51 protein-coding genes and 1 riboswitch (2 of these 52 cut by a window edge) are annotated in these 54999 nt (G+C 69.1%); of the genes, 23 read left to right on the forward strand and 28 right to left on the reverse strand.

Annotated elements, in window-relative coordinates; genetic code table 11:
• The 7 genes from fdhF to dinG all read right to left on the reverse strand — a co-directional run.
• A protein-coding gene (gene fdhF, locus D8S75_RS01275; RefSeq protein WP_119964115.1) for a formate dehydrogenase subunit alpha crosses the window boundary here: on the reverse strand, positions 1-1653 show its 5' portion. Its footprint begins 1212 nt before the window's first position; the window shows 1653 of its 2865 coding nt (coding positions 1-1653); it begins with the start codon at positions 1651-1653; the stop codon falls past the left edge of the window.
• 21 nt (positions 1654-1674) lie between these two features.
• Positions 1675-3234 (reverse strand): formate dehydrogenase beta subunit, encoded by a 1560-nt coding sequence (locus D8S75_RS01280; RefSeq protein ID WP_119964116.1) that lies wholly within the window; start codon positions 3232-3234, stop codon positions 1675-1677.
• Entirely contained in the window at positions 3231-3734 is a 504-nt protein-coding gene (locus tag D8S75_RS01285) for a formate dehydrogenase subunit gamma (protein WP_119964117.1), read from the reverse strand. Before D8S75_RS01285 ends, D8S75_RS01280 begins: the two co-directional genes overlap by 4 nt.
• A 162-nt stretch (positions 3735-3896) precedes the next feature.
• Positions 3897-5564, reverse strand: a complete 1668-nt coding sequence (locus D8S75_RS01290) for an OFA family MFS transporter (RefSeq protein WP_232828816.1) — start codon at positions 5562-5564, stop codon at positions 3897-3899.
• 114 nt (positions 5565-5678) lie between these two features.
• Entirely contained in the window at positions 5679-6629 is a 951-nt protein-coding gene (locus D8S75_RS01295; RefSeq protein WP_119964119.1) for a LysR family transcriptional regulator, read from the reverse strand.
• Between the two features lie 188 nt (positions 6630-6817).
• Positions 6818-7174, reverse strand: coding sequence for a zinc ribbon domain-containing protein YjdM (locus D8S75_RS01300; RefSeq protein WP_119964120.1), 357 nt, complete (start codon positions 7172-7174; stop codon positions 6818-6820).
• A gap of 38 nt (positions 7175-7212) precedes the next feature.
• Positions 7213-9387: an ATP-dependent DNA helicase DinG gene (gene dinG, locus D8S75_RS01305; protein WP_119964121.1), complete on the reverse strand. Its 2175-nt coding sequence runs from the start codon at positions 9385-9387 to the stop codon at positions 7213-7215.
• Positions 9388-9642: 255 nt separating this feature from the next.
• On the opposite strand from dinG, the gene D8S75_RS01310 reads away from it, so the two are divergent.
• On the forward strand, positions 9643-10527 hold the full coding sequence (locus tag D8S75_RS01310; protein ID WP_119964122.1) for a BRO-N domain-containing protein: 885 nt from the start codon (positions 9643-9645) through the stop codon (positions 10525-10527).
• Between the two features lie 84 nt (positions 10528-10611).
• Here the strand turns inward: D8S75_RS01310 and D8S75_RS01315 are convergent, their stop codons facing one another.
• Both D8S75_RS01315 and D8S75_RS01320 read right to left on the reverse strand, forming a co-directional pair.
• The gene (locus tag D8S75_RS01315; RefSeq protein ID WP_119964123.1) at positions 10612-11610 is read right to left on the reverse strand and encodes a TerC family protein; all 999 of its coding nucleotides are present in this window, start codon (positions 11608-11610) and stop codon (positions 10612-10614) included.
• Positions 11611-11646: 36 nt separating this feature from the next.
• Entirely contained in the window at positions 11647-11877 is a 231-nt protein-coding gene (locus tag D8S75_RS01320; RefSeq protein WP_119964124.1) for a TFIIB-type zinc ribbon-containing protein, read from the reverse strand.
• Positions 11878-11995: 118 nt separating this feature from the next.
• On the opposite strand from D8S75_RS01320, the gene nhaR reads away from it, so the two are divergent.
• Positions 11996-12922, forward strand: coding sequence for a transcriptional activator NhaR (gene nhaR / locus D8S75_RS01325; protein ID WP_119964125.1), 927 nt, complete (start codon positions 11996-11998; stop codon positions 12920-12922).
• Between the two features lie 10 nt (positions 12923-12932).
• Here nhaR and D8S75_RS01330 read toward each other — a convergent pair whose 3' ends face one another.
• Positions 12933-13724, reverse strand: a complete 792-nt coding sequence (locus D8S75_RS01330; RefSeq protein WP_119964126.1) for a hypothetical protein — start codon at positions 13722-13724, stop codon at positions 12933-12935.
• Between the two features lie 103 nt (positions 13725-13827).
• On the opposite strand from D8S75_RS01330, the gene D8S75_RS01335 reads away from it, so the two are divergent.
• Positions 13828-14724 carry an AraC family transcriptional regulator gene (locus D8S75_RS01335; RefSeq protein WP_119964127.1) on the forward strand — a complete coding sequence of 299 codons (897 nt, stop codon included), beginning with the start codon at positions 13828-13830 and terminating at the stop codon, positions 14722-14724.
• 13 nt (positions 14725-14737) lie between these two features.
• Here D8S75_RS01335 and D8S75_RS01340 read toward each other — a convergent pair whose 3' ends face one another.
• Both D8S75_RS01340 and D8S75_RS01345 read right to left on the reverse strand, forming a co-directional pair.
• Positions 14738-16099 (reverse strand): homoserine dehydrogenase, encoded by a 1362-nt coding sequence (locus D8S75_RS01340; RefSeq protein ID WP_119964128.1) that lies wholly within the window; start codon positions 16097-16099, stop codon positions 14738-14740.
• 270 nt (positions 16100-16369) lie between these two features.
• Positions 16370-16738 carry a nucleotide pyrophosphohydrolase gene (locus tag D8S75_RS01345; protein WP_119964129.1) on the reverse strand — a complete coding sequence of 123 codons (369 nt, stop codon included), beginning with the start codon at positions 16736-16738 and terminating at the stop codon, positions 16370-16372.
• Positions 16739-16785: 47 nt separating this feature from the next.
• Here D8S75_RS01345 and D8S75_RS01350 point away from each other — a divergent pair, with 47 nt between their 5' ends.
• Positions 16786-17091 (forward strand): acylphosphatase, encoded by a 306-nt coding sequence (locus D8S75_RS01350; RefSeq protein ID WP_119964377.1) that lies wholly within the window; start codon positions 16786-16788, stop codon positions 17089-17091.
• A 4-nt stretch (positions 17092-17095) separates the two neighbouring features.
• Here the strand turns inward: D8S75_RS01350 and D8S75_RS01355 are convergent, their stop codons facing one another.
• From D8S75_RS01355 to dnaA, 4 genes are all read right to left on the reverse strand, one after another.
• Complete coding sequence (locus D8S75_RS01355; protein WP_119964130.1) at positions 17096-17506, reverse strand: YkgJ family cysteine cluster protein; 411 nt, start codon at positions 17504-17506, stop codon at positions 17096-17098.
• A 66-nt stretch (positions 17507-17572) separates the two neighbouring features.
• Positions 17573-20185, reverse strand: a complete 2613-nt coding sequence (gyrB, locus tag D8S75_RS01360) for a DNA topoisomerase (ATP-hydrolyzing) subunit B (RefSeq protein WP_119964131.1) — start codon at positions 20183-20185, stop codon at positions 17573-17575.
• 113 nt (positions 20186-20298) lie between these two features.
• The gene (gene dnaN, locus D8S75_RS01365) at positions 20299-21405 is read right to left on the reverse strand and encodes a DNA polymerase III subunit beta (protein WP_119964132.1); all 1107 of its coding nucleotides are present in this window, start codon (positions 21403-21405) and stop codon (positions 20299-20301) included.
• Positions 21406-21534: 129 nt separating this feature from the next.
• The gene (dnaA, locus tag D8S75_RS01370; RefSeq protein ID WP_119964133.1) at positions 21535-22953 is read right to left on the reverse strand and encodes a chromosomal replication initiator protein DnaA; all 1419 of its coding nucleotides are present in this window, start codon (positions 22951-22953) and stop codon (positions 21535-21537) included.
• 257 nt (positions 22954-23210) lie between these two features.
• On the opposite strand from dnaA, the gene rpmH reads away from it, so the two are divergent.
• From rpmH to D8S75_RS01405, 7 genes are all read left to right on the forward strand, one after another.
• Positions 23211-23345 carry a 50S ribosomal protein L34 gene (rpmH, locus tag D8S75_RS01375; RefSeq protein WP_005798102.1) on the forward strand — a complete coding sequence of 45 codons (135 nt, stop codon included), beginning with the start codon at positions 23211-23213 and terminating at the stop codon, positions 23343-23345.
• Between the two features lie 63 nt (positions 23346-23408).
• Positions 23409-23858, forward strand: coding sequence for a ribonuclease P protein component (locus D8S75_RS01380; protein WP_119964134.1), 450 nt, complete (start codon positions 23409-23411; stop codon positions 23856-23858).
• Positions 23855-24148 carry a membrane protein insertion efficiency factor YidD gene (gene yidD / locus D8S75_RS01385; protein WP_119964135.1) on the forward strand — a complete coding sequence of 98 codons (294 nt, stop codon included), beginning with the start codon at positions 23855-23857 and terminating at the stop codon, positions 24146-24148. The genes D8S75_RS01380 and yidD overlap by 4 nt, the downstream gene beginning before the upstream one ends.
• A complete protein-coding gene (gene yidC, locus D8S75_RS01390) occupies positions 24145-25842 on the forward strand; it encodes a membrane protein insertase YidC (protein WP_119964136.1) in 1698 nt (565 codons plus the stop codon). Before yidD ends, yidC begins: the two co-directional genes overlap by 4 nt.
• A 75-nt stretch (positions 25843-25917) precedes the next feature.
• A complete protein-coding gene (gene mnmE, locus D8S75_RS01395) occupies positions 25918-27333 on the forward strand; it encodes a tRNA uridine-5-carboxymethylaminomethyl(34) synthesis GTPase MnmE (protein ID WP_119964137.1) in 1416 nt (471 codons plus the stop codon).
• Positions 27334-27416: 83 nt separating this feature from the next.
• The gene (locus D8S75_RS01400; RefSeq protein WP_119964138.1) at positions 27417-27908 is read left to right on the forward strand and encodes a Crp/Fnr family transcriptional regulator; all 492 of its coding nucleotides are present in this window, start codon (positions 27417-27419) and stop codon (positions 27906-27908) included.
• Between the two features lie 109 nt (positions 27909-28017).
• Positions 28018-28848, forward strand: a complete 831-nt coding sequence (locus D8S75_RS01405) for a hypothetical protein (protein WP_119964139.1) — start codon at positions 28018-28020, stop codon at positions 28846-28848.
• A 40-nt stretch (positions 28849-28888) separates the two neighbouring features.
• On the opposite strand, the gene D8S75_RS01410 is transcribed toward D8S75_RS01405, so the two are convergent.
• The gene (locus D8S75_RS01410; RefSeq protein WP_119964140.1) at positions 28889-29443 is read right to left on the reverse strand and encodes an adenine phosphoribosyltransferase; all 555 of its coding nucleotides are present in this window, start codon (positions 29441-29443) and stop codon (positions 28889-28891) included.
• Positions 29444-29612: 169 nt separating this feature from the next.
• Between D8S75_RS01410 and D8S75_RS01415 the strand changes: the two genes are divergently transcribed.
• Positions 29613-32684 (forward strand): EAL domain-containing protein, encoded by a 3072-nt coding sequence (locus D8S75_RS01415; RefSeq protein WP_119964141.1) that lies wholly within the window; start codon positions 29613-29615, stop codon positions 32682-32684.
• Positions 32685-32756: 72 nt separating this feature from the next.
• Here D8S75_RS01415 and D8S75_RS01420 read toward each other — a convergent pair whose 3' ends face one another.
• Entirely contained in the window at positions 32757-34742 is a 1986-nt protein-coding gene (locus D8S75_RS01420; protein ID WP_119964142.1) for a monovalent cation:proton antiporter family protein, read from the reverse strand.
• Between the two features lie 49 nt (positions 34743-34791).
• Between D8S75_RS01420 and D8S75_RS01425 the strand changes: the two genes are divergently transcribed.
• From D8S75_RS01425 to D8S75_RS01440, 4 genes are read left to right on the forward strand one after another with little or no spacing between them, the layout of a single operon-like run.
• Entirely contained in the window at positions 34792-35793 is a 1002-nt protein-coding gene (locus tag D8S75_RS01425) for a KpsF/GutQ family sugar-phosphate isomerase (protein ID WP_119964143.1), read from the forward strand.
• A gap of 1 nt (position 35794) precedes the next feature.
• Positions 35795-36352 (forward strand): KdsC family phosphatase, encoded by a 558-nt coding sequence (locus D8S75_RS01430; protein WP_119964144.1) that lies wholly within the window; start codon positions 35795-35797, stop codon positions 36350-36352.
• On the forward strand, positions 36349-36960 hold the full coding sequence (gene lptC, locus D8S75_RS01435; RefSeq protein ID WP_119964145.1) for an LPS export ABC transporter periplasmic protein LptC: 612 nt from the start codon (positions 36349-36351) through the stop codon (positions 36958-36960). Before D8S75_RS01430 ends, lptC begins: the two co-directional genes overlap by 4 nt.
• Positions 36961-36977: 17 nt before the next feature.
• On the forward strand, positions 36978-37760 hold the full coding sequence (locus D8S75_RS01440; RefSeq protein WP_119964146.1) for an SDR family oxidoreductase: 783 nt from the start codon (positions 36978-36980) through the stop codon (positions 37758-37760).
• Positions 37761-37834: 74 nt separating this feature from the next.
• Here the strand turns inward: D8S75_RS01440 and rbp (D8S75_RS01445) are convergent, their stop codons facing one another.
• Both rbp (D8S75_RS01445) and rbp (D8S75_RS01450) read right to left on the reverse strand, forming a co-directional pair.
• Positions 37835-38344 carry an RNA-binding regulator gene (rbp, locus tag D8S75_RS01445; RefSeq protein WP_119964147.1) on the reverse strand — a complete coding sequence of 170 codons (510 nt, stop codon included), beginning with the start codon at positions 38342-38344 and terminating at the stop codon, positions 37835-37837.
• A 271-nt stretch (positions 38345-38615) separates the two neighbouring features.
• Positions 38616-38987 carry an RNA-binding regulator gene (gene rbp / locus D8S75_RS01450; protein ID WP_119964148.1) on the reverse strand — a complete coding sequence of 124 codons (372 nt, stop codon included), beginning with the start codon at positions 38985-38987 and terminating at the stop codon, positions 38616-38618.
• Positions 38988-39214: 227 nt separating this feature from the next.
• Positions 39215-39401, forward strand: a riboswitch (yybP-ykoY riboswitch).
• A gap of 15 nt (positions 39402-39416) precedes the next feature.
• Between rbp (D8S75_RS01450) and D8S75_RS01455 the strand changes: the two genes are divergently transcribed.
• The 4 genes from D8S75_RS01455 (at position 39417) to pyrF (ending at position 42653) form a co-directional block, all read left to right on the forward strand.
• Complete coding sequence (locus D8S75_RS01455) at positions 39417-39980, forward strand: TMEM165/GDT1 family protein (protein WP_119964149.1); 564 nt, start codon at positions 39417-39419, stop codon at positions 39978-39980.
• A 126-nt stretch (positions 39981-40106) separates the two neighbouring features.
• On the forward strand, positions 40107-41234 hold the full coding sequence (gene metX / locus D8S75_RS01460; protein WP_119964150.1) for a homoserine O-succinyltransferase MetX: 1128 nt from the start codon (positions 40107-40109) through the stop codon (positions 41232-41234).
• A complete protein-coding gene (gene metW / locus D8S75_RS01465) occupies positions 41231-41818 on the forward strand; it encodes a methionine biosynthesis protein MetW (protein ID WP_119964151.1) in 588 nt (195 codons plus the stop codon). The genes metX and metW overlap by 4 nt, the downstream gene beginning before the upstream one ends.
• A 10-nt stretch (positions 41819-41828) precedes the next feature.
• On the forward strand, positions 41829-42653 hold the full coding sequence (gene pyrF / locus D8S75_RS01470) for an orotidine-5'-phosphate decarboxylase (protein WP_119964152.1): 825 nt from the start codon (positions 41829-41831) through the stop codon (positions 42651-42653).
• Between the two features lie 273 nt (positions 42654-42926).
• Here pyrF and D8S75_RS01475 read toward each other — a convergent pair whose 3' ends face one another.
• From D8S75_RS01475 to D8S75_RS01490, 4 genes are all read right to left on the reverse strand, one after another.
• On the reverse strand, positions 42927-44054 hold the full coding sequence (locus D8S75_RS01475; protein ID WP_119964153.1) for an NAD(P)/FAD-dependent oxidoreductase: 1128 nt from the start codon (positions 44052-44054) through the stop codon (positions 42927-42929).
• 22 nt (positions 44055-44076) lie between these two features.
• Positions 44077-45414 (reverse strand): D-serine ammonia-lyase, encoded by a 1338-nt coding sequence (dsdA, locus tag D8S75_RS01480; protein WP_119964378.1) that lies wholly within the window; start codon positions 45412-45414, stop codon positions 44077-44079.
• Positions 45415-45472: 58 nt separating this feature from the next.
• The gene (locus tag D8S75_RS01485; protein WP_119964154.1) at positions 45473-46402 is read right to left on the reverse strand and encodes an EamA family transporter; all 930 of its coding nucleotides are present in this window, start codon (positions 46400-46402) and stop codon (positions 45473-45475) included.
• Positions 46403-46487: 85 nt separating this feature from the next.
• Positions 46488-46928 carry an acyl-CoA thioesterase gene (locus D8S75_RS01490; protein ID WP_119964155.1) on the reverse strand — a complete coding sequence of 147 codons (441 nt, stop codon included), beginning with the start codon at positions 46926-46928 and terminating at the stop codon, positions 46488-46490.
• Positions 46929-47160: 232 nt separating this feature from the next.
• Between D8S75_RS01490 and D8S75_RS01495 the strand changes: the two genes are divergently transcribed.
• A complete protein-coding gene (locus D8S75_RS01495) occupies positions 47161-47397 on the forward strand; it encodes a hypothetical protein (RefSeq protein WP_119964156.1) in 237 nt (78 codons plus the stop codon).
• Between the two features lie 43 nt (positions 47398-47440).
• Here D8S75_RS01495 and uvrA read toward each other — a convergent pair whose 3' ends face one another.
• Positions 47441-50413 (reverse strand): excinuclease ABC subunit UvrA, encoded by a 2973-nt coding sequence (gene uvrA, locus D8S75_RS01500; protein WP_232828848.1) that lies wholly within the window; start codon positions 50411-50413, stop codon positions 47441-47443.
• A 302-nt stretch (positions 50414-50715) separates the two neighbouring features.
• Here uvrA and D8S75_RS01505 point away from each other — a divergent pair, with 302 nt between their 5' ends.
• Together D8S75_RS01505 and ssb are read left to right on the forward strand one after the other, a co-directional pair.
• Positions 50716-51897, forward strand: coding sequence for an MFS transporter (locus D8S75_RS01505; protein ID WP_119964158.1), 1182 nt, complete (start codon positions 50716-50718; stop codon positions 51895-51897).
• Between the two features lie 179 nt (positions 51898-52076).
• Positions 52077-52625, forward strand: a complete 549-nt coding sequence (gene ssb, locus D8S75_RS01510) for a single-stranded DNA-binding protein (protein ID WP_119964159.1) — start codon at positions 52077-52079, stop codon at positions 52623-52625.
• Positions 52626-52648: 23 nt separating this feature from the next.
• On the opposite strand, the gene phnE is transcribed toward ssb, so the two are convergent.
• The 3 genes in view from phnE to D8S75_RS01525 are tightly spaced (at most 4 nt apart) and all read right to left on the reverse strand, a layout consistent with a single transcriptional unit that may run on beyond the window.
• Positions 52649-53479: a phosphonate ABC transporter, permease protein PhnE gene (gene phnE, locus D8S75_RS01515; RefSeq protein WP_119964160.1), complete on the reverse strand. Its 831-nt coding sequence runs from the start codon at positions 53477-53479 to the stop codon at positions 52649-52651.
• A 4-nt stretch (positions 53480-53483) separates the two neighbouring features.
• Positions 53484-54317 carry a PhnE/PtxC family ABC transporter permease gene (locus D8S75_RS01520; RefSeq protein ID WP_119964161.1) on the reverse strand — a complete coding sequence of 278 codons (834 nt, stop codon included), beginning with the start codon at positions 54315-54317 and terminating at the stop codon, positions 53484-53486.
• Positions 54308-54999, reverse strand: the 3' portion of a protein-coding gene (locus D8S75_RS01525; RefSeq protein ID WP_119964162.1) for a phosphonate ABC transporter ATP-binding protein. The gene runs 142 nt beyond the window's last position; 692 of the gene's 834 nt are visible here — the last part of the coding sequence; its start codon lies beyond the right edge, outside the window; it ends in the stop codon at positions 54308-54310. The genes D8S75_RS01520 and D8S75_RS01525 overlap by 10 nt, the downstream gene beginning before the upstream one ends.

Raw genomic sequence — 54999 nt, forward strand, 5'->3', positions numbered from 1 at the left:
GATCACCATGGTCGAGCCCTGGCTGTGCTCGGTCACGCCCAGGCCGTAGTAGATGGCGGCGTTGCCGGCCCGGGCGTACAGGCGCGCGGCGCCCTCCACCTCGGCCGCGGGCACGCCGGTGATGGCCTCGGTGGCGCGCGGCGAATGCTCGGGCCGGGCGACGAAGGCTCGCCACTCGGCGAACGACTTGGCGTCGCAGCGCTCGGCCACGAAGGCCTCGTCGACCAGGCCCTCGGTGACGATGACATGCGCCAGCGCCGTGATGAGGGCCACGTTGGTGCCGGGCTTGAGCTGCAGGTGGTGCGCGGCGCGGATGTGCGGCGACTTCACCAGGTCGATGCGGCGCGGGTCGGCCACGATGAGCTTGGCGCCCGCGCGCAGGCGCTTCTTCAGGCGCGAGCCGAACACCGGGTGGCCGTCGGTGGGGTTGGCGCCGATCACCATCACCACGTCGGCCTTCTCCACCGACTGGAAGGTCTGCGTGCCGGCCGAGGTGCCCAGCGTCACGCCCAGGCCGTAGCCCGTGGGCGAATGGCACACGCGGGCGCAGGTGTCCACGTTGTTGTTGCCGAAGGCGGCGCGGATCAGCTTCTGCACCAGGTAGGCTTCCTCGTTGGTGCAGCGCGACGAGACGATGCCGCCGATGGCGTCCTTGCCGTGCTCGGCCTGGATGCGGCGGAACGCGCCGGCGGCGTGCGCCAGGGCTTCCTCCCAGCTGACCTCGCGCCAGGGGTCGGTGATCTTGTCGCGCACCATGGGCCGGGTGATGCGGTCCTTGTGCGTGGCGTAGCCCCAGGCAAAGCGGCCCTTCACGCAGGAGTGGCCTTCGTTGGCCTTGCCGTCCTTCCACGGCACCATGCGCACCACCTCGGCGCCCTTCATCTCGGCCTTGAAGCCGCAGCCCACGCCGCAGTAGGCGCAGGTGGTGACCACGCTGTGCTCGGGCTGGCCGCGTTCGATGATGGTCTTTTCCTCCAGCGTGGCCGTGGGGCAGGCCTGCACGCAGGCGCCGCAGCTCACGCAGTCGGATTCCATGAAGCTGCCGCCCTGCCCCGCCGTGACGCGCGAGCCGAAGCCGCGCCCGGTGATGGTCAGCGCGAAGGTGCCCTGCGTTTCCTCGCAGGCGCGCACGCAGCGGTTGCAGACGATGCACTTGGCCGGGTCGTAGGTGAAGTAGGGGTTGGATTCGTCCTTCGGGTCGTCGAAGTGGTTGGCGCCCTCGAAGCCGTAGCGCACGTTGCGCAGGCCCACCACGCCGGCCTGGGTCTGCAGCTCGCAGTCGCCGTTGGAGGCGCAGGTCAGGCAGTCCAGCGGGTGGTCGGAGATGGTCAGCTCCATCACGCCCCGGCGCAGGTCCTGCAGCTTGTCGGTTTGTGTGCGCACCTTCATGCCAGCCTCGGCCGGGGTGGTGCACGAGGCCGGGTAGCCCTTGCGGCCCTCGATCTCCACCAGGCACAGGCGGCAGGCGCCGAAGGGCTCCAGGCTGTCGGTGGCGCAGAGCTTGGGGATTTGTACGCCCGCGTCCATGGCGGCGCGCATGAGGGAGGTGCCCTGGGGCACGGTGACCTGGGCGCCGTCGATCTCCAGGGTGACCAGGGTGGTGGCGGGGCTGGCGGGGGTGCCGTAGTCGATGTCGGGGTGCTGGCTCAGCATGGGTGTCCTCTGCGGCGGGGGTCAGGCCGCGTGGCGGTCCGGCGTGGCGAGACCGAAGTCCTGCGGGAAGTGCTGCAGGGCGGTGGTGACGGGAATCGGCGTCATGCTGCCCATGGCGCACAGCGAGCCGTGCACCATGGTGTCGCACAGGTCGCGCAGCAGGGCCACCTGCCGCGGCCGGTCCTGGTTGGCGCGGATCTTGTCGAGCACCTCCATGCCGCGCGTCGAGCCGATGCGGCAGGGCGTGCACTTGCCGCACGATTCCAGCGCGCAGAACTCCATGGCGTAGCGCGCCAGGCGCGAGAGGTCGGCCGTGTCGTCGTGCACCACGATGCCGCCGTGGCCGATGCCCGCGCCGATGGCGGCGTAGGCCTCGTAGTCCAGCGGCACGTCCCACTGCGACTCGGGCAGGTAGGCGCCCAGCGGCCCGCCCACCTGCACCGCCTTGATGGGCCGGCCCGTGGCCGAGCCGCCGCCGAAGTCGTACAGTAGCTCGCGCAGCGTCAGGCCGAAGGCCGTCTCCACCAGTCCGCCGTGCTTGATGTTGCCGGCCAGCTGGAACGGCAGCGTGCCGTGCGAGCGGCCCACGCCGTAGTCGCGGTAGAACTGCGCGCCGCGCGCCAGGATGATGGGCACGCTGGCCAGCGTGATGACGTTGTTGATGACCGTGGGCTGGCCGAACAGGCCCGCCAGCGCGGGCAGCGGCGGCTTGGCGCGCACGATGCCGCGCTTGCCCTCGATGCTTTCCAGCAGCGCCGTCTCCTCGCCGCACACATAGGCGCCCGCGCCCTTGCGCACCTGCAGGTGGAAGGCGCGGCCCGAGCCGAGCAGGTTGTCGCCGAGGAAGCCGCCCGCCTCGGCCCGGGCGATGGCGGCCTCCAGCGTGGCGATGGCGTGCGGGTATTCCGAGCGCACGTAGATGTAGCCCTGCGTGGCGCCCACGGCCAGCGCGGCGATGGCCATGCCCTCGATCAGCATGAAGGGGTCGCCCTCCATGACCATGCGGTCGGAGAAGGTGCCCGAGTCGCCCTCGTCGGCGTTGCAGACGATGTATTTCTGCGCCGCCGCCGCGCCGGCCACCGTCTTCCACTTGATGCCGGCCGGGAACGCGGCGCCGCCGCGCCCGCGCAGGCCCGAGTCGAGCACGGTCTGCACGATGCCCGCCGGCGGCATGGCGATGGCGTTGCGCAGGCCGTCGAAGCCGCCGTAGGCCTGGTAGTCGGCGAGCGAGAGCGGGTCGGTCATGCCCATGCGCGCGAAGGTCAGGCGCTGCTGGCGCGCCAGGTAGGGGATGGCGCCGGTCGGTCCCAGGGCCAGCGCGTGCGCGCCGCCGGTGGTGAAACCGGCGTCGAACAGGCCGGCCACGTCCTCGGGCGCCACCGGCCCGTAGGCCACGCGCCCGGCCGGCGTGGCCACTTCCACCAGCGGCTCCAGCCAGAGCATGCCGCGCGAGCCGTTGCGCACGATGCGCACGGCGATGCCGCGCGCATCGGCCTCTTGGGCGATGCGCCGGGCCACGCTGTCGGCGCCCACGGCCAGGGCGGCCGAGTCGCGCGGAACGTAGAGGGTGGTGCCGTTCATGCCGCGCTCCTGGTCTGCGCGACGAGCGCGTCGAACTTCTGCGGCGTGACGCGCGCGTGCACCTGGCCGTCGATCGCCAGCGCGGGCGAGCAGGCGCACAGGCCCAGGCAGTACACCGCCTCGACGGCGAAGGCGCCGTCGCCCGAGGTGTCGCGCGGGCCGCAGCCCAGGTGGGCGCGCGCATGCGCCAGCAGCGCCTCGGCGCCCATGGACTGACAGGCCTCGGCGCGGCAGATCTGCAGCGTGTGCGCGGGGCCGGGTGCGCGCTTGAAGTGGTGGTAGTAGCTGATGACGCCGTGCACCTCGGCGCGCGAGAGGTTCAGCGCGTCGGCGATGTGCGGCACGGCCGCGTCGGGCACATGGCCCAGCGCGTCCTGCAGCGCGTGCAGGATGGGCAGCAGCGCGCCGGGTTCGCCGGCCAGGCGCGCCAGCACGGCCTGCACGGTGGCGTCCACGCCGGGCGGGGCGGGAACGGGGGAAGGGGAGGCACTCGTCGTCATCGGGGGTCCTGTGGGATCGTCGTTGCTTCTCGGGGAATGGGGTGCCGTTGTTTAAAAAACATAGCTGCCAGCGCTTGATTTACCTAGGTTTCAGATATGAATCGCCTTGAAATTCAACAATGAAAAGCGCTGGCAGCTATCAAAATTGTTGCGCACCGCCGTTCAGTGGAAGAACTTGGCGGCGCTCTCCAGCGTGCGCCAGATGCCCCAGGCCAGCGGAATGCCCACCGCGATCCAGGCCAGCACCACCACGGCCGTGGGCGTGCGCCCGCCGCTGCCCGGGCCCATGCCGACTTCGTTGGCCACGGCGCGGTCGTGCGCCAGGTGCTTCTCGTGCGCCAGTTCCTCGGGGGTCATGAACCATTTGGCGTTGAGCGGGCGGATCAGCAGGTTGCACACCAGGCCCACGGCCAGGAAGCCCACCAGGATGTACATGGTCTGGTTGTACACCTGTTCGCGCGGAATGCCCAGGCCGAGCTGGTATTCGCGCATGTAGTTCACCACCACCGGGCCGATGATGCCGGCCGTGGCCCAGGCCGTGAGCAGGCGGCCGTGGATGGCGCCCACCATCTGCGTGCCGAACAGGTCGGCCAGGTAGGCCGGCACGGTGGCGAAGCCGCCGCCGTACATGGAGAGGATGACGCACACCGCCGCCACGAACAGCAGCTGGCTGCCCGCGCCCGCGCTGGCCGGGATGCTGGCGTAGAGCAGGCCGCCAAGGATGAAGAACACCGCGTAGGTGGTCTTGCGCCCCAGCCGGTCGGAGAAGCTGGCCCAGACGAAGCGCCCGCCGATGTTGAACAGCGACAGCAGCGCGGTGAAGCCCGCCGCGATGGCGGCGATGGCGGCGAGCTGCGCCTTGTCGAGGTCGCCGAAGGACTTGTCCACGCCGATGAGCTGGCCGCCGAACATCTCCTGCAGCATGGGGCTGGCCATGCCGATCACGCCGATGCCGGCGCTCACGTTCATGCACAGCACCATCCACACCAGCCAGAACTGCGGAATGCCCCAGACCTTCTTCACGTGCACATGGTGCTGCGTGATCATGGTGTTGTGCTTGAGCGCGGGCGGCGGCGTCCAGCCAGCGGGCTTCCAGCCGCTGGGCGGCACGCGGTAGCCCAGGGCGCCGCCCATCATGAAGACGAAGTAGATCGCGGCCATGACCAGGAAGGTCTCGACCACGCCCACGCTGGTGGGCGTGGCGAAGCCCTTCATCAGCGCCGCCGCCAGCGGCGAGCCGATCATGGCGCCGCCGCCAAAACCCATGATGGCCATGCCGGTGGCCATGCCGCGCCGGTCGGGGAACCACTTGATGAGCGTGGAGACCGGCGAGATGTAGCCCAGCCCCAGCCCGATGCCGCCGATCACGCCCGAGCCCACCCACAGCAGCCACAACTGGTGGGTGTAGATGCCCAGCGCCGACAGCACCAGCCCGCCGCACCAGCACAGCGCCGACACCACGCCGGCCTTGCGCGGGCCGGCGCGTTCCAGCCAGCCGCCCCACAGCGCGGCCGAGCAGCCCAGCAGCACGAAGAACAGGGTGTACATCCAGCCCAGGCTGGAGATGCGCCAGTCGCAGGTGGTGGTGAACAGCTCGGTCAGCAGGCCCATGTCCTTGGGGCAGGCCTGGGCGGCGCTGACGCCGATGGCCTTGGACAGCGGCAGCCAGAACACCGAGAAGCCGTAGGCCATGCCGATGCACAGGTGGATGGCCAGCGCCGCCGGCGGCACCAGCCAGCGGTTGAAGCCTGGACCGGCGATGGTTCTCTCCTTGTCCAGCCAGCCGGCCACGCCGGTGGATGGCCCCATGGGCTCCAGAACTGCTGACATCGTGTCTCCTTGGTTTTGTGCGACGCGCTCTGTGGCGCCCCGGGAGTGTCGGCAAACTGGTGCGGCGGGTCTAATTCTTTGTCGTGATGGGCTGATACAAACCAAAAATCAGGGTTAACCAGCATCCCCGGTGGGCTGGCCGTGCCGCGCGGCCTCGGCCAGCCATTCGCGGCTCTGCGCGAAGTCCAGCGCCGCCTCCAGCGTGCGCGAGAGGCGGTTGCTCTCGTGCACCATGAGGGCGATGGGCACCTCGATGGACGGCTCCACCAGCGGCAGCGCCTCCAGCTCGCCATAGCCCCGCACCGCGTCCACCAGCGCGCCCGGCATGATGCTGCTGACGCGGCCCGCCGCCACGCTCAGCGCCAGGGTGAGGATGGAGTTGGTCTCGATGGCCGGGCGCGGCTGGGCGTGCGCGCGGCGGAAGGCGTTGTCGACGATGGCGCGGTTGTGCATCTCGCCCGTCAGCAGGCACAGCGGCAGCCGCGCCGCGCTGGCCCAGGTGGTGGCCGGGCCCATCTGCAGGCCGCCCCGCGCGGGCGTGGCCGCGCGGCGCAGCAGGAAGTAGTGCTCGGTGTACTGCGGCACCACGCGCAGCGGCGCGCGCGTGCCCTCCAGGCGCTCGGGGTAGCCCATGGCGATGTCCAGCGCCATGTTCTCCAGGCCCGCCTCCAGCTCGGACGAACTCATGGAGCGCAGCGTGGAGACGATGCCCGGGTGCCGGTCGTGCAGCATGCCGACGAAGCGCGCCGCAATCGGCATGCCCATGGGCACGGCACCGATGTGCAGCTGGCCGCTGGGCGATCCGGCGCTGCTTTGCAGTTCCTGCTGCAGCAGTTCGTGCTCGCGCAGCATGCGCCGCGCGCTGGCCAGCACGCGCTCGCCCTCGGTGGTGAACCCGGCGAAGCTGCGCCCGCGCGTGACGATGGCCACGCCCAGGCTTTCCTCCAGCGCGCGCAGCGCGTTCGACAGCGCCGGCTGCGTGACATGGCAGGCCAGCGCGGCGCGGCCGAAGTGGCGCTGCTCGTCGAGCGCGAGCAGGTATTTGAACGACACGAAAAGGTTCATGCACACGCCTCCGCAGGGATTGCCATGGGCGCCCCTGGGGGCTCCGCCGGGCGGCGATTGTGCCCGCAGCCGCTTGCAGCGGCTTTGCGGAGCGTCAGGCGCGTGGCGCGGCGCGCCGGGTGCATGGAAGGAAAATAGCGGTGCAGCGCCCGTTAATAAAGCGCCGGCAGCTATCGAAAAAAGAGCGATCAGGCCTTTTTGAGGAACTCGGACTTGAGCAGCATGCTGCCCAGGTCGGTCTTGCAGTCCACGTTGTGGCCGTCAGCGCCATCGACCAGGCGGATGCCCTTGATCTTGGTGCCCTTCTTCAGCGTGGACGAGGAGCCCTTGACCTTCAGGTCCTTCACCAGGATCACGGCGTCGCCGTCCTGCAGCGGGTTGCCGTTGGCGTCGCGCACCACGCCGTCGCCGGTGGCCTCGTCATCGGCCGGCGCGGCGGCGGCCTGGGGCCATTCGTGCCCGCAGTCGGGGCAGATGTAGTTGTCGCCGTCGGGGTAGGTGTTCTCCTGGCCGCATTGCGGGCAGGCGGGTACGGTGTGGGGCATGGGTTTTTCCTCCGCGGTGTTGTTGTGGTGTAGGGCCGCTATTGTCCGCGCGCGCCGCGCCGCTCCAACGTGAACGGCGGCAGGCCCTTGAGCAGGCGCTGGCCGTAGCTGGTGCGCGTGAGGCGCTTGTCGTAGCAGTACACATGCGCCTGGTCCTCCTCGGTGCGGATGGCGCGGCCCGCCCATTGCGCCAGGCGGATGGCGGTGGCCGGCACCACCAGCTCGCTGAACGGGTCGCGGCCCACGGCGCGCAGCCATTCGGCGCGGGTCTCGCCCACCGGGTCGTCCGGCGGGGCGAAGGGCAGCTTGGTGATGAACACCGATTCGCACAGGCGCCCGGGCAGGTCCAGCCCTTCGCCAAAGGATTGCATGCCGAAGATGATGGAGGGCTCACCTGCCGCCACGCGCTCGCGGTGGCGCGCCAGCAGCTGCGTGCGCGGCAGCTGGTTCTGCACCAGCACCACGCTGCGCATGGAGGTGGCGAGCTGGTCCACGGCCTGGCGCATCTGCTCGCGCGAGGTGAACAGCACCAGGGCGCCGTATTCCACGCGCGCCAGGTCGTGCAGCAGGGCCTCGACCATCTCGGTGGTGAACTGCGCGGCGTTCTTCGGGTCGGCCTGCGTTTCGGCGGCGATCAAGGTGCCCTGGGCGGCGTAGTTGAACGGGCTGGGTACTTCGAGCGTGGTGGCCGCCTCGTCCCCGTGCAGGCCCGATTCGCGCAGGAAGAAGTCGAACTGCCCGCAGCTCGTGAGCGTGGCCGAGGTCAGCACCGCACCGCGCACGCCGCTCCAGAGGTGGCCGCGCAGCGTGCTGCCGGGCAGGATGGGGCTGGCGTGCGCCTTGACGACGATGAAGTCGCCGTCCACCTCCAGCGTGAACCACTTGGCGTTGGGCACGAAGCCCGTGGCCTCGCCCTCGGGCGGCTCCTGCAGCAGCAATTGCGCGGTCGCGTGCACGGCTTCGAGCCGGGGCGCGAGCGTGCCGATCTGGGCATAGAGCTGCGACAGGCGGCGTGCCTCGTCGGGCTTGTCGCGCATCTCGGCGCGCAGTGCCTTGGAGATGGCGCGCAGGCTGTCCAGAAAGCCCGCCGCATGGTGCGCGAGCTGGCCCAGGGGCTCGTGCAAGACCTCGGGCAGCACGCCGCGCGGCACGCGCACGCGCGCCGGGCCCCAGGCGAGTTTCTGGGCCTTGAGCGTCTCGCCGTACAGGTCCATCACCAGGCGCTCCAGGTCCTGCATCCGCTGGCGCAACTGGCTGGCGTGGCGCGGGATGTCGGCCACCTCGGTCACCTCCACCAGGGTGCCGATGCGCAGCGCGCGGCTGGAGAGCCGGTCGATCCAGGCCAGGCGGCTGAGGTCCGCGCTGCAGGCGAACTGGTCAAGCGCGGTGGCGGGCAGGTGGTGCGCTTCGTCGAGCACCAGCAGGCAGTTGTCCAGCTCGGGCAGCACGCGCGCGCCCAGCGACGAGAGCAGCAGGTCGTGGTTGGCCACGATCACCTGCGCGCCCACCAGCGCCTTGCGCTGGTCGTAGTACACGCACTGGCTGAAGGCCGGGCAGTGCCGCCCGGTGCACGAGCTGCCCTCGGCGGCCACGGGGCTCCAGGCCTCGGGCTCTGGCGGGGTGTCCAGGCTGTCGCGGTCGCCGTCCCAGGCGCCCTGGGCCAGGGCCTGCGCCATGCTGGCGTAGAACTGCATGCGCGCCTCGGTCTCCTGCCGGCTGGGCTTGCCGCGCGCGTGCGCGGCTTCCTCGGGGAACAGGTCGTCATCGTCCTCGCCGTGCGCCTCGCCCGTGCCGGCCAGGCGTTCGAGCTTGAGCTTGCACACATAGCGCCCGCGCCCCTTGGCCAGCGCGAACTTGAAGGGCTGCTCCATCTGCGCCGCCAGCGCGGGCAGGTCCTTGTGGACCAGCTGCTCCTGCAGCGCCACGGTGGCGGTGGAAATCAACACGCGCGTGCCGCGCGCCAGTGCGATGGCAATGGCCGGCGCGCAGTAGGCCAGCGACTTGCCCACGCCCGTGCCGGCCTGGATGACGGCGATGGCGCGCCGAGGCTCGCCCTCCTCCTCGTCCACCTTGCCCAACTGCGCTACGGCGAAGGTGCGCGCCACCTGTTCAGCCATGGCGCGCTGGCCCGCGCGGCCACGGAAACCCTCGGTGGAGCGCACCACCGCATCGAACGCCTGCAGGCCCTCCTGGGCCCATTCTGTGGAAGACATAGGGGAGGGAGTGTGGCACAGGAGGGGTGCCTGAAAAATTACCTATGGAAATTGGTTATAGCGGTTTATAGGTAAGCGCTAGTAGCTACGTATTTCATAGCAAATGAAGCGCGTGCGCCAGGGCCTTTCACGCGCGCGTCGGCGCTGGATGGGCGGGTTGCGGCTGGTAATATATACAGTATATTACCAGGCCTTGGGATGCCAGCGTCCACAGCCCTGCTTTTGCCTCGAAACCTTCCTCAAAAGGCGATCGGTATGAAAATCCTGCCCACCGCATTCGACGGCCAATCCATCCGCCGCGCGTACGACGAAGCGACGGAAACCTGGTGGTTCTCCGTGGTTGATGTCGTACGGGTGCTGACGCAACAGCAGGACTACCAAACGGCACGCAAATACTGGAACAAGCTCAAAGAGCGGCTGAGCAAGGAGGGCAGCGAGTCGGTGACAAGCTGTCACCGACTGAAATTGCCTGCTGCCGACGGCAAAAACTATCTCACCGACGTAGCCACCGCGGAAACCCTGCTCCGGCTGGTCCAATCCGTTCCCAGCCCCAAGGCCGAGCCCATCAAGCTCTGGCTGGCCAAGGTGGGCTACGAGCGCATGCAGGAGATGGCCGACCCCGCCCTGTCACTCGACCGTGCCCGCCAGACCTGGCAGCAGCACGGCCGCAGCGACAAATGGATCCAGCAGCGCATGACGGGCCAGGAAACCCGCAACAAGCTCACGGACTACTGGAGCGGGCACGACATCAAGGCGGGAAGCGAATTCGCCATCCTCACCAACATCATTCACCAGGAATGGGCGGGCGTGAGCGTGGCGCAGCACAAGCAGATGAAGGGCCTGAGCAGCCATAACCTGCGCGACCACATGAGTGAGGCAGAGCTGATCTTCACCGCGCTGGCCGAGCTTTCCACGCGCCAGATTGCCGAGAGCGTGGAGGCCACCGGCATGGCGGAAAACAAGTCTGCCGCCCAGGCTGGCGGCCAAATCGCTGCCAAGGCCCGTCGCCAATTGGAAAACCAGACCGGCAAGTCGGTGGTGACCGGCGCCAACTACCTGCCGCCGGGCGCCTCCCAGCCGGAGCCATCGGTGCAGCCCGCCAAGGCCGTCAAGGCCTCCAGGAAGCCGCCAAGCGCTTAGCGCATGCCCGTGGCGGCGGCCATGCGCGCCACGGTCCAGCGCCACCCTGGCAGCGGCATGCGCGGGCGCGGTACTGCGGGAACGTCAGCCGCCTTGCCCGGGCGCAGGCAGTGCCGTGGTGTTTTGGCCGCGCGTCTTCCACAGCGACACCAGCACGCCGCCCGCGATCAGGCCCGCCGTGATGCCCAGGCTCAGCAGCGAGGGGATCTTGCCCACGATATTGACCAGGAAGATCTTGCTGCCGATGAACACCAGCACCAGGGCCAGCGCGTACTTGAGGTAGGCGAAGCGGTGGATCATGGCCGCCAGCGCAAAGTAGAGCGCGCGCAGGCCCAGGATGGCGAAGATGTTGCTCGTGTAGACGATGAACGGGTCGGTGGTGATGGCGAAGATGGCGGGCACCGAATCCACGGCGAAGATCAGGTCGGCGAACTCCACCATGCACAGCGCCAGGAACAGCGGCGTCACCCAGGTCACGGCCTTTCCGCTGGCAGGGTGCGGGGCGCGCACGAAGAACGCATTGCCGTGCAATTGGGGCGTGACGCGCAGGTGGGCGCGCAGCCAGCGCAGCAACGGGTTTTTCTCCAGGTTGGGCGTGTGGTCGGCCAGCCAGAGCATCTTGAGGCCGGTGACCACCAGGAAGGCGCCGAACAGGTACAGCACCCACGAGAACTGCGTCACCAGCGCCGCGCCCAGGCCGATCATGAGCGCGCGCAGCACGATCACGCCCAGGATGCCCCAGAACAGCACGCGGTGCTGGTACTGGCGCGGTATGGCGAAGAACGAAAAGATCATCGCGATCACGAACACGTTGTCCATGGACAGCGACTTCTCGATCAGGAAGCCGGTGAAGTAGTCGATGCCGCTCTGCGTGCCGAGCTGCCACCACAGCCAGGCGCCGAACAGCGAGGCCGCCGTGATGTAGCCGGCTGAGAGCCAGAGGCTCTCGCGGATGCCGATTTCATGGTCGTCGCGGTGCAGCACGCCGAGGTCGAAGGCCAGCAGCGCGACCACCACGGCGACGAACACCAGCCAGAGCCAGACGGCCTGGCCGAGGAAGGGGGTGAGTAGGAATTCAGTCATGGAAAGGAATGGGCGGGTGGAGGGTGGAAGGGGGCGTCAGTCGAAGATGTCGCTGAGCCAGGACGACTTGCGGGGGCGGCGCGCGGCGGTTCGCTCGTAGCCCAGGCTGCCGTGGGACGGCGGCGGCTCGTGCAGCGAGCGCTCGATCAGCTTGTCCAGCTCGCCCCGGTCCAGCCAGACGCCCCGGCATTGCGGGCAGTAGTCGATCTCGACGCCGCTGCGCTCGGTGATGACGAGAGTGGACGAGGGGCAGTGCGGGCACTTCATGGCGGTCACTCCTTCAGGTCGTTGCGATAGGGGCACTGTAGGCAGTGAACGCTGCGGAAAAAATCAGAAAATCTTTGAGAAGATTCGGAAAAACCGAAGAATGCAAACGGGAGCCGCCATGAACTACAAGCACCTGCACTACTTCTGGACCGTGCTGCGCGCCGGTGGCATCGTGCGCGCGAGCGAGCAACTGCACCTCACGCCGCAAACCCTCAGCGGCCAGATCAAGCTGCTGGAAGAGCGCGTGGGCCAGCCCCTGTTGCGCAAGGTGGGTCGGGGGGTCGAGCCCACCGAAGCGGGCCGTCTCGTGATGCGCTATGCCGACGACATCTTTGCCCTGGGCGCCTCGCTGCAGGAGGCGCTGGCCAGCGGGCGCGACGCGCGGCGCACCACGGTGCTGCGCGTGGGCATCGCCGACTCGGTGCCCAAGGCCGTCGCCTTCCATGTGCTGGAGCCGGCCATGGCGCTGCCCGAGCCGCCCCGCCTGGCCTGCCACGAGGGCGGGCTCACCGGCTTGCTGGCCGAACTGGCGGTGCACCGGCTGGACCTGATCGTCTCCGATGTGCCTGCGCCCGTCAGCCTGAGCGTGCGCGTCTACACCCACTTGCTGGGGCGCTCCGGCGTGGCGTTCTTTGCCGCGCCCCGGCTGCTCAAGGCGGCAGGGCTGACGGCGCAACGCGCCCGCAAGGCTTTTCCCGCCTGCCTGGCCAGCATGCCCATGTTGCTGCCCAGCACGCCCACCGCGCTGCGGCCTCGCATCGACGCGTGGCTGAGCCAGCACGGGCTGGCGCCGGTGGTGGCGGCCGAGTTCGACGACAGTGCCCTGCTCAAGGCCTTTGGACGCGAGGGCCAGGGCGTGTTCGCCGCGCCCGCCGTGCTGGCGGACGAGATCGCGCAGCAGTACCAGGTGCAGTGGCTGGGAACGCCGGACGATCTGCTGGAGGAGTTCTACGCCATCTCGGTCGAGCGCCGCATCACGCACCCGGCCGTGGCGGCCATCACGGCGGCCGCGCGTGGCAAGCTGTTTGCCACGCGGGCGGGCTGACCTGGCGGGCTCAGCGCTGGGGTGCGCCTGTCTCCACCTGGCCCGGCAACGAGAGCTGGCCCGAGGCCACCTTGAACACATCGGCCACGCACAGCAGCGGGCTGTGCACGCTGGCGTTCACGTGCAGCGCGGCGGCCACGCCGTCGAAACGCGCAGCCTGCACGGGGGCGATGTCGTCGAAGGGCACGCGCACCTCCAGCGTGTCGCCCTTCAGGCGTGGGCTCCAGCCCGGGCTGTCGATGAGCAGCGGCAGCCCCGGCCAGGTCTTGGGCAGGCGCGGCTGCTGGCCCTCGGGAATGTCGGCCACCTTGAGCGCGCCGGGGCCGCAGGCCTCGTCGGGCTGCAGCACCACCCAGTGCGAATGCCAGAGGTTGCCGTCGTTGCCGGGGTTGCCATCGCCGTTCTCGTCGAACAGCGGTGTGTCGTCAAAGTCCGGGTGGGCCGTGACCGCGAAGGCCAGCGTGCCGCCGCCGGGCTCGAAGCCCACCACGGCCGGGTCCAGCGTGGTCGGCCAGACGTAGGAGAACACCCGGCTGCCCGCGAGCTTGCCGGTGCGCGTGGGCTTGAGCGCGCCCGCCTTGCCCGCCACGCCGATGTGGAACACGGCCGTGCGCCCCTCGGTGGTGATGCGCGTGTGCACGATGTCGAACGGCGCCTTCACGGCCTTGCTGGGCACGCTGGCAATGCCGCCCTCGCCGTGGGGCTTGGGGCCGTGGGCCAGGGCGGGCACGGCGGCGCCGGCCAGCAGCGCGGCGGCGAGCGCCAGGGTGGAAAGACGGGGGAAGAAAACCGGGGTGGTCATGGCAATGCTCCTGGTGCAGGGGGTTGAAAGAACACCGCCATGGTGCGGCCGGAATGGATACCATAGGGTTTGTTGTGTCCAGCATTCATACCTATTCGTCCAAATGCAGCCTGACGCCACCCCCGTAACGGCCCCGGAGCCCTCGCTGGACCGGCTCTCCGCCCTGCTCGAACGCTTCCGCGTGCGGGCCCATTGGCTGCACGCCGGGCCGCTGTGCGGCGTGACGCATTTCGACGCGGCGCAGGGGCGTGGCTTCGTCCATGTGCTGCGCCGGGGCGCGATGACGGTGGAGCACCCCGCGCGCAGCGGCGCGGCACGCCGTCTGAAGGTGGACGAGCCCACGCTGCTGTTCTACCCGCGCCCGCTGGCACACACCTTCCACAACCCGCCTGCCGAGGGCTCGGATTTCGTTTGCGCCACGCTGGCCTTCGAGGGCGGCGCGCGCCACCCGCTGGCCCGTGCCCTGCCCCCGCTGGTGGCGCTGCCGCTGCGCGAGGCGCCGGGGCTGGAGCACACGCTGGCGCTGCTGTTCGCCGAGACCGAGCCGCTGCGCTGCGGTCACCGCCTGCTGGCCGATCGGCTGTTCGAGGTGCTGCTGATCCAGTTGCTGCGCTGGTTGCTCGACCACGCCACGGAATGCGGCCTGCCGCCGGGCCTGATCACCGGGCTGGGCCACCCGCTGCTGGCGCGCGCGCTCGTCGCCCTGCATGAGCAGCCGGGGCAGGACTGGACGCTGGAACGCATGGCGGCGCAGGCCGGCATGTCGCGCAGCGCCTTCGCGGCCGCCTTCCGCGCGGCGGTGGGCCAGACGCCCGCCGACTACCTGGCCGACTGGCGCCTGGCGCTGGCGCAGGCGGCCCTGCGCGCGGGCCGGCCGGTCAAGCAGCTCGCGCCCGAGCTGGGCTATGCCAACCCCTCGGCGCTGTCGCGCCTGTTTCGCCAGCGCATGGGCTGCTCGGTGCGCGACTGGCTGGTCCGCGAAGCGCTGGCGCAGGGCTGAACGCTCCAGCCTCTCAGCCCGCCAGCGGTTCCACGCGCCACTGCACGCAGGGGCCGGCCACTTCGGGCAGGGCCTGCAGCGCGTGCAGGGCCAGGTCCACCGTACCCTGGGGCGCCTCGTCGGTCAGCACCAGCACCTGGCGGGCGTCCTCGGTGCCGCCGGCCATCCATTCCAGGCGTTCCACCGGCACGCCCTGGCGCGCCAGCAGCGCGCCCACGGCCGTGATGCCCGGGGCGCCGTGCACCGGCACGCGCAGGTAGTGGCGCGTGCGCACGGCGGCGCGCGGCAGCACCGGCAGGGCCTGCAGCGCATGGGCGTGGAAGCCCTGGTGCGGCACGCGCTGCGCGGCGTGCGTGCCCTCCAGCCGGGCCATGTCCACGAGGTCGGCGATCACGGCCGAGGCCGTCTGTTCCGAGCCCGCGCCCGCGCCGCAGTACAGCGTCATGCCCGAGGCATCGCCGTGCACCAGGATGCCGTTGAGCGAGCCGTTCACCTGCGCCAGCAGGTGCGTGGCGGGCAGCAGCGCGGGCTGCACGCGCAGCTCCACGCCGTCCTCGCGGCGGCGCGCCACGGCCAGCAGCTTGATGCGGTAGCCCAGCTGCTCGGCGCAGGCCACGTCCAGCCGCTGCAGCGCGGTGATGCCCTCGATCTGCACGTCGGCGAAATCCACGCGCATGCCGAAGGCGTTGGCCGCCAGCAGGGCGAGCTTGTGCGCGGCGTCTATGCCTTCAATGTCGAACGCAGGGTCGGCCTCGGCGTAGCCCAGTGCCTGGGCTTGTGCCAGCGCCTCGGCAAAGTCCAGCCCCTCGTCGCGCATCTTGCTCAGGATGAAGTTGGTGGTGCCGTTGACGATGCCCGCCACCCAGCCGATGCGGTTGGCCGTGAGCCCTTCGCGCAGCGCTTTGACGATGGGGATGCTCACCGCCACCGCGCCCTCGTAGGCCACGGCCACGCCGTGCTGGCGCGCGGCACCGAAGATCGCCTCGCCGTGCTCGGCCAGCAGCGCCTTGTTGGCCGTGACCACATGCTTGCCGGCCGCGATGGCGGCCAGCACCCAGTCGCGCGCCGGGCCGGTGCCGCCGGCCACCTCGACCAGCACGTCCACTGCGGGGTGGGTGGCGACCTGCATCGGGTCGTCCGTCAGCGCCACGCTCTCGCCCACGATGCCGGCGGCGCGCGCCAGGTTGCGCACGGCCACGGCCACCACCTCGATGCCGCGCCCGGCGCGCGCCGCGATCTCGGCCTGGTTGCGCGCGAGCACGCGGAAGGTGCCCGCGCCCACGGTGCCAATGCCGATCATGCCCACGCGCAGCGGGCGCAGGGCCACGGGGTGGCCGCCAAGGGATTCGAAACGGGGATCAGGATCGCGGTACATGGACTTCTCCGAACAAACAAAAGCAAACCCGGCTGCCAGGGCTGGGTTTCGTTTCGTTCGGGGAAGAAGAGAGAAGACACCAGGTGGCCGCCGGGACGGCCACCTGCGCGTGCTCAGGTGGCCGCGGTGGTAATGGTGGTAATCATTCGTGCCCCCATCGCCCGCGCGCAGGCGCGCGGCATCATGCCGCCCATCAGGGCAACAGCGGATGCGGTGGTGAACGGGAGGTACGACATGAGGCGGCCAGTGTACATGAGCACTCGCCCGGCCTCAAAGTTCGTCGTACTTGCGGCTGTGGCCGCGCGCCTGCTCGACGGGGTACTTCTGCGCGTTCAGGGCCATCTTGGCGCGCGCCGCGTCCATCAGATCAATGCCCAGCACGGTGGAGAGCTGCACCAGGTACAGCAGCACGTCGGCCATTTCGTGGGCCACGGCCTGCTGCTTCTCGGGCGCGAGCTGGCGGCTCTGGTCCTCGGTGAGCCACTGAAAATGCTCCAGCAGCTCGCCCGCCTCGACGACCAGCGCCGAGGCCAGGTTCTTGGGCGAATGGAACGGGCCCCAGTCGCGCGCGTCGGCGAACTGCTGCAGCGAGTGGGCCAGGGCCTGGAGGGAAGGGTCCGCAGGGGTCGGGTCGGTCATGCCCCGACTGTAGCCATTGGCGCGGACCTATGATGGTCCGCATGACCATGCCCCCTTCTCCCCTCAGCGCGCCCCTCACCCGCCACCTGCGCATCACCGGCCGCGTGCAGGGCGTGGGCTACCGCTGGAACATGGCGCGCGAGGCGCAGCGCCTGGGTCTGGCTGGCTGGGTGCGCAACCGCGGCGACGGCAGCGTGGAAGCCCTGGCGCACGGCGCCGCGCCGGCCGTGCAGGCGCTGATCGACTGGGCGCGGCGCGGCCCGGAATTGGCCCGCGTGGACGGTGTGGCGGTGTCGGACGCCACGTGGCAGGACGGCGACGGCCCGGCGTTCGAGCAGCGCGAGACGCTGTAGCGCGTCAGCCCCGGCCTTGCGCCCGGGCCCCGTAGGCGCAGTAACCGGGCTTGGGGCTCTTCTTCTGCGGGTGCAGACGGCAGGTCTCGGGCCGCTGCTCGTACACCGTGCAGCGCCGCGTTTTCGGATCGAGAAACTGACAGTCCCCGCTGGCCCGCCGCGCCAGCGTGAACAGCGCGTTCTTGTGGCTGAAATGGTCGATCAGCCGCGCCTTCTGCAGCCGCTTGGCAATAAACCGCAGCTCCTCATGCTCGGCCTCGAACGGGTCCACCAGCCCCAGCCGCACGAGGTCGGACAGCTGCACCTCCAGCGGCATGGTGCAGCAGTTGGCCGCGCAGCTGTCGCACAGGCCGGCGCGGTAGCGGGTCCAGGTGTCCAGGCGGTCGACGTCGACGATGGAGATGGGAGAGCGCATGGGGTTGGAAGGATGAAAAAAGGGCCGGCATCGCCGGCCCTTTTGCGAGAGACGATCAGCGTTTGCTTACACGTCGATATTCCCAGCTCGCAAAGCGTTGGTTTCAATGAAGTCCCGGCGCGGCTCCACCTCGTCGCCCATCAGCATGGTGAACACGCGATCGGCCTCGATGGCGTCGTCGATCTGCACGCGCAGCAGGCGGCGCACCTGGGGGTCCATGGTGGTTTCCCAGAGCTGTTCGGGGTTCATTTCGCCCAGGCCCTTGTAGCGCTGGCGGCTGGTGGTGCGTTCGGCTTCGCTGATGAGCCAGGCCATGGCCTGGCGGAAGTCGGCGACTTTTTCTTCCTTCTGGCGCTCGCCCTCGCCGCGCAGGGCCTTGGCGCCCTCGCCCAGCAGGCCACGGAAGGTGTCGGCGGCCTCGGCCAGGGCGGCGTAGTCGGCGCCGTGCACGAAGTCCTGCGTGATGATGCTGCTCTTGATGTTGCCGTGGTGGCGGCGGCTGATGCGCAGGATGGGCTTGTCGCTGCGCGCGTCGAATTCGCCGGCCACCTCGGGCGGCACGCCGGTGGCGGACAGTTCGGCCAGCTTGGCCTGCATGGCCACGGCGCTGGCTTCGGCTTCTTCCACGGTGTCGAGCTGGATGGACACGCCGTCGGCGATGGCGCGCAGGGCCTCGCGGTCCATGAAGGCGGAGAGGCGCTCGATCACGTTCTCGGCCACCTGGTGCTTGCGCGCCAGCTCGGCCAGGGTGTCGCCGCTGAGCACCTGCGGGTTGGCGCCGCCGGTGGCGACGCTGGCATCCTTGAGCGCGATGCGCAGCAGGTAGGCGTCGAGCGCGGGGCCGTCCTTGAGGTACAGCTCTTCCTTGCCGCTCTTGACCTTGTAGAGCGGCGGCTGCGCGATGTAGATGTGGCCGCGTTCCACCAGATCGGGCATCTGGCGGTAGAAGAAGGTCAGCAGCAGGGTGCGGATGTGCGCGCCGTCCACGTCGGCGTCGGTCATGATGATGATGCGGTGGTAGCGCAGCTTGGCGACGTCGAAGTCGTCGCTGCCGCTCTTGCCGCTCTCCGCGCTGGCCTTGCCGATGCCGGTGCCCAGGGCGGTGATGAGGGTGACGATTTCGTTGCTGGTCAGCAGCTTCTCGTAGCGGGCCTTTTCCACGTTCAGGATCTTGCCGCGCAGCGGCAGGATGGCCTGGAACTTGCGGTCGCGGCCCTGTTTGGCGGAGCCGCCGGCGGAGTCACCCTCGACGATGTAGATCTCGCACAGCTCGGGGTTCTTCTCCTGGCAGTCGGCCAGCTTGCCGGGCAGGCCGAAGCCGTCGAGCACGCCCTTGCGGCGCGTCATTTCGCGGGCCTTGCGCGCGGCCTCGCGGGCGCGCGCGGCCTCGACGATCTTGCCGCAGAGGATCTTGGCGTCGCCCGGGCGTTCTTCCAGGTACTCGGTCAGCGCCTTGGCCACGATGTCCTCCACCGGGGCGCGCACTTCGCTGGAGACGAGCTTGTCCTTGGTCTGGCTGCTGAACTTGGGTTCGGGCACCTTGACCGACAGCACGCAGCACAGGCCTTCGCGCATGTCGTCGCCGCTGACCTCGACCTTGGCCTTCTTGGCCAGGTCGTTCTGCTCGATGTATTTGCCGATCACGCGCGTCATGGCGGCGCGCAGGCCGGTGAGGTGGGTGCCGCCGTCGCGCTGCGGGATGTTGTTGGTGAAGCACAGCACCTGTTCGCTGTAGCCGTCGTTCCACTGCATGGCCACTTCCACGCCGATCTCGGTGCCGGGAATGCCGCCGTAGGTGTCGGCCGGGCGGCTGCCTGTGGCGTGGAAGGCTGTGGGGTGCAGCACCTTCTTGTTGGCGTTGATGAAGTCCACGAAGCCGCGCACGCCGCCGGCGCCGGAGAAGTCGTCTTCCTTGCCGGTGCGCTCGTCGAGCAGGCGGATGCGCACGCCGTTGTTCAGGAAGGAGAGTTCGCGCAGGCGCTTGGCCAGGATTTCGTAGTGGAACTCGTTGTTTTCCTTGAAGATCTCGGTGTCGGGCAGGAAGTGCACCTCGGTGCCGCGTTTTTCCGTTTCGCCGGTCACCTTCATGGGCGAGACTTCGAAGCCGTCGACCGTCTCGATGATGCGGTTCTGCACGAAGCCCCGGCTGAATTCCAGCACATGCACCTTGCCTTCGCGGCGCACCGTCAGGCGCAGCATCTTGCTGAGCGCGTTCACGCAGGAGACGCCCACGCCGTGCAGGCCGCCGGACACCTTGTAGCTGTTCTGGTTGAACTTGCCGCCGGCATGCAGTTCGGTCAGGGCGATCTCGGCGGCCGAGCGCTTGGGCTCGTGCTTGTCGTCCATCTTCAGGCCGGTGGGAATGCCGCGCCCGTTGTCGGTGACGGAAATCGAGTTGTCGGAGTGGATGGTGACGACGATGTCGTCGCAGTGGCCGGCCAGGGCCTCGTCAATGGAGTTGTCCACCACCTCGAACACCAGGTGGTGCAGGCCGGTGCCGTCGGAGGTGTCGCCAATGTACATGCCGGGGCGCTTGCGCACGGCCTCCAGGCCTTCGAGGATCTGGATGGCGCCTTCGCCGTAGCCTTCGCTGGCGCCGGCCTGGTGGGCATCGATCTTGGGCGCGGCGGCGCCGCTGCCGTTGTCTTCGGGCGTGGGCGGTTGGTGGTCAGCGGTCATGGTCGGCCTTGGCTGTCGGGGAAGCGCGGGCGCTTCCGGGGTCTTGAAACAAAATAGGGCTCTGGCGCAATGAATATGAGCGCTTCAAGCTATAAAAATAGTAGCAAAATGCATCAGATGCGCATGGGCATCACGACGTATTTGAAGTGGTCGCTCTCGGGCAGCGTCAGCAGGGCGGAGCTGTTGCCGTCGGACAGCGCGATCTTCACCATGTCCTGCCCCATGCTGGCGAGCGCGTCGATCAGGTAGGTGACGTTGAAGCCGATCTCGATGGCGTCGCCGCCGTAGTCGATGTCGAGCTCGTCCACCGCCTCTTCCTGCTCGGCGTTGTTGCTGGCCACGCGCAAGGTGCCCGGTTCGATGTTCAGGCGCACGCCCTTGAACTTGTCGCTCGTCATGATGGCCGTGCGCTGCAAGCTGGCCAGCAGCGGGGCGCGGCCCAGGGTCACGCTGTTGTGGTGGTTCTTGGGGATGACGCGGTTGTAGTCGGGGAACTTGCCCTCGACCAGCTTGGTGACGAATTCCAGCGCGCCGAAGCTGAACTTGGCCTGGTTGCTGGCGAAGCGCATTTCGAGCGCGCCGTCGGCGTCGCTCAGCAGGCGCTGCAGCTCCAGCACGGTCTTGCGCGGCAGGATGACTTCCTGCTTGGGCACTTCGACGTCCAACTCGGCGCTGGCGAAGGCCAGGCGGTGGCCGTCGGTGGCCACGAGCGAGAGCGTCTTGCCCTCGGCCACGAACAGGATGCCGTTGAGGTAGTAGCGGATGTCCTGCACGGCCATGGCGAAGGCCACCTGGCCCAGCAGGTGCTTGAGCGTCTTCTGCGGCACGCTGAAGGCGGGGCCGAAGCTGGCGGCCTCCTGTACCAGCGGGAAGTCCTCGGCGGCCAGGGTCTGCAGCGTGAAGCGGCTTTTGCCGCCCTTGAGCACGAGCTTGTCCTGGCTGGTCTCCAGGCTCACCGTCATGTCGGACGGCATGGTGCGCAGCACGTCGATGATCTTGCGGGCGTTCACGGTGGTGGTGAAGTCGCCCGTGTCGCCGCCCAGTTCGGCCGTGGTGCGGATCTGCACTTCGAGGTCGCTGGTGGTGAGCTGCAGCGCGTTGCCCGTCTTGCGGATCAGCACGTTGGCCAGGATGGGCAGGGTGTGCCGGCGCTCGACGATGCCGGCGACCGACTGCAGAACCGCGAGAACCTTGTCTTGTGTTGCCTTCAGGACGATCATGTCAACCTCTTGTGATTTTGGTTACGGTGCGCGGAACAGCGGCATGCCTCCTGCCCCCTCCCTGCTGCACAGCCTGCCATTTTGCCCCGTTGCCGTGGCATTTCTCCTGGGGACCGCTTCGGCACGGCGTCAGCCCTTGAGCGTCTGCTCCAGCACGTGCAGCTGCTGGTTCAGTTCGGTGAGCTGCTGGCGCTCGCCCGCGATCTTGCGCACGGCGTGCAGCACCGTGGTGTGGTCGCGTCCGCCGAACAGCTCGCCGATCTCTGGCAGGCTCTTCTGCGTGAGTTCCTTGGCCAGGTACATGGCGATCTGGCGCGGCCGGGCGATGCTGGCCGGGCGCTTCTTGCTGTACATGTCGGCGACCTTGATCTTGTAGTAGTCGGCCACCGTCTTCTGGATGTTTTCCACCGAGATCTGCCGGTTCTGGATGGACAGCAGGTCGCGCAGCGCCTCGCGGGCCAGCTGGATGGAGATTTCCTTCTGGTTGAAGCGCGAATACGCCAGGATCTTGCGCAGCGCGCCTTCGAGTTCGCGCACGTTCGAGCGCACGTTCTTGGCGACGAAGAAAGCCACTTCCTCGGGCATCTCGGCGCTTTCAGCGCGCGCCTTGTTGATCAGGATGGCCACGCGCATTTCCAGCTCGGGCGGTTCGATTGCCACCGTCAGGCCCGAATCGAAGCGCGAGACCAGGCGCTCGTGGATGTCCGTCAGACCCTTGGGATAGGTGTCCGAGGTCATCACGATGTGGCTCTTCTTGGCCAGCAGCGCCTCGAAGGCGTTGAAGAATTCCTCCTGCGTGCGGTCCTTGTTGGCGAAGAACTGCACGTCGTCGATCAGCAGCAGGTCGAGCGAGTGGTAACGCTGCTTGAATTCATCGAAGGTCTTGCGCTGGTAGGCCTTAACCACATCCGAAACAAATTGCTCGGCGTGGATGTAGAGAACTTTGGCGTCGGGCCGGTCCTGCAGCAGCTTGTTGCCCACGGCGTGCACCAGGTGGGTCTTGCCCAGGCCCACGCCGCCGTAGATGAACAGCGGGTTGTAAAGATGGCCGGGCGTGCCCGCCACATGCATGGCGGCGGCGCGCGCCATGCGGTTGGCCGTGCCCTCCACCAGGGTGTCGAAGGTCAGCGCCGGGTTCAGCCGGTTGCGCAGCGGGTCGCGCGCGCCGTCGTCGGCGGCCGGGGCGGCGACGGGTTCGGGGTTGTTCGCTGCCGCCTGCGCCATGGGCTGCACATAAGTACGGGTGGTGGTTGTGCGCTGAGCGAGCGCTAACTCCAGCGGGATGGGCTGGCCATAAAGCGCCTCCAGCAGCGCGGCGATGCGGCCGGCGTACTGGGCGCGTATCCAGTCGAGCGTGAAGCGGTTCGGGACGTAGAGCGTGACCTTGGAGAAGTCGCTGGCCACCTGGGCCGCGAGCGGCTTGATCCAGGTGCTGAATTGCTGGGCGGGCAGGTCTTGGGCAAGCTGCTCGGTGCATGCCTGCCAGAGCGCCTGGCCGGCTTCGCTGCCATGGGAAGGGGGGATGCCGTTCGCGGTTTCCTCTTGCATTGGGGATTCTTGTTGTGGATAGGAGGAACGGTTCAAGGCCTGGGATTGTAGCTTGTCAAGGAGTTATCCACAACCTGGAGAGGCCCTCCGACCGGGTTGCCCGGATGGGTCGTGGGGGCTCTTCCGATGGGTGGCATTGCTTCTGGCGCGCAAGTCTGCGACAATTGCGGGTTTCCCTGAATGTGTTCAGGGTAATTTGATCCTGCCGCGCCTTCTTTGAGAGGTGCGCTTCCCTACCGAACCCTCGAGGAATTCCCATGAAACGCACTTACCAGCCCTCCAAGACGCGCCGCGCCCGCACCCACGGTTTCCTGGTGCGCATGAAGACCCGCGGTGGCCGCGCCGTCATCAACGCCCGCCGCGCCAAGGGCCGCAAGCGCCTGGCCGTCTAAGGCCCGCACGGGCTTGGACTCGCACCCCGGCGCGCGCCTGCAGGTCCCGACGAGGGCGCCTTCATGCAGCGGCTGAAAACGCGTCCGCAATTCCAGGCCACCATGGCCGGAGAAACCGTGGCCCGCACGGCCCATTTCGCGCTGCACCGCCTGGCACTGGATGCCGGTGGCGCCGCACCCATCGGGTCGGGGCCCGGTGCCTCGCGCCCCGAGGCGCCGCAGGCCCTGTTCGCCGTGCCCGATGCTTGGCTGGGCGCCATGGTGCCCAAGCGCTGGGCCCGCCGCGCGGTGACGCGCAATGCCATCAAGCGACAGATCTACGCCGTGGCCTCGGCCTTGGAGCCGAAGCTGCCGCAGGCCGCGCATGTGGTGCGGCTGCGCGCCACGTTCGACCGCAAGCAGTACGTCAGCGCCAGTTCCGATCCGCTCAAGCAGGCCGTGCGCGCCGAGTTGCTGCAGCTCTTCGAGCGCGCGGCCGCGCGCCCGCTCCTTTCTTCCCGGGCTTGCGCATGATGCAGAGCCTGCTGATCGCGCTGGTCAAGGGCTACCGTCTGCTGCTCAGTCCGTGGCTGGGTTCGGCCTGCCGTTTCGAGCCGACCTGCTCGCAGTATTCACTGCAGGCGCTGCAGCAGCATGGCGCCGCCGCGGGCACCTGGCTGACGCTGGGCCGGCTGGCGCGCTGCCACCCCTGGTGCGATGGTGGCCATGATCCGGTGCCGCAGGAGGCACCGCGCGCCACGCGGCTGTTCTCGCGGTTGCTCTCTCCTGCACCTTCCTCATCCTCACCAAAGAAGTCTCCATGAACGACATCCGCCGCACCATCCTGTGGGTGATTTTTGGCTTTTCCCTGGTCCTGCTGTGGGACAAGTGGCAGATGCACAACGGCCGCCAGGCCACCTTCTTCCCCGCGCCCGCATCAGCCCCCGCCCCGGCGGCGGCAGGTAGCGCCGCCGCGCCAGCCGCCGTGCCGGGCGCCTCGGTGCCGGTGGCCGCGGGCGGGCAGGCGGGCGTGCCCGGCCAGCAGGCTCCGGCGGCCTCCGCGGCCCCTGCCAAGCGCGAGCGCGTGGAGGTCGCCACCGACGTGCTGCGCCTGGTCTTCGACAGCGAAGGCGGATCGCTCACGCAGGCCGAGCTGCTCCAGCATTCCGATCTGGCCGACAAATCCCGCAACTTCCTGCTGTTCGATGAAAGCGCCCAGCGTGTCTACCTGGCGCAGACGGGCCTGATCGGTGGCGACTTCCCCACGCACAAGACCGTGATGTCGGTGGTGCCCGGCGCGCGCGCGCTCAAGGACGGTGAGAACGAGCTGACCGTGCGCTTCGAGTCGCCCGACCTCGGCGGCGTCAAGCTGGTCAAGACCTGGACCGCCAAGCGCGGCGCCTACGACCTCGCGGTCAAGCACGAGGTGGTGAATACCGGCACGGCGCCCGTGTCCCCCAAGCTCTACCTGCAGCTGGTGCGCGACGGCAACAAGCCCGCTGGCGAATCGTCCTTCTATTCCACCTTCACCGGCCCGGCCGTGTTCACCCAGGACAAGAAGTACCAGAAGGTCGAATTCAAGGACATCGAGGACAACAAGGCCGATTTCCAGAAGGAGAGCGACAGCGGCTACGTGGCCATGGTGCAGCACTATTTCGCTTCGGCCTGGCTGCTGCCCGAGGGTGCCAAGCGCGAAATCTTCATGCGCAAGGTCGACGCCAACCTGTACTCGGTGGGCATGATCACCGCGCTCGACACCATTGCCCCGGGCGCCAGCAAGGCGCTGGACGCACGCCTGTTCGCCGGCCCGCAGGTCGAGACGAACCTGGAAAAGCTCGCCCCGGGCCTGGAATTGGTCAAGGACTACGGCTGGCTGACCATCCTGTCCAAGCCGCTGTACTGGCTGCTCGACCAGCTGCACAAGCTGCTGGGCAACTGGGGCTGGGCCATCGTGGCCCTGGTGCTGCTGCTCAAGATCGCGTTCTACTGGCTCAACGCCAAGGCCTACGCCAGCATGGCCAAGATGAAGGCCATCAACCCCAAGATCATGGAGATGCGCGAGCGCCTCAAGGACAAGCCGCAGCAGATGCAGCAGGAGATGATGCGCATCTACCGCGAGGAGAAGGTCAACCCCATGGGCGGGTGCTTCCCCATCATGATCCAGATTCCGGTGTTCATCGCGCTGTACTGGGTGCTGCTGTCCAGCGTGGAAATGCGCAACGCCCCCTGGATCGGCTGGGTGCATGACCTCTCCGCGCCCGACCCGTTCTTCATCCTGCCGGTGCTCATGACGCTCAGCACCCTGCTGCAGACGGCCCTGAACCCCGCGCCGCCCGATCCGATGCAGGCCAAGATGATGTGGATCATGCCGCTGATGTTCAGCGTGATGTTCTTCTTCTTCCCGGCCGGCCTGGTGCTGTACTGGCTGACGAACAACATCCTGTCGATCGCCCAGCAGTGGATCATCAACACCCGCATGGGCGTGCCGCCGCAGTTCAACCTGCCGAAGTTCAAGTGACCGCCTGAACGGTCCCCTCATGAAGGCCGCGCGAGCGGCCTTCGTTTTTTCCGAACCCTGTAAAGTCCCTCCACCATGCTGCCGCGCCACCAGGACCCCATCGCCGCCATCGCCACCGCCCCCGGACGCGGGGCCGTGGGCATCGTGCGCGTCTCTGGCAGGGGGCTGGGGGCGCTGGTCCAGGCCCTGTGCGGGCGTGACCTGCGCCCGCGCGAGGCCACCTACCTGCCCTTCCGCGACGCCGCCGGCCAGGCCATCGACCAGGGGCTGGCGCTGTTCTTCCCGGCGCCGCACTCCTACACCGGCGAGGACGTGCTGGAGTTGCAGGCCCATGGCGGCCCGGTGGTGTTGCAGTTGTTGCTGGCACGCTGCCTGGAAGCCGGAGCCCAGGCCCTCCCTGGTGCCGGTGCAGCCATCCTGCCCGGCCTGCGCGTGGCCCGGCCGGGCGAGTTCACCGAGCGCGCCTTCCTCAACGACAAGATCGACCTGGCCCAGGCCGAGGCCATCGCCGACCTGATCGACGCCTCCACCGCCGCCGCCGCGCGCAGCGCCGGCCGCTCGCTGTCGGGCGCGTTCTCCGCCGAGATCCATGCCCTGCGCGACGCGCTCATCCACCTGCGCATGCTGGTCGAGGCGACGCTGGATTTTCCTGAAGAAGAAATCGACTTTCTACGCAAGGCGGACGCGCGCGGGCAGCTATCGAATTTGCAGCAAACGCTGGCACAGGTGATGCAACGCGCGCGCCAGGGCGCGCTGCTGCGCGAGGGCATCAAGGTGGTGATCGCGGGCCAGCCCAACGCCGGCAAGAGCTCGCTGCTCAACGCCCTGGCCGGCGCGGAGCTGGCCATCGTCACGCCCATCGCCGGCACCACGCGCGACAAGGTGCAGCAGACCATCCAGATCGAAGGCGTGCCCTTGCACGTGATCGATACCGCCGGACTGCGCGAGAGCCACGACGAGGTCGAGCGCATCGGCATCGCCCGCGCCTGGGACGAGATCGCCGCGGCCGACGCCGTGCTCTTCCTGCACGATCTCACGCGCTGCCATGGCGCGGACTACCAGGCGGCCGACGCGGCCATCGCCCGCGCCATGGCCGAGCGCCTGCCGCCGTCGGTGCCGGTGATCGATCTCTGGAACAAGAGCGACTGCGCGCCCGCCGGCGCGGTTGTCGCCCCGCAGGACGGCGTGCGGCTGTCGGCGCGTACGGGCGAGGGCCTGGAGCCGCTGCGCCAGCGGCTGCTCGAAGTGGCCGGCTGGCAGGGCGCGCCCGAGGGGGTATACATCGCGCGCCAGCGCCATGTGCAGGCCCTGCGGGCCGTGGCCAGCCACCTGGACATGGCGGCCGCGCAGCTCGACGCGGCGGGCCCGGCGCTCGATCTGCTGGCCGAGGAACTGCGCTTGGCGCAGAACGCCTTGAGCGAGATCACGGGCGAGTTCTCCTCCGATGACTTGCTCGGGGTCATCTTCTCCAGTTTCTGCATAGGCAAATAGCCCTGCAACAGCCTTGACGCAGGTGTAAGAAGGGGTAAACAATGCTTGTGCCTCAAGGGCATTGAGGATAGTTTCGTCGTCCTATGAACGCTGTGACACCCAATACGCCCCGGCTGGACCTGCAAGGCCTGATCAATGCCATCGCCCAGGCCAGCGCGGAGGACAGCATGACCAACCCGCTCAAGCCCGAGCAGTGGGAAACCCTGTCCGCTTACCTGCAACCCTGCACGCTGGCGGCGGGCCAGTTGCTGTTCAAGCAGGGGGTTTCCGATCGCACGCTGTACCTGCTGGAAAGCGGCAGCCTGAGCGTGCACTACGAGGACGAAAAGGGCCGGCTGCGCATGGCCATCGTCAATGCCGGCTCCGTGGTCGGCGAAGGCTCCTTCTTTTCGCTGCGCCCGCGCAGCGCCACCGTCCAGGCCGCGGCGCCAAGCAAGCTCTGGGCGCTGACGGCACTGCGCTTCACGGAACTGGGCAACCGCCAGCCCGCCATCGCGCTGAGCATGGCCATGGCCGCCGGGGCCGTCCTGTCCAAGCGCCTGGGCAACCGTCGCCGCCGCGTTGCGTCCACCTGACACTGTGGGGCCTGCATGGTCCGTTGCGTGCGTGTGGGCGCTGCCGCCGGCAAGGGGGCCGTTACACTCGTTACGGAGCCGCCAGGGCGTCCACCGTAGAAAGAAGACCATGTCATTGTTCAGCTGGTTCACGCGCAAATCCACGCCTGCCAAATCCCGCTCGGTTGAACCGTCGGGGCTTTTGAATGCGGATGCCACCGTGCCCTTGATGCCGGGGCGTGATGGCCGGCCGGTGCTGCCCCCCGCCGTGCCCGCGGAGCATGCGGCCAACCGCCGCAACGAGCGCATGGAGCGGCGCGAACTGCTGTATTCCGTGGTGCGCGATGCCATGGTCCGCGCGGCCGTCCTGTCGGCCGGTTACAAGTTCAAGGTGCTGTCCCTCGACCAGCATGGCCGCCAGTTCCTCGTGATGATCGACCTGGCGCGGGAATACGGTGGCGATACCGCCCGCCTGAGCGAGATCGAGGCCCTGATCGCCCAGACCGCCAAGACGCGCTACGACATCGCCGTCAACGCGGTGTACTGGCGTTTGAACGACCATGTGGCCGTGGGAATTCCCCAGAAGGGGCAGGAACACAGGCCGCCAGCGATGGCGCCACGTCCAGCGCCCCCCGTGGCCGCCGCTAGGCCCCCGGCCGCAGCGCCGGTGGCGCCTGCGCGCAGCGCGCCCGTCGCCGCGCCTGTCGCCCCGGTTCCCCCCGTGGCCGCGCCCGCGCGCCCGGCGTCGCCGCACTTCGATCCCATCGAGGCCGATGAAGTCGCCGCGTTCAAGCAGGCGCTGGCCTCGTCGTCCCGGCCGGCGCCCGCCCCAGCGCCGGGCGTGGCCGTGCGCTCGGGTCCGATGCGGTCCGTGCTGCTGCAGAATGATTTCGCCGAGACCGAACTGCCCGAGGATTCGCGCGCCCAGGATCTGAGCGGCACGCAGTACGGGGATCTCTGAGTCCGTCCCCCGGACGCGACGGTGCCCTGGGAGGGCTCCGTCAGTGGCCCTCGAAATCGACCAGCGTGAACAGCGGCAGGCCGCCCGCGCGCAGGCGGCTGGAGCCGCCCAACTCCGGCAGATCGACGATGGCGGCGCCTTCCATCACCTGGGCGCCGAGCTTTTCCAGCAGCTTCTTGCCCGCCATCATGGTGCCGCCCGTGGCGATCAGATCGTCGATGAGCAGCACGCGGTCCCCGGCCTTCACGGCATCGGTGTGCAGCTCCACGGTGGCGCTGCCGTACTCCAGCTCATAGGTCTCCTCCACCGTGGTGAACGGCAGCTTGCCCTTCTTGCGGATCGGCACGAAACCCACGTTCAGCTCGTAGGCCACCACGGCCCCGAGGATGAAGCCGCGCGCGTCGAGACCGGCCACCACGTCGGGGCGCAGGTCCTTGTCCATGTAGCGGTGCACGAAGGCGTCGATCAGCACGCGGAACACCTTGGGGTCCTGCAGCAGCGGCGTGATGTCGCGGAACTGCACACCCGGCGCGGGCCAGTCGGGGACCGTGCGGATGTGCTGGCGGAGGTATTCGTTGACGCTGAGGGGCTGCATGGGGGTCCTGGTCGGTGGAAGCGGGCGTATCCGGCACGGCAAGTGTAATCAGCCGTGGCGTCAGAAAAGTGCCGCCCAGACCATGGAAGCGCACGCATAATCGTGGCAATATCCACAAGCCATGATGGGCTTTTGCAGCGGGGCTGCGCACTGAGCATGAAGGCTGGACATGCCCGTTTCTGTTCTGCTGATCGAAGGCCGCGACGACCACGCCCAGGCCGTGACCCGGGCGCTCGTCGATCCATGGCTTGACTGGCGCCTGCTGCGGGCGGCCACCGTGGAACAGGCCCGGGATCTGCTGGCCAGCGAGAGCATCGACATCGTGCTGGTGGCCCGGCGGCTTGGCGATGGTTCGGCCTACGATGTGTTTGGCTTCCTGCAGGGGCAGCCGACCCTGATCATGGTGCCCGAGGGCGAGGAGGCCCATGCGGCGCTGGCCATGCGCCACGGCTTCATCGATTTCGTGGTGCAGGACCCGCTGCACCACTACCTGCTCAATCTCCCGGCCCAGCTTGAGGCAGTGCTGGAGCGCAGCACGGGCGAGCGAGCGCGCCAGAATGCCGAAGCCATGCTGGCGCGCCAGCACCGGCTGCTGCAGGCCATCTCCGACGCCCAGGCCCTGTTCATCGCGAGCGCGCCTCCGCGCGCAGCCTTCGAAGCCCTGCTCCGGGAAATGCTGGGCCTGACCGGGAGCGCCTTCGGCGTGGTCGGCCAGGTCGAGATTTCACCGGAAGGGGCCCCCAGCCTGCGTGTGCATGCCATCACGGACATCAGTTGGGATGACGACTCGCGCGCCCGGTATGCGCAGGTGTCCGGCCAAGGCATGGTCTTTGACAACCCGCGCACGCTCATTGGTGCCGCGCTGACCAGTGGCGAGCCGCTGATCAGCAACCAGCCTGCCGACGACCCCCGCGCGGGCGGCCTGCCGCATGGGCACCCGCCTCTGACGGCCTTCATGGGGCTGCCCATCCATGCCGCGGGCGAATTGGTCGCCATGGTGGGGGTGGCCAATCGGCCGGGCGGCTATTCCAGCGCCGATGTCCACTTCCTGCAACCCCTGCTCAACAGCGTGGGCCAGTTGGAACTGGCACGGCGCGCGGAAATCGCCCGGCGGGATGTCGAACTCCGGCTGGCGCAGACCAGCGCCCAGCTAGAAGAAAAGACCCATCTGCTCGAATTGACCCTGGCCAGCGTGTCCCAGGGCATCTCTTTCGTGGACAAGGAGGGGCGGGTACGCATCCACAACCAGCGCTACCTGGATCTGCTCGGTCTGCCCCAGGGGTTGCTGGAGCGGCAGCCGCTGCAGGAGGATGTCGTGCGCTTCCAGGCCGAGCGGGGTGATTTTCGCGAGGAGTTCACGGCCGTGGATGCGGTGGCACGCGCCTATCTGCCAGCGGACGGGCCTCCGCAGGCCGGCCCGGACGGGATTCCGGAGGTGTATCTGCGGCGCACCGCCTCGGACCGCTACCTGGAGGTTCGCACCCGGGTGCTCGAAGGCGGTGGATTCGTGCGCACCTATACCGACGTGACCGATTACCTGGCCACCCAGGAGGCGCTGCGCCAGAGCGAGGTGCGCTGGCGCAGCCTGACGCAGCTGTCGTCGGACTGGTATTGGGAGCAGGATGCCGACTTCCGCTTCGTGCGCTTCGAGGGCAATGTCGGAAATCCCCTGGGGCTGCCGAACGAGCGGCACATAGGGTTGACCCGCTGGGAGCTGCCCGACGCGCTCGTCAGCGAGGCCCAGTGGCGAACCCACCGGGCCCAGTTGGCGGCGCATGAGGTGTTCCACGATTTCGAGATGCAGCGCCTGGCATCCGATGGATCGCCGGTCTGGGTGTCGATCAGCGGGGAGCCGATCTTCGATGCGCAGGGGGGCTTCGCCGGCTACCGTGGCGTGGCCCGCAACATCACCGAACGCAAGCGGGCCGAGGCCGAGATCCAGCGCCTGGCGTTCTATGACGAACTCACCGCCCTGCCCAACCGCCGCCTGCTGCTGGAGCGCCTGGACCGCGCCGCCGCCGCCTGCGAGCGCACGGCATCCCATGGCGCCCTGCTCTTTCTCGACCTGGATGACTTCAAGAACATCAACGACACCCTGGGCCACGAATGGGGCGACCGGGTGCTGGTGCAGGCTGGCCGGCGCCTGACGGCCTGCGTGCGCACCACGGACACCGTGGCCCGGCTGGGCGGGGATGAGTTCGTCGTGACCCTGCAGGGCCTGCATGCGAAGGAAGCCGAGGCCGCCATGGAGGCCGAGGTGGTGGCGCAGAAGATCCTGGTGGCGCTCAACCAGCCCTACGAAATGCAGGGCGGCGAAGTGCACAGCACGCCCAGCATCGGCATCGCCATGTTCCGCAACGCCCAGTTGGAGGCGCAGGAGCTGCTGCAGCGCGCGGACATGGCCATGTACCAGGCCAAGGCGCAGGGGCGCAACACCATCTGCTTCTTCGATCCGGGGATGCAGGCCTCGGCCGCGGCGCGCTCCGCCCTGGAGGCGGATATCCGCCAGGGCTTGCAGCGGGGTGAATTCCTGCTGCACTACCAGCCCGTGGTGGATGCCAGCGGCCAGGTGCTGGGCGCCGAGGCCCTGGTGCGCTGGATGCACCCTCAGCGCGGCCTGGTGCACCCGGGGGAGTTCATCGCGCTGGCCGAGCATACCGGGCTGATCCTGCAGATCGGGCGCCAGGTGCTGCAGGCCGCCTGCGAGCAGATGGTGCGCTGGGCGGCACACCCCGTCACCCGGCAGTGGACCTTGGCGGTGAACGTGAGCACGCGTGAATTCCGCCATCCCGAATACGTGCAGCAGGTGCTGGACATGCTGCGGCAGACCGGCGCCGATCCCAGCTACCTCACGCTGGAGCTGACCGAAAGCCTGCTGCTGCACGATGTGGAGGACGGCATCGCCAAGATGCAGGCCCTGCGCAGCCAGGGCGTGGGCTTCTCGCTCGACGACTTCGGCACCGGTTACTCCAGCCTGAGCTACCTCAAGCGCCTGCCGCTCGACCAGCTCAAGATCGACCAGGGCTTCGTGCGCGACGTGCTCACCGACCCGAACGATGCGGCCATCGCCTGCACCGTGATCGCCCTGGCGCACAGCCTGGGGCTGGAGGTGGTGGCCGAGGGCGTGGAAAGCCAGGGGCAGCGCAAGTTCCTGTTGCGCAACGGCTGCAAGCGTTTCCAGGGCTATCTGTTTGGCCGGCCCGGCCCGGTGGAGCAACTTGAATTGCTCCTGAAAACATAGCTACTGACGCTTGATAGGCAAGCGATACAGCCCGTTTTTATCGAATTTTGCAGATCCCTTGGCGGGGTGGGGTCAGCCGCGCAGCAGCCGGTCCTCGGCCAGCGCCAGGGCGGCGGGCTGGCCCGACAGCACCAGGGTATCGCCCTCGGCAAGCACCGTGCCGTCGTCGGGCGGCGTCATGCGGCCGTTGCCATGGCGCAGGTTCATCACCTTCACGCCCAGGGCATGCAGCGCCAGCGCGCCCAGCGGCTGGCCCAGCGTCTGGGCGCCGGGGGGCAGGGTGATGGTGGACATGCGCTCCTGATCGCGCTCGTTCGCGGTGTCGTCGTCCGCGCCGTGGAAGTAGCCGCGCAGCAGGTTGTAGCGCGCGTCGCGCTGGTCCTGCACCAGCCGCAGCACGCGGCGCATGGGCACGCCCACCAGGGCCAGTGCATGGCTGGCCAGCATCAGCGAGCCCTCGATGGCCTCGGGCACCACCTCGGTGGCGCCAGCGCTGCGCAGCTTGTCCAGGTGCAGGTCGTCCTGGGTGCGCACCACCACCGGCACTTGCGGGGCGTGGGCGCGGGCGTTGGCCAGCACCTTGAGCGAGGACTGGATGTCCAGGTAGGTCACCGCGACGGCGCTGGCCCGTACCAGGCCGGCGGCCACCAGGGCCTGCAGGCGCGAGGCGTCGCCATACACCACGGAGTGGCCGGCGGCGGCGGCCTGGCGCACGCGGTCGGGGTCCAGGTCCAGCGCCATGTAGGCGATACCTTCGTGCTCCAGCATGCGCGCCAGATTCTGGCCGCAGCGGCCGAAGCCGCAGATGATGACGTGGCTGCTCGTGCCGATGCTCTTGCGCGCGATGGTCGTCATCTGCAGCGACTGCTGCAGCCAGTCGCTGGCAACCAGCTTCATCACGATGCGGTTGCTGTACATGATGAGGAAGGGCGTGGCCAGCATCGACAGCACCATGGCCGCGAGGATGGGGTTCATCAGCGCCGGGCGCACCAGGCCGTTCTGCTGCGTCAGCGAGAGCAGCACGAAACCGAATTCCCCCGCCTGCGCCAGGTACAGGCCGGCGCGCAGCGCCACGCCCGTCGTGGCGCCCATGCCGCGCGAGAGCACCAGGATGATGCCCAGCTTGAGCAGCATCGGCACCAGCAGCAGGCCCAGCACCAGGGCCCACTGCTCCAGCAGGATATGCCAGTCCAGCATCATGCCGATGGTGATGAAGAACAGGCCCAGCAGCACGTCGTGGAACGGTCGGATGTCGGTGCCCACCTGGTGCCGGTATTCGGTTTCCGACACCAGCACCCCGGCGATGAAGGCGCCCAGGGCCAGGCTCAGGCCCGCCAGCTCGGTCAGCCAGGCCAAGCCCAGCGTGATGAGCAGCAGGTTCAGCATGAACAGCTCGTCGCTCTTGCGCCGCGCCACCAGCGTGAGCCACCAGCGCATCAGCTTCTGCCCGCCCGTCAGCAGCAGGCCCACCAGCACCGTGGCCTTGACCAGCGCCAGCCCCAGCGCCATGAGCAGGTCGTCCGGCGAGGAGCCCAGGGCCGGGATCAGCACCAGCAGCGGCACCACGGCCAGATCCTGGAACAGCAGGATGCCCATGATCTGCCGGCCGTGGTCGCTCTCGATCTCGGCGCGCTCGGCCATGAGCTTGACCACGATGGCCGTGCTGCTCATGGCCAGCGTGCCGGCCAGGGCCAGCGCCGTCTGCCAGCCCACGTCCCACACGCCGCCCAGCAGCCGCGCCAGCACCAGCGTGCCGCCAAAGGCCACGCCCATGGTCAGCACCACCTGCATGAGGCCCAGGCCGAACACCTGGCGCCGCATGGCGCGCAGCTTGGGCAGGCTGAATTCCAGCCCGATGGCAAACATCAGGAACACCACGCCGAATTCACCCAGGTGGCGCACGCTCTCCGAGTTCTGCGCCAGGGCCAGGGCATGCGGGCCGATCAGCACGCCGGCGGCCAGATAGCCCAGCATCGGCGGCAGCTTGAGGCTGCGGCAGGCCACCACCCCCAGCACCGCGGCCAGCAGGTACAGCAGGGTCAGGGCGAGGGAAGACATGCTCCGATGCTATCCGACGCCGCGCAGCCCCGGCCGATAGAATCGCTCCATGCATGCAGCCACTGGCGCCACGCGCCCTTTCGACCCCGAGCAGGCCCTGCGCCTGGCACGGGAAACCTTCGACATCGAGGCCGCCGCGCTGCGTGCGCTGGGCCAGCGCGTGGACGGCCGGTTCGCGCAGGCGGTGCAGAAAATGCTGCACATCCCGGGCCGCGTCGTGGTCATGGGCATGGGCAAGAGCGGCCATGTGGGCCGCAAGATCGCTGCCACGCTGGCGTCCACCGGCACTCCCGCGCTGTTCGTGCACCCGGCCGAGGCCAGCCACGGCGACCTGGGCATGGTCACGGCCCAGGACCTCGTGCTGGCCATCTCCAACAGCGGCGAGAGCGCCGAGCTCACCGCCATCCTGCCCGTGCTGCACCGCCTGGGCGTGCCCCTGGTCGCCATCACCGGCAACCCGCAGTCCTCGCTGGCGCAGCACGCCGACCTGGCGCTGGACTGCAGCGTCGAGCGCGAGGCCTGCCCGCTCAACCTCGCCCCCACCACCAGCACCACGGCGCAGCTGGCGCTGGGTGACGCGCTGGCCGTGGCCCTGCTCGATGCGCGCGGTTTTCGCGCCGAGGATTTCGCGCGCTCGCACCCCGGCGGCGCGCTCGGGCGCAAGCTGCTCACCCATGTGAGCGACGTCATGCGCGCGGGCGAGCAGGTGCCCCGCGTCGCCCCCGACACGCTGTTCAGTGACCTGATGCGCGAAATGAGCGCCAAGGGCCTGGGCGCCTCGGCCGTGGTCGACGGCCAGGGCCGCGTGCTCGGCATCTTCACCGACGGCGACCTGCGCCGCCGCATCGAGGCCGGTGCCGATCTGCGCAGCGCCACGGCCGAGCAGGTCATGCACCCGGGCCCCCGCACCATCGCCGCCGACGCGCTGGCCGTGGACGCCGCCGAGATGATGGAAACCCACGGCATCACCAGCGTGCTGGTGGTCGATGCCGAGGGCGCGCTCACCGGCATCGTGCACATCGGCGACCTGATGCGTGCCAAGGTGATCTGAGATGGCGGCGCCCACCCTGCCCGTGCTGCAATTTCCCCCTGAGCTGCTGCTGGCGGCACAGGACGTGCGCGTCGCGTTCTTCGATGTGGACGGCGTGCTCACCGATGGCGGCCTGTTCTTCAGCGAATCGGGCGAGACGCTCAAGCGCTTCAACACCCTGGACGGCCATGGCCTCAAGCTCCTGCAGAAGGCGGGCATCGTGCCCGCCGTGGTCACCGGCCGCGACTCCGCGCCGCTGCGCGTGCGCCTGCGCGCGCTGGGCGTGGAGCACGCCATCTTCGGCACCGAGGACAAGCGCCCGGCGGCCGAACAGATCCTCGCCACACTGGGGCTGACCTGGGCCCAGGCCGCCGCCATGGGCGACGACTGGCCCGACCTGCCCGTGATGCGCCGCTGCGCCTTCGCTTGCGCCCCGGCCAACGCCCAGGCCGAGGTGCTGGCCAGCGCCCACCATGTCACGCAGGCCCGTGGCGGCGACGGCGCCGCGCGCGAGTTCTGTGATCTGCTGCTCATGGCCAGCGGCCGCTACGCCGCGCTGCTGGCGGACTACTGCGCATGACCATGACGCTGCGCCATGCCTGGGACCGGCTGTCGCTCTACCTGCCGGTGCTGCTGATGGGCCTGCTGGCACTGGGCACCTGGTGGCTGGTGCGCAACGCGCCCCAGGCGCAGGCCCCCCAGGAGGCGGGCGCGCCGCGGCACGAGCCCGACTATTTCATGAAGGAGTTCTCGGTCAAGAGCTTCGACGCCGGCGGGCGCCTGCAGAGCGAGGTGCTGGGAGCGGTGGCGCGCCATTACCCTGATACCGACACGCTGGAGATCGATGACGTGCGCCTGCGCTCGCTCGGCGCCAACGGGCGTCTGGTGCGCGCCACGGCGGACCGTGCGCTGAGCAACGCCGATGGCTCGGAAATCCAGCTCCTGGGCAATGCCGTGGTGGTGCGCGAGGCCCTGCGCGCCGCCAACGGCAAGGGGCAGCCGCCCCTGGAGTTCCGGGGCGAGTTTCTCCATGCCTGGCCGAAGCAGGAGCGTGTGCGTTCGGACCAGCCGGTCGTGCTCACGCGCGGCAAGGACCGTTTCACCGCCGACAGCATGGAATACGACAACCTCGAACAGGTGCTGCAACTGCGCGGCCGCGTGCGCGGCGTGCTCGTGCCCGCGCGCTGAACATTCACCCGCGCGCCATGGCATCACCCCTCGTCTTCATCACCGGCGCCTCCAGCGGCATCGGCCAGGCGCTGGCCGCGCGCTACCACCGCGCGGGCTGGCGGCTGGCGCTCGTGGCGCGGCGCGTGGACGAGGTGAAAAAATGGGCCGAGGCTAGTGGAATAAGTGTCGATAGCTATGAAATATATAGCGCTGACGTGGCTGTCACCGACAGCATCGTCGCTGCCGGCCAGGACTGCCTGCGGCGCCAGGGCGTGCCGGACGTGGTCATCGCCAATGCGGGCATCAGCGTGGGGGTCGACACGGCGCTGCGCGAGGACATCGACACCATGGCGCGCGTCCTGGCCACCAACACCGTGGGCGCGGCGGCCACGTTCCAGCCTTTCATCGGCGCGATGGCGGCACGCGGCAGCGGGCGGCTGGTGGGCATCGGCAGCGTGGCCGGCATCCGGGGCCTGCCGGGCCATGGCGCCTACTGCGCGAGCAAGGCCGCCCTCATCAGCTACTGCGAAAGCCTGCGCGGGGAGCTGCGCGGCACGGGTGTGGTGGTGTCCACCATCTGCCCTGGCTACATCGACACGCCGCTGACGCGCCAGAACCGCTATGCCATGCCTTTCCTGATGCGGCCCGAGGACTTCGCCGACCGGGCTTTCGCCGCCGTGCAGGCGGGCGCGAGCTACCGGGTCATTCCCTGGCAGATGGGCGTGGTGGCCAAGCTCTTGCGCCTGCTGCCCAACCCGGTGTTCGACCGCCTGCTGGCCGGGCGGCCGCGCAAGCACCGGCAATCCGAAGCCGGCTGACCGCCCCGTGCCCATGGCGCGGGCATGAAAAAAGCTCCCGAAGGAGCTTTTTGCTGGGACATGCGCAGGAGGGCTCAGTAGCTGTTGCCACCGCCGCCGTAGCCGCCGCCACCATTGCCGCGGCCGCCGCCGCCACTGCGCGGACCCGAACCGTAGGGGCTGCGGAAACCGCCTTCGCCACGGCCACCGCCGTAGCCGCCGCCACCTTCACGGCCGCCGCCATAGCCGCCACCACCGCCCTCACGGCCACCGCCGTAGCCGCCGCCACCGCTGCGGCCACCACCACCGTAGCCGCCGCCACCGCCGCCAAAGCCGCCGGAGCGGGGCGGGCGGGGTTCCATCGGACGGGCTTCGTTCACGACGATGGCGCGGCCACCGAGGGACTGGCCATTCATGCCGTTGATGGCGGCCTGGGCCTCGGCATCACTGCCCATTTCCACGAAACCGAAGCCCTTGGAACGGCCGGTGTCGCGCTCCATCATGACCTTGGCGCTGGTCACGCTGCCAAAGGCGGCGAAAGCCTGCTCCAGATCATTGTCGCGCACGCCGTAGGGCAGGTTGCCCACATACAGTTTGTTGCCCATCGAGGGACTCCTCAAAAACACAATGAAAAAGCGATGGAGTCCCGAAAACGCAACCAGCTCATCTCGACGAATGCTCTATGCGTGCAACTGAAGGATCACCGCAAACCATGAACGGGTAAAAACCCGCTCGTACATTATGGCGCTTGTCAATGGCTGAAAAGCAAGGGTTTTTACGACCTGTGGCAGATCGGTTGCAGACCGGCAAATAAAAAAAGGAACCCGCAGGTTCCTTTTCATGCCGGAGAGGCCGGGGCCTCTGGTTCCGGGGTGCTTAGTAGCTGTTGCGGCCACCGCCGTAGCCGCCGCCACCGCCGCCGAAGCCGCCGCTGCGGCCACCGCCGCCGTAGCCGCCGCCATTGCCGCCGCCGAAGCCGCCGCTACGGGGAGCGCGGGGCTCCATGGGACGGGCTTCGTTGACCACGAGGTCACGGCCGCCGAAGTTTTGGCCATGCACGCCTTGGATGGCGGCTTGTGCCTCGGCATCGCTGCCCATTTCGACGAAGCCGAAACCCTTGGAGCGGCCGGTGTCACGCTCCATCATGACCTTGGCGCTGGAAACCGAGCCGAACTGGCCGAAGGTTTGTTCCAGATCGTTGTCGCGGAACGAGTAGGGCAGGTTGCCCACGTAAAGTTTGTTGCCCATGAGGGACTCCTGAAAAAACATAAAACGCGATGGAGTCCGACGCAATCAACAAACCTGTGACGACTTCAAAGACGCGAAACTGACCATTCACCGCTGACTCTCTGCCTTTCCGCAAAGCGAAAAAGCGGACCCATTATCAGGCAATTTGGCGTTCAGCCCACTTTTTATTTCTCGGGCCTTGGTTTGTTGCAACATCCGGCGGGCATTCCGGCCGGGCCCTGGCCGCTACAATGCGCGGGTCTTTGGGGAGTAGCCGACCCTGGCAGCCAGTGCCAGGGAGCGCATGTCAACACACTTGGGGCCCCACGTCCCATGGCATGCGCAGTCTGCGGACAAGCGAGACCATTGACCGCACGCCGTCCATGGAGCCGGGGTCGGTGCGTGGTCAATGCATCCGTTCTGCGTCCGGCCGAAAACGATATTGCCCCCATGGAAGCCTTCCTCGTCTCCACCTCCATCGTCGCCCTCGCAGAAATGGGCGACAAGACCCAGCTGCTCGCCCTCGTGCTGGCGGCGCGTTTCCGCAAGCCCTGGCCCATCGTCTGGGGCATCTTCGTGGCCACGGTGTTCAACCACGCATTGGCCGGTGCCGCCGGGGCCTGGATCACCACGCTGATCGGGCCGCAGATGCTGCGCTGGGTGCTGGGCGTGTCGTTCATCGCCATGGCGGTGTGGATGCTGATCCCGGACAAGCTCGAAGACGGCGACACCGGCGAAGGTCCGCGCTGGGGCGTCTTCGGCACCACGGTCGTGGCCTTCTTCCTGGCCGAGATGGGTGACAAGACGCAGATCGCCACCGTCATGCTGGCTGCCCAGTACAGCGGCTGGCTGTGGGTGGTGGCTGGCACCACGCTCGGCATGATGTTGGCCAATGCCCCCGTGGTGTGGCTGGGTGACCGCATCACGCGGCGCATACCGCTGCGCACCGTGCACGTCGTGTCAGCGGGCATCTTCCTGGTGCTGGGTATTCTGGCGTTGTGGGTACCCGCCTGAACCCGCTGGTTTTGCTATAGTTGCCGGACGCGCCGATTTGCCACAGCTTGCGGGCGCTTAATAAATTCAGCTAAAGACCGTCCGACAGCCGACCCGGTACCGTTTTTAGCGTTACCGGGTTTTTTTATGTCGTTCCTCGCCACGCCCCAGTCGATGCATTTTCCAGAGGCGCTGCCGCTGCAAAGCGGCGCCTCCATCCGCGACTACCACCTCGCCTACGAGACCTACGGCCAGCTCAACGCTGACCGATCCAATGCCGTGCTGGTGTGCCACGCGCTCAACGCCTCGCACCATGTTGCCGGTGTCTACGAGGGCCAAGACAAGAGCGAGGGCTGGTGGGACAACATGATCGGCCCCGGCAAGAGCGTGGACACCAACCGCTTCTTCGTCATCGGCGTCAACAACCTGGGCTCGTGCTTTGGCTCCACCGGCCCCATGCACACGCATCCGGACACCGGCGAGGTCTACGGCGCCGACTTCCCCGTGGTCACGGTGGAGGACTGGGTCCACGCCCAGGCCCGCCTGCTCGACCGCCTGGGCATCACGCAACTGGCCGCCGTGCTCGGCGGCAGCCTGGGCGGCATGCAGGCCCTCTCGTGGACGCTGCAGTACCCCGAGCGCATGCGCCATGCCGTGGTGGTGGCCAGCGCGCCCAACCTCACGGCCGAGAACATCGCCTTCAACGAAGTGGCGCGCCGCGCCATCGTCACCGACCCCGACTTCCACGGCGGTCACTTCTACCGCCACGGCGTGATCCCCAAGCGCGGCCTGCGCATCGCGCGCATGATCGGCCACATCACCTACCTGAGCGACGACGTGATGAACGAGAAGTTCGGGCGCCAGCTGCGCGAAGGCATCGACCTCAAGTACAGCACCCAGGACGTCGAGTTCCAGATCGAGAGCTACCTGCGCTACCAGGGCGACAAGTTCAGCGACTACTTCGACGCCAACACCTACCTGCTGATCACGCGCGCGCTCGACTATTTCGACCCCGCGCGCGCTTTCAAAGGCGACCTCACCCGGGCCCTTGCGCGCGCCACGGCGAAGTTCCTGCTGGTCAGCTTCACCACCGACTGGCGCTTCTCTCCCCAGCGCTCGCGCGAGATCGTCAAGGCCCTGCTCGACAACCGACGCGCCGTGAGCTACGCCGAGATCGACGCGCCCCACGGCCACGATGCCTTCCTGCTCGACGACGCCCGTTACATGAACGTCATGCGTTCCTACTTCGACAGCATTGCAAAGGAGCTGGCATGACCGAAAAAGCCACCATGGAAGCCCTGGCCCGCCTGGTGCCGCAAGGATCGCGCGTGCTCGACCTGGGCTGTGGCGACGGCAGCATGCTCGACTACCTGCAGCGCGAACGCGGCTGCAGCGGCTACGGCATCGAGATCGCCGACGCCAACGTGCTGGCCTGCGTGCGCCGGGGCGTGAATGTCATCCAGCTCAACCTCGACGAAGGCCTGGCCATGTTCGGCGACGCCTCGTTCGACGTGGTGCTGCAGATCGACACCCTGCAGCACCTGCGCAACGCCGAGGTCATGCTGCGCGAGACCGCGCGCGTGGGCCGCACCGGCATCGTCGCCTTCCCCAACTTCGCGCACTGGCCCAACCGGCTTTCCGTGCTGCGCGGTCGCATGCCCGTCACGCGCCGCCTGCCCTACCAGTGGTACGACACGCCCAACATCCGCGTCGGCACCTACAAGGACTTCGAGGCGCTGGCCACCAAGAACCGGCTGCGCATCCTGGACTCTTTCGGCCTGCAGGACGGCGAGGCCGTGCGCTTTTTGCCCAATGCGCGCGCGGGGACGGCGGTGTTCCATTTCGAGCGCTCTGCATAAAATCCCCCCCATGACCTTCCTCGACATGCTGCGCGACGCGGCCACGCAGAACAACTCCATGCTGTGCGTGGGCCTGGACCCCGAACCCACGCGGTTTCCCGCGGGCATGCAGGGCGACCCGCACAAGATTTACGACTTTTGCGCCGCCATCGTGGATGCCACGGCCGACCTGGTGTGCGCCTTCAAGCCGCAGATCGCTTACTTCGCCGCGCACGGCGCGGAAGACCAGTTGGAACGCCTGATGCAGCACATGCGCGCCAACGCGCCGCGCGTGCCAGTGATCCTGGACGCCAAGCGCGGCGACATCGGCTCCACCGCCGAGCAGTACGCGCGCGAGGCCTTCGAGCGCTACGGCGCCGACGCGGTCACGCTCTCGCCCTTCATGGGCTTCGACTCGGTCGAGCCCTACCTGCGCTACCCCGGCAAGGGTGCCTTCCTGCTGTGCCGCACCTCCAACCCCGGCGGCGACGACTTCCAGAACCAGCGCCTGGCCAGCGTGGACGGCCAGCCGCTGCTGTACGAGCACATCGCGCGCCTGGCGCAGGGCCCGTGGAACAAGAACGGCCAGCTCGGCCTGGTGGTGGGCGCCACCTACCCGGCCGAGATCGAGCGCGTGCGCGCCATCGCGCCGCAGGTGCCGCTGCTCATTCCCGGCGTGGGCGCCCAGGGCGGCGACGCTGCCGCCACGGTGCGCGCGGGCTGGCGCAAGGACGGCCCGATCATCGTCAATTCCTCGCGCGCCATCCTCTATGCGAGCAATGGCGCGGACTTCGCCACTGCCGCGCGCCACGAGGCGCAGCGCACGCGCAACCTGTTGCAGGCGGCGATCCCCTGAAACACTCCCCTGAGTCGCCTTCGGCGCCTTCCCCCCGCTCTCGCAGTGCTGCGCGCTGCGGGCAGGGGGACGCTCCCAGCGCGGCGGGGCGGCCCTTGCGCGGGAGCCCTGGTCTGGGGCGCGCCAGTGTCATGCGCCGTGGGTGCAGCGTTCGCGCAATGGATCACTGACCAGTCATCAAAATCAGGAGCTGATTGCGCTCGTGAATACTGGATTTCAGAAATATTTCATTCTGAAAACCAATACTGAAAAGCGCGAGCAGCTCCTGAATTGCTAGCGCAAACGCCGGGGCGACAGCCCCTCGGCATCCACACCCTCGGCCACCAGCGACGCGTCCAGCGGCTCGCCGAGCAGCAGGTTGCGCGCCAGCAGGGCATAGCCCGGCGCGCTCTGGATGCCGTAGCCGCCCTGCGCGGCCACCCAGAACAGGCCCTCGACCTGGCCGTCCCAGCCGATCACCATGTCGCCGTCGGGCACGAAGGAACGCAGCCCGGCCCAGGTGTGCGAGGGGCGGCGGATCTGGAAGCTCGTCATCTGCTCGATGTGCCAGATGCCCGTGGCCACGTCGATCTCCTCGGGCACCACGTCGTGCGGGTGCATGGGGTCGGCGTTGGCGGGCGAGCCCAGCAGCTGGCGCGCGTCGGGCTTGATGTAGAAGCTCTCGTCCACCGCGATGATGGCGGGCAGGCTGGGCAGGTCCAGCCCCTCGGGCGCGGGGAAGGTGAAGGCCGTGCGCCGACAGGGCGTGAGGCCAATGGGCGCGGCGCCGGCCAGCTGGCCCACCACGTCGGCCCAGGCGCCGGCGGCATTGACCACGGTGCGTGCCTGCACGTGGCTGCCGTCCTGCAGTTGCACAGTCCACAGGCCGCCCTCGCGCGCGAGCGCCGTGACCTCGGCATCCATGCGCACGGTACCGCCACGCTGGCGCAGGCCGTGCAGGTAGCCCTGTTGCAGGCCGTTCACGTCGATGTCGGCCGCGCCCGACTCACTCAGCCCGCCGCCCAGTGCCTCCAGGCGCAGGCAGGGTGCGCGCTCCACCAGTTCGGCGGGGGTCAGGCGGCGCAGGCTGGGTGAATGCGTGTGCAGCTCTTGCCAGGTGGCCTCCAGCAGGTCCATCTGGTCCGGTTGGGCGATGTAGAGCACGCCACGCGGCGAGAGGATGGGACTGTCGGCGAAGCCCGGCGGCGGCTGGTCGAGGAAGGCCCGGCTGGCGCGCGTGAGCGCGCGGATGCGCGGCGTGCCGTAGGTCTCCATGTAGAGCGCGGCCGAGCGCCCCGTGGTGTGGTAGCCGGGCTGCGCCTCGCGCTCCAGCAACAGCACGCGCGAGGTTTCGGCGAGTTGCCAGGCCACGCTGGCACCGGCAATGCCGGCGCCGATGACGACGAAATCCAAGGTTTCCATGGTGAGGCTCCTGAGGCGGGCGTTACCGGCTTGTGGCCTCGCGCCCGCGTTGCAAAAAGCGATCGTATTCGGTATCGGGCACGAACAGCCCGCCGGTGGTCCAGGCCAGGTGCGTGGCGCGCGGCAGGTGCGCCTCCAGGCCCTGTGCGCGCAGCCAGGCGCAGCCCGCCAAGGTGCCGGTGAGCATGCCGGGGCCACTGAAGCCCGCCGCCGCCGAGGGCTCGATGCGCAGCTGCTGCGTGTCGTGCGCCAGCGCCAGATGCTGGAACAGCGTGGCGTCCTGCACGGTGTACACGCCCGAGAGCAGCGGGTGCATCAGGCTGGCCGCCAGCAGCGAGGCGCGCGGCACGGCCAGGCCGTCGGCTTCGGTCTGGTTGCTCAGGCCCCAGTCGTACACGCTGGGGTGGTCGTGCGGTCCGGCCAGCATCTGCGCGAGGAAGCAGGGTGACTGCACAGGCTCGGCGAAGAAGCAGTGCACATGCGGCCCCAGCACCTGGCGCAGGCCGAAGGTGATGCCCGCCGGCGCGCCGCCCACGCCGCAGGGCAGGTAGACAAACAGCGGGTGCATGGCGTCCACGGTGATGCCCGCCGCCGCCAATTGCCGTTGCAGCGCGGGCGCGGCGGCGCTGTAGCCCTGCAAGAGCGAGAGCGAGCGCTCGTCATCGACGAAGTGGCAGAACGGGTCGCTCGCGGCCTGGGCGCGGCCGGCGGCCACGGCCTGCTCGTAGTCGCCGGCGTGTTCCACCACCTCCACGCCGCGCCGGCGCAGGCGCTCCTTCTTCCACTCCTTGGCATCGGCCGACATGTGCACGGCGGCGCGAAAGCCCAGGCTTGATGCGGCCACGCCGATCGACAGGCCCAGGTTGCCCGTGGAGCCCACGGCCACCTGGTAGCGGCCCAGCAGCGCGCGCGCTTCGGGCCGGGCCAGCGCGCGGTAGTCGCCGCCCGGCGCCACCAGGCCGTGCTGCAGCGCCAGTGTTTCGGCGAATTCGAGCACTTCGTGGATGCCGCCGCGCGCCTTGATCGAGCCGGCCACGGGCAGCAGGTGGTCGCATTTCACCCAGAGCGCGCCCTGCTCCGCGTCCAGGCCCAGGGGCTGGCCCAGCGCGGGCGCGGCCACCAGCGGGGACTCGATCACGCCGCCGCTGGCCTGCAGTTCCGGGAACAGTTCCGCCAGCAGCCCGGCGAAGCGGCCAAAGCGCGCCACGGCGGACTGCATGTCGTCCACGCCCACCGTGGCGGTGCCCACCGACAGCCGGGGTGGCACCTCGGCCTGGCGGCCCGGGTTGGTCCACAGGCAGGGTTGGGCGGCGCGCAGGCGGTCCTGCACGGTGGGGGCGGTGTCGGGGGTCGGGGTCATGGCGGTGTTCAATATGGTTTTGATAGCTGTTGGCGCTTGCCGCACGGGCGCTGCTGGCCTATTTCATGCCAAATCGCGGGCCCAGCACCACGCAGGCCAGCGCGGTCACCACGCAGGCGATGCCGGCCCATTGCCAGGGCGTGACCACCTCGCCCAGCACCCACATGCCTGCGGCCAGACCGACCACGGGCACGCCCAGGCTGAACGGCGCCACGCGGTTGGCCGGATGGCGCTTGAGCAGGCGCGTCCACATCGCGTAGCCCACCACGGTGGCGGCCCAGCCCAGGTAGGCGATGGAGAGCCAGGCCAATAGCGGCACCTCGGCCACGGCGGCCCAATGCAGCCAGCGGCTGGCATCGGGGTCCAGCCAGGCCGACAGGGCCACGAACGGCAGCACCGGCACCAGGCTGCTCCAGACCACGAAGGCCAGCGGGTCGTAGTCGGGCGTGTGCGCCTGCGCGCGGCGCACGACGATGTTCGAGACCGCCCACATGGCGGCGGCGCACAGCGTGAGGCCAAAGCCCGCCAGCGTGGTGGCGCCCGCGCCGCGCCCGGACGGGCCGACGAAATCCATGGCGAAGCACAGCAGGCCCAGCGCGGCCAGGCCCATGCCGATCTTCAGCGCGCGGCCCGGGCGCTCGTGCAGCAGCACCAGGCTCAGCGTGGCCGTGAAGAACACCTGCGTCTGCATGAGCACGCTGGCCAGGCCGGTCGCCATGCCCACCTTCAGCGCCAGGAACAGGAAGCCGAACTGGCCCAGGCCGACGAACAGGCCGTAGGCCACCACCCACTTCCAGTGGATGCGCGGCGGGCGCACCAGCAGCACCATGGGCAGGCAGGCGCCGAGGTAGCGCAGGGCGCCGAGCTGCAGCGGCGTGAAAGTGCGCAGCCCGTATTTCATGGCCAGGAAGTTCAGGCCCCAGATCACCACCACGGCCAGGGCCATGAGCAGGTCGGCGGCGCCCATGGGGCGGGAGGTGTGGGTCATTTCAGTGCCTCAGGGGGGCATCCATCGGGCATGCATGGGCACGCCCAGGCAAATGGCCCCCGCGCAGTGCCACAGGGGGGTGTCCTCAAGCCGTGCGGACCGCGTTGACGTGCGCGCGCACGCGCTCGGCCAAGGCCATGTCGCCGGGGGTTTCGGGGGTCCAGGTGTCCACGGGGCGCGGGCGGTCGTTGATGTCGGTGGCCACGTACACCGTGGCGCAGTACAGCACCTGGCGCAGCTCACCGCCGGGGAGCTTGCCGCTGAAGACCTCCACCGCGATGCCCATGCTGCTCGTGCCGGTGTAGGCGAGCCGGGCCTGCACCTCCACCAGGTCGCCCACCAGGATGGGGTGGGCGAAGCGCGCGCCGCTCACCAGCGCCGTCATGCACGGCCCCTTGGCCCAGCGCGTGGCGCAGGCGAAACCCGCCTCGTCCACCCAGCGCAGCACGGTGCCGCCACTGATCTTGCCGGCGACATGCTCGCCCTCGTTGTGGGAAGCCAGGAAGCGCAGGGTGATGGAATGCATGGCGGTCGGGGTGGATCGTTTGTCGGCCCATTATTCTGCAACCGTGGCATCCCGTGGGCCAGCGGGGCATTGACAGCCACCCCGGGCCGTCTGATAGTGCGGTCTTGTTCCCCGGGCCCAGCCCCAGCGCGGGGCAAGCATCCGCAGAGGCGGGGTGCGCTCCTTTTGGGGCCGGTGCTTCGCGTCGTCACGTGCCTGTCCTGCGCCTGCTGTGGCGCCAAGGAGTTGCGGGATGCTGAATTTCTACAAGCCGCATTGGTTCTACGAAGCCCTGCCCTATGTGTATGTGGGCAGTGGCCTGGTCAGCCTCGCCGTGCTGGACCACCTGCTCTCGGCCTTCAGCGGGCTGATGCTGGTGACGGCGGGCCTGGTGGTGGGCAAGCTGCGGTACGACCACCGCCACTGGCAGAGGGACAAGGGCGGACGATCGCCCCCCCGGCGCAAGGGGGCCAAGAATCGTCGAAATTGATAGCTGCAGGCGCCCGCTGCATGGGCGCTGGAGCCGGAAAACACTATAAATAGCGCCGCAGGTAGCGCCCCGTGAAGCTGGCTTCCTGGGCCGCCACGTCTTCGGGCGTGCCCTGCGCCACCACGGTGCCGCCACCCGCCCCGCCCTCGGGACCCATGTCGATGAGCCAGTCGGCCGTCTTGATAACGTCGAGGTTGTGCTCGATCACGACGATGGTGTTGCCCGCGTCGCGCAGCTGGTGCAGCACCTTGAGCAGCAGATCGATGTCGGCGAAGTGCAGGCCGGTGGTGGGCTCGTCGAGGATGTAGAGCGTGCGGCCCGTGTCGCGCTTGCTCAGTTCCTGCGCCAGCTTGACGCGCTGCGCCTCGCCACCCGAGAGCGTGGTGGCGCTCTGGCCCAGGCGGATGTAGGACAGGCCCACGTCCAGCAGCGTCTGCAGCTTGCGCGCGATGGTCGGCACGTCCTTGAAGAAGGCCGCGGCGTCCTCCACCGTGAGGTCGAGGATCTGCGCGATGTTCTTGCCCTTCCACTGCACCTCCAGCGTCTCGCGGTTGTAGCGCTGGCCGTGGCAGATGTCACAGGGCACGTAGACGTCGGGCAGGAAATGCATTTCCACCTTCACCACGCCGTCGCCCTGGCAGGCCTCGCAGCGGCCGCCCGCCACGTTGAAGGAGAAGCGCCCCGGGCCGTAGCCGCGTTCCTTGGCCGTGTTCACCTCGGCCATCAGCTCGCGGATGGGCGTGAACAGGCCGGTGTAGGTGGCCGGGTTGCTGCGCGGCGTGCGGCCGATGGGCGACTGGTCGACGTTGATGACCTTGTCGAAGTACTCGATGCCCTCGATGGCCTCGTGCGGCGCGGGCTCGTCGTGCGCGCGGTAGATCTGGCGCGCCACGGCGGCGTACAGCGTGTCGTTGACCAGCGTGCTCTTGCCCGAACCCGAGACGCCGGTCACGCAGGTGAGCAGGCCCACGGGGAAGTCCACGCTCACGTGCTTCAGGTTGTGGCCGCTGGCGCCGAGCACGCGCAGTGCCTGCAGCGGGCCCTGGCGCGCCTCGTGCACGGCCATGCGCTCGGCGCGCTTGCGGCTGGCCTCGCTGACCGGGAAGCGCGACTTGGGCTTGGCCTCGGGCGCCGGGGCCGCCACCGCCGGTAGCCAGGGCGTGCGCCGCGCGGGCACGGGGATGCTGCGCGTGCCCGCGAGGTACTGGCCCGTGAGCGAATCGGGGTGGGCGCGCACCTCGTCGTAGCCGCCCTGCGCCATCACGCGGCCGCCGTGCACGCCGGCGCCGGGGCCCATGTCGATGATCTGATCGGCCGCGCGCATCATGTCCTCGTCGTGCTCGACCACGATCACGCTGTTGCCGATGTCGCGCAGGTGCTGCAGCGTGGCGATGAGCCGGTCGTTGTCGCGCTGGTGCAGGCCGATGCTGGGCTCGTCGAGCACGTACATCACGCCCGTCAGCCCCGAGCCGATCTGGCTGGCCAGGCGGATGCGCTGCGCCTCGCCGCCCGAGAGCGTCTCGGCGCTGCGGTCCAGGCTCAGGTAGTTCAGGCCCACGTCGTTGAGGAACTGCAGGCGCGTGGCGATCTCGCGCACCACCTTGTCGGCGATTTCGGCCTTGGCGCCCGTGAGCCGGAGCTGGGCGAACCAGGCGTGCGCCTCGCTCAGCGTGGCGTGGCTCACCTCGTAGATGGCGCGGGCCTGCGCGCCCTCGCCCACCTTCACATGGCGCGCCTCGCGGCGCAGGCGCGCGCCCGCGCAGTCCGGGCAGGACTGGGTGCTGCGGTAGCGTGCCAGGTCCTCGCGCACCACGGTGGAATCGGTCTCGCGGTAGCGCCGCGCCATGTTGGGCAGGATGCCCTCGAACGGGTGCTGCTTGACGATGGCCTTGCCCTTCTGGGCGCCGCTGTCGAGGATGTAGCTGAACGCGATGGCCTCCTCGCCCGAGCCGTGCAGCACGGCGTGGCGCACCGGTTCGGGCAGGTTCTCGAACGGTGCCTCGATGTCGAAGCCATAGTGCCGCGCCAGGCTCTCCAGCATGGCGAAGTAGTAGGCGTTGCGCCGGTCCCAGCCCTTGATGGCGCCGCTCGCCAGGCTCAGCGACGGAAAGGCCACCACGCGCGCCGCATCGAACACCTCGCGCTGGCCCAGGCCGTCGCAGGTGGGGCAGGCGCCCAGCGGCGAGTTGAAGGAGAACAGGCGTGGTTCCAGTTCGCCCAGCGCATAGCTGCACACCGGGCAGGCGAACTTCGCGCTGAACAGATGCTCCTGCCCCGTGTCCATCTCCACGGCCAGCACGCGGCCGCCGGCTTCCTGCCCGCCCACGCGCAGCGCGGCCTCGAAGCTCTCGGCCAGGCGCTGCTGCAGGTCGGCGCGCACCTTCACGCGGTCGATCACCACGTCGATGTCGTGCTTCTCGGTCTTCTTGAGCGCCGGGAGATTGCCGTGCTCGTAGATTTGGCCATCGACGCGGAAGCGCACATAGCCCAGCGCCTGCATCTGCGCGAACAGTTCGGTGAATTCACCTTTTTTCTCGCGCGCCAGCGGGCCGAGGACCATCAGTTTGGTGTCCTCGGGCAGCGCCAGCACGGCGTCCACCATCTGGCTCACGGTCTGCGAGCTCAGCGGCAGGCCGTGGTCCGGGCAGTAGGGCGTGCCGGCGCGGGCGTAGAGCAGGCGCAGGTAGTCGTGGATCTCGGTCACCGTGCCCACGGTGGAGCGCGGGTTGTGGCTGGTGGCCTTCTGCTCGATGGAGATGGCGGGCGACAGGCCCTCGATCAGGTCCACATCGGGCTTGTCCAGCCGGCCCAGGAACTGGCGCGCGTAGGCCGAGAGGCTTTCCACGTAGCGCCGCTGGCCCTCGGCGTAGAGCGTGTCGAACGCCAGACTGGACTTGCCCGAGCCCGACAGCCCGGTGATCACCACGAGCTGGTTGCGCGGGATGTCCAGGTCGATGTTCTTGAGGTTGTGCGTGCGCGCGCCACGGATGCTGATGCGCGCCTGCTGGCGCAGCACCTCGGCCAGGGGGCGGCCCTCGGGGGGCGGGGCATCGGCGGGGGCGGGGCGGGAGGGGGGCAAGGGGTTCACGGCGTGCGCGCGGCGCGTGGAAAGGAAACTCTCCATGATAGTCAAAAGGGTTCTCGGGCGTGCGGCAGCCCCTTCGGGCACCGGATCGCGCACAATCAGGGTTTTCACTGCCGCCGAACCTTTTTCTATCGGCCCCGCACCGCGTGCCCGAGTCCACCGTGTCTTCACCCGCTTCTTCCCCTTCCGCCGTCCCGGGTCCGTCCGGACGGGCGAAAGACCCCGCCACCACCATGACCCCGCTGGAGCGCCGCTCCAGCGTCAGCCTGGCGCTGATCTTCGCGCTGCGCATGCTGGGGCTGTTCATGGTGCTGCCGGTGTTCGCCCTGGAGGCGCGCCGGTACCCCGGAGGCGACGACCCGGCGCTGGTCGGCCTGGCCATGGGCATTTACGGGCTCACCCAGGCCGTGCTGCAGCTGCCGTTGGGCATGGCGTCCGACCGCTTCGGGCGCAAACGCGTCATCGTCATCGGCCTGCTGGTGTTCGCGGCGGGCAGCCTGGCGGCGGCGCTGGCCGACAGCGTCATGGGACTGCTCGTGGGCCGCGCGCTGCAGGGCGCGGGCGCCGTGTCGGCCGCCGTCACGGCGCTGCTGGCCGACCAGACGCGCGATGGCGTGCGCACCAAGGCCATGGCGCTGGTGGGCATGAGCATCGGGCTGATGTTCGCCGTGGCCCTGGTGCTGGCTCCATTGCTCACGGCCGCCGTCGGCCTGTCCGGTCTGTTCGGCCTGACCTTCGCCCTGGCGCTGGGGGGCATCGCGCTGGTGCTGTGGGTGGTGCCGCCCGAGCCGGAACGCCATGCGGGCGAATCCGGAGGCCGCCTGGCCGATGTGTGGCGCCATGCCGACCTGCTGCGCCTGAACCTCGGTGTGTTCGCGCTGCACACGGTGCAGATGGCCATGTGGGTGGCCGTGCCGGCCATGCTGGTGCAGGCTGGACTGGCCAAGGGCCTGCACTGGCAGGTGTATCTGCCCGCGCTGGTGTTGTCTGTCCTGGCCATGGGGGGGCTGTTCGCCATGGAGCGGCGCGGACGCCTGCGCGGGGCACTGTTGTTGTCCATCGCCCTGATCGTGGCGGTGCAGGCCGCGCTGGCGCTGCTGGCGGCCAGCGAGGCACAGCCCTCTGTCCTGTGGCTGGGCGCGCTGCTGTTTGTCTTCTTCTGTGGGTTCAACATGCTGGAGGCTACCCAGCCCAGCCTGGTTTCGCGCATGGCGCCAGCCGCCTTGCGCGGCGCGGCCCTGGGGGCCTACAACACGTTGCAGTCGCTGGGCCTGTTTGCTGGCGGCGCCCTGGGCGGCGCGCTGGCCCAATGGGCGGGCACGGGCGGTCTGTTCGCCGCCACCACCCTGCTGGCGGTCCTGTGGCTGTGGATCACCTGGCCGTTGCGGCCGGTGGGGCGCGGCGGCGGACACTGAGAACGGTGGGGGTCCCCTCCCACGCAACCGCTTCTCGGCATTTTTTGGCGCCGCCCGCGCCAGTGGCGCGCCGGGCCGCTATGCTGCACACCTGCGGCCTCGGAGGGGGGCCGTTTCATTCGCTCATCTGGCCCGGAATCCTCCCCCTTGCTGTCCGGGCTATTGCAAAGGATTTTTTTATGGCATCCGTGAACAAAGTGATCCTCGTCGGCAACCTGGGCCGCGACCCCGAGATGCGCTCCTTCCCCAGCGGGGACCAGGTGGCCAACGTGACCATCGCCACCACCGACCGCTGGCGTGACAAGAACACCGGCGAGAACAAGGAAGCCACCGAGTGGCACCGCGTGGTGTTCAACGGCCGCCTGGCCGAAATCGTGGGCCAGTACCTGCGCAAGGGCTCGCAGGTCTACGTGGAAGGCTCGCTGCGCACGCGCAAGTGGACCGACCAGTCTGGCGTGGAGAAGTTCACCACGGAAATCCGTGCCGACACCATGCAGATGCTGGGCAGCCGCCAGGGCATGGGTGGCGGCCAGGGCGGCGGCTATGACGAAGGCGGCTACGGTGGCGGCGATGCCGGCGGGTACGACCAGGCGCCTGCGCGCCGCGCCGCCCCGCCCCAGCGCCCCGCGGCTCCGCCGCAGCGCCCGGCCCCGGCGCCCGCCCCCATGGCCCAGGCGCCGCGCGCGGCCTCGGGCTTCGACGACATGGACGACGATATTCCGTTCTGAAGCCCGCTATCGCGGGACGACCTTCAGCGCGTCAGCCAGCGGCGCGCGGCGAAGCTGCAAGCGTCCACCAGCGCCACCAGCAGCAGCATGGCGGCCAGCACCGTGGCCGTCTTGGGCATGTGGAACAGGCCCATGTGGAAGGCCAGCAGCTGGCCCAGGCCGCCGGCCCCCACGATGCCCAGCACGGTGGCCGCGCGGATGTTGTTCTCCCAGCGGTACAGCGTGTAGCTCAGGAGCTGCGGCAGCGCCTGCGGCAGCAGCGCGTACAGGAAGACCCGGTTCGGGGCCACGCCCTGCGCGCGCAAGGCCTGCGCGGGGCCGGGGGGTACGTTTTCCAGGGCTTCGGCGAACAGGCGGCCGAGCACGCCCGAGGTGTGCACGGCCAGGGCCAGGGTGCCGGCGAAGGGCCCCAGCCCGGCCGAGATCAGCAGCAGGGCGGCCCACACTACTTCCGGCACGGAGCGCAGCGCATTGAGCACCAGGCGGGTCGGTGTGCGCAGCCAGGCCCGGCCATCGCTGCCCAGGCGGCTGGCGGGCAGCGCGATGAGCAGCCCGCCCACGGCGGCCAGCAGGGTGCCCAGGGCCGACATGGCCAAGGTCTCCCAGGTGGCCCTGGCGACCTTGTCGAGGAAGCTTGGCGAGAGGTCGGGCGGGAAGAACTCGCCCAGGAAGCGCGCCATGCGCTGGGCCGAATCCAGCGACAGGAACTGCGCCCACTGCAGGTCCAGCGAGCCGAAGCTCGCCAGCACCAGGGCCAGCAGGGCCAGGGTGAACCAGGCGGCCTTGCGGCGTGCCGCCAGCAGGTGCGTGGGCCGGGGCAGGGCCGGGGTCGGGGGGATGGATGGCCGCGCCATGGTCCTAGCCCAATGCCTTGCGCAGCCAAGCGCTGGTGCGGTCGGCCAGCGCCACCAGCGCCATGAACACCAGCAGCATGCTGGCGACCTCGCCGCCGTTGAACATCTTCATCGCGTTGTCGAGCTGCTGCCCCAGGCCGCCCGCGCCCACGAAACCCAGCACCACGGACGAGCGCACGGCGCATTCCCAGCGGTAGACGGTGTAGGAGGTCAGCTCGGCCGCGCTGGTTGGCAGTAGGCCGTGGGCGAAGCCCTGCAGGCGGCCGGCGCCGTTGCGCAGCAGGGTTTCGGTGGCGTGGGTGTCGCCGCTTTCCAGGATTTCGCCATACACCTTGCCCAGCATGCCGCCGTAGGTCAGGGCGATGGCCAGCACGCCGGCCGTCGGTCCCAGCCCCACCACGCGCACGAACACCAGCGCCCACACCAGTTCCGGGATGCTGCGCAGCACCACCAGCAGCCAGCGCACCGCCTGGCGCAGCAGGGATGGCCCCGTGGCCATGCGGCCCGACAGGGCCGAGAGCGAGAGCACGCGCGTGGACAGCAGCGTGAGCGGGATGGCGACGGCCAGCGCCAGCGCCACGCCGGCGGTGGCCATGGCCACGGTGCGCCAGGTTTCCCGCGCCACCAGGGCCAGGAATTCGTCGTCCAGCGCCAGCGGCCAGAAGCTGCCGAGAAAATGGCCGCTGACCCGCAGGTTCTGCGGCTCGAACAGCACCCAGGGGCGGAATTCTGTGGCCACGCCCAGCGGCCACAGCAGCACCAGCAGCGCCAGCGCGCCGCCCAGTCGGCCCCGCCAGGCCGGGTCGCGGGCCGGGGGCGGAACGTGCGTCAGCGGCATTGCAGGGCCACCGGGGCCGGGGGGTCGGGGAGGTCGGCCGTGCTGTCCGGTGCATCGCCGCGCAGCTCATGCTCGAACCGGTCGTAGAGGTGTGCCAGCCGCTCGGGCGTCACTGCGGCGGCGGGCAGGTCGAACACCACCGTGCCTTCGCGCAGGCCGATGATGCGCGGGAAATGCGCCAGCGCCATGTCCACCTGGTGCAGCGTGCTCACCAGGGTGATGCCTTGCGCGTGCGCGTGGTCCGTCAGCGTGGCCAGGGCCTGCCGGGCGTGCGTGGGGTCGAGCGCGGACAGGGGTTCGTCCACCAGCCACAGCCGGGCCGGTGCCAGCAGCGCCCGCGCCAGGCCCACGCGCTGGCGCTCGCCGCCGGAGAGGCGGTCCACGCGGTCGAACAGCTTGTCGCCGAGGCCAAAGCGTTCCAGTGCCGCGTGGGCCGCGGGAATGTTGTCCGGGTAGACCAGCGAGCGCAGGCTGGCCCACAGGCCCATGGCGGGCAGGCGCCCCGCCAGCACGGCGGTGACCACGCGCTGGCGCGGTGGCAAGGGCGGCACCTGCGGTGCCAGAAACAGGCGGCCGCGCAGTTGCTGCAACGCGGCGCGTGGCAGGTCCCAGGGGGCCTGGCCGCCGAGCCGCAGCTGGCCGTCCGACGGCGGGAGCGCGCAGGCCATGACCTGGAGCAGCG

It is taken from the genome of Simplicispira lacusdiani (genome assembly GCF_003604195.1).
Lineage (GTDB): Bacteria > Pseudomonadota > Gammaproteobacteria > Burkholderiales > Burkholderiaceae_C > Simplicispira > Simplicispira lacusdiani.

Excerpts from the sequence above, each read along its gene's own strand:
- mnmE (WP_119964137.1), top strand. The coding sequence starts at position 25,918 with ATGCTGCCGCGCCACCAGGACCCCATCGCCGCCATCGCCACCGCCCCC.
- D8S75_RS01505 (WP_119964158.1), top strand. The coding sequence starts at position 50,716 with ATGACCCCGCTGGAGCGCCGCTCCAGCGTCAGCCTGGCGCTGATCTTC.
- D8S75_RS01280 (WP_119964116.1), bottom strand. The coding sequence starts at position 3,234 with ATGAACGGCACCACCCTCTACGTTCCGCGCGACTCGGCCGCCCTGGCC.
- gyrB (WP_119964131.1), bottom strand. The coding sequence starts at position 20,185 with ATGACCGCTGACCACCAACCGCCCACGCCCGAAGACAACGGCAGCGGC.
- D8S75_RS01320 (WP_119964124.1), bottom strand. The coding sequence starts at position 11,877 with ATGAAGTGCCCGCACTGCCCCTCGTCCACTCTCGTCATCACCGAGCGC.
- yidD (WP_119964135.1), top strand. The coding sequence starts at position 23,855 with ATGATGCAGAGCCTGCTGATCGCGCTGGTCAAGGGCTACCGTCTGCTG.
- D8S75_RS01495 (WP_119964156.1), top strand. The coding sequence starts at position 47,161 with ATGCTGAATTTCTACAAGCCGCATTGGTTCTACGAAGCCCTGCCCTAT.
- ssb (WP_119964159.1), top strand. The coding sequence starts at position 52,077 with ATGGCATCCGTGAACAAAGTGATCCTCGTCGGCAACCTGGGCCGCGAC.
- D8S75_RS01285 (WP_119964117.1), bottom strand. The coding sequence starts at position 3,734 with ATGACGACGAGTGCCTCCCCTTCCCCCGTTCCCGCCCCGCCCGGCGTG.
- D8S75_RS01485 (WP_119964154.1), bottom strand. The coding sequence starts at position 46,402 with ATGACCCACACCTCCCGCCCCATGGGCGCCGCCGACCTGCTCATGGCC.
- pyrF (WP_119964152.1), top strand. The coding sequence starts at position 41,829 with ATGACCTTCCTCGACATGCTGCGCGACGCGGCCACGCAGAACAACTCC.
- D8S75_RS01415 (WP_119964141.1), top strand. The coding sequence starts at position 29,613 with ATGCCCGTTTCTGTTCTGCTGATCGAAGGCCGCGACGACCACGCCCAG.
- D8S75_RS01490 (WP_119964155.1), bottom strand. The coding sequence starts at position 46,928 with ATGCATTCCATCACCCTGCGCTTCCTGGCTTCCCACAACGAGGGCGAG.
- lptC (WP_119964145.1), top strand. The coding sequence starts at position 36,349 with ATGACCATGACGCTGCGCCATGCCTGGGACCGGCTGTCGCTCTACCTG.
- nhaR (WP_119964125.1), top strand. The coding sequence starts at position 11,996 with ATGAACTACAAGCACCTGCACTACTTCTGGACCGTGCTGCGCGCCGGT.
- D8S75_RS01290 (WP_232828816.1), bottom strand. The coding sequence starts at position 5,564 with ATGTCAGCAGTTCTGGAGCCCATGGGGCCATCCACCGGCGTGGCCGGC.
- D8S75_RS01335 (WP_119964127.1), top strand. The coding sequence starts at position 13,828 with ATGCAGCCTGACGCCACCCCCGTAACGGCCCCGGAGCCCTCGCTGGAC.
- D8S75_RS01425 (WP_119964143.1), top strand. The coding sequence starts at position 34,792 with ATGCATGCAGCCACTGGCGCCACGCGCCCTTTCGACCCCGAGCAGGCC.
- metW (WP_119964151.1), top strand. The coding sequence starts at position 41,231 with ATGACCGAAAAAGCCACCATGGAAGCCCTGGCCCGCCTGGTGCCGCAA.
- D8S75_RS01295 (WP_119964119.1), bottom strand. The coding sequence starts at position 6,629 with ATGAACCTTTTCGTGTCGTTCAAATACCTGCTCGCGCTCGACGAGCAG.
- D8S75_RS01430 (WP_119964144.1), top strand. The coding sequence starts at position 35,795 with ATGGCGGCGCCCACCCTGCCCGTGCTGCAATTTCCCCCTGAGCTGCTG.
- dnaN (WP_119964132.1), bottom strand. The coding sequence starts at position 21,405 with ATGATCGTCCTGAAGGCAACACAAGACAAGGTTCTCGCGGTTCTGCAG.
- dsdA (WP_119964378.1), bottom strand. The coding sequence starts at position 45,414 with ATGACCCCGACCCCCGACACCGCCCCCACCGTGCAGGACCGCCTGCGC.
- D8S75_RS01310 (WP_119964122.1), top strand. The coding sequence starts at position 9,643 with ATGAAAATCCTGCCCACCGCATTCGACGGCCAATCCATCCGCCGCGCG.
- D8S75_RS01300 (WP_119964120.1), bottom strand. The coding sequence starts at position 7,174 with ATGCCCCACACCGTACCCGCCTGCCCGCAATGCGGCCAGGAGAACACC.
- D8S75_RS01340 (WP_119964128.1), bottom strand. The coding sequence starts at position 16,099 with ATGTACCGCGATCCTGATCCCCGTTTCGAATCCCTTGGCGGCCACCCC.
- metX (WP_119964150.1), top strand. The coding sequence starts at position 40,107 with ATGTCGTTCCTCGCCACGCCCCAGTCGATGCATTTTCCAGAGGCGCTG.
- D8S75_RS01315 (WP_119964123.1), bottom strand. The coding sequence starts at position 11,610 with ATGACTGAATTCCTACTCACCCCCTTCCTCGGCCAGGCCGTCTGGCTC.
- D8S75_RS01410 (WP_119964140.1), bottom strand. The coding sequence starts at position 29,443 with ATGCAGCCCCTCAGCGTCAACGAATACCTCCGCCAGCACATCCGCACG.
- dnaA (WP_119964133.1), bottom strand. The coding sequence starts at position 22,953 with ATGCAAGAGGAAACCGCGAACGGCATCCCCCCTTCCCATGGCAGCGAA.
- D8S75_RS01475 (WP_119964153.1), bottom strand. The coding sequence starts at position 44,054 with ATGGAAACCTTGGATTTCGTCGTCATCGGCGCCGGCATTGCCGGTGCC.
- D8S75_RS01440 (WP_119964146.1), top strand. The coding sequence starts at position 36,978 with ATGGCATCACCCCTCGTCTTCATCACCGGCGCCTCCAGCGGCATCGGC.
- D8S75_RS01400 (WP_119964138.1), top strand. The coding sequence starts at position 27,417 with ATGAACGCTGTGACACCCAATACGCCCCGGCTGGACCTGCAAGGCCTG.
- yidC (WP_119964136.1), top strand. The coding sequence starts at position 24,145 with ATGAACGACATCCGCCGCACCATCCTGTGGGTGATTTTTGGCTTTTCC.
- dinG (WP_119964121.1), bottom strand. The coding sequence starts at position 9,387 with ATGTCTTCCACAGAATGGGCCCAGGAGGGCCTGCAGGCGTTCGATGCG.
- D8S75_RS01380 (WP_119964134.1), top strand. The coding sequence starts at position 23,409 with ATGCAGCGGCTGAAAACGCGTCCGCAATTCCAGGCCACCATGGCCGGA.
- D8S75_RS01350 (WP_119964377.1), top strand. The coding sequence starts at position 16,786 with ATGCCCCCTTCTCCCCTCAGCGCGCCCCTCACCCGCCACCTGCGCATC.
- D8S75_RS01330 (WP_119964126.1), bottom strand. The coding sequence starts at position 13,724 with ATGACCACCCCGGTTTTCTTCCCCCGTCTTTCCACCCTGGCGCTCGCC.
- rbp (WP_119964147.1), bottom strand. The coding sequence starts at position 38,344 with ATGGGCAACAAACTGTATGTGGGCAACCTGCCCTACGGCGTGCGCGAC.
- rbp (WP_119964148.1), bottom strand. The coding sequence starts at position 38,987 with ATGGGCAACAAACTTTACGTGGGCAACCTGCCCTACTCGTTCCGCGAC.
- rpmH (WP_005798102.1), top strand. The coding sequence starts at position 23,211 with ATGAAACGCACTTACCAGCCCTCCAAGACGCGCCGCGCCCGCACCCAC.
- D8S75_RS01420 (WP_119964142.1), bottom strand. The coding sequence starts at position 34,742 with ATGTCTTCCCTCGCCCTGACCCTGCTGTACCTGCTGGCCGCGGTGCTG.
- D8S75_RS01455 (WP_119964149.1), top strand. The coding sequence starts at position 39,417 with ATGGAAGCCTTCCTCGTCTCCACCTCCATCGTCGCCCTCGCAGAAATG.
- phnE (WP_119964160.1), bottom strand. The coding sequence starts at position 53,479 with ATGGCGCGGCCATCCATCCCCCCGACCCCGGCCCTGCCCCGGCCCACG.
- D8S75_RS01405 (WP_119964139.1), top strand. The coding sequence starts at position 28,018 with ATGTCATTGTTCAGCTGGTTCACGCGCAAATCCACGCCTGCCAAATCC.
- D8S75_RS01520 (WP_119964161.1), bottom strand. The coding sequence starts at position 54,317 with ATGCCGCTGACGCACGTTCCGCCCCCGGCCCGCGACCCGGCCTGGCGG.
- D8S75_RS01345 (WP_119964129.1), bottom strand. The coding sequence starts at position 16,738 with ATGACCGACCCGACCCCTGCGGACCCTTCCCTCCAGGCCCTGGCCCAC.
- D8S75_RS01355 (WP_119964130.1), bottom strand. The coding sequence starts at position 17,506 with ATGCGCTCTCCCATCTCCATCGTCGACGTCGACCGCCTGGACACCTGG.